The 47,940-nt window shown below is 64.3% G+C and carries 45 protein-coding genes, 1 tRNA gene, 2 rRNA genes and 1 other RNA gene; 20 read left to right on the top strand and 29 right to left on the bottom strand.

Translation table 11 applies throughout. From position 1 onward, the window contains the following. The 4 genes from VGD10_RS10530 to VGD10_RS10515 all read left to right on the top strand — a co-directional run. Positions 1-390 (top strand): 23S ribosomal RNA (locus VGD10_RS10530); the annotation flags it as partial. A gap of 103 nt (positions 391-493) precedes the next feature. Further along, positions 494-608: ribosomal RNA gene (rrf, locus tag VGD10_RS10525) — 5S ribosomal RNA — on the top strand. Between the two features lie 64 nt (positions 609-672). After that, positions 673-749 (top strand) — tRNA-Met (locus VGD10_RS10520). Positions 750-810: 61 nt separating this feature from the next. Continuing rightward, positions 811-1,524: a DUF72 domain-containing protein gene (locus tag VGD10_RS10515; protein ID WP_331040773.1), complete on the top strand. Its 714-nt coding sequence runs from the start codon at positions 811-813 to the stop codon at positions 1,522-1,524. Here VGD10_RS10515 and VGD10_RS10510 read toward each other — a convergent pair. Beyond that, positions 1,521-2,306: a nucleotidyltransferase family protein gene (locus tag VGD10_RS10510; RefSeq protein WP_331040772.1), complete on the bottom strand. Its 786-nt coding sequence runs from the start codon at positions 2,304-2,306 to the stop codon at positions 1,521-1,523. The two genes, VGD10_RS10515 and VGD10_RS10510, sit on opposite strands and share 4 nt — an antisense overlap. A gap of 60 nt (positions 2,307-2,366) precedes the next feature. Between VGD10_RS10510 and VGD10_RS10505 the strand changes: the two genes are divergently transcribed. Beyond that, positions 2,367-3,680 (top strand): glycosyltransferase family 4 protein, encoded by a 1,314-nt coding sequence (locus tag VGD10_RS10505; protein WP_331040771.1) that lies wholly within the window; start codon positions 2,367-2,369, stop codon positions 3,678-3,680. Here VGD10_RS10505 and VGD10_RS10500 read toward each other — a convergent pair. From VGD10_RS10500 to hutI, 4 genes are all read right to left on the bottom strand, one after another. Then, positions 3,652-4,596, bottom strand: a complete 945-nt coding sequence (locus VGD10_RS10500; RefSeq protein WP_331040770.1) for a hypothetical protein — start codon at positions 4,594-4,596, stop codon at positions 3,652-3,654. The two genes, VGD10_RS10505 and VGD10_RS10500, sit on opposite strands and share 29 nt — an antisense overlap. A gap of 176 nt (positions 4,597-4,772) precedes the next feature. Continuing rightward, positions 4,773-6,317, bottom strand: coding sequence for a histidine ammonia-lyase (hutH, locus tag VGD10_RS10495; RefSeq protein ID WP_331040769.1), 1,545 nt, complete (start codon positions 6,315-6,317; stop codon positions 4,773-4,775). Between the two features lies 1 nt (position 6,318). Then, positions 6,319-7,977 carry a urocanate hydratase gene (gene hutU, locus VGD10_RS10490; protein ID WP_331040768.1) on the bottom strand — a complete coding sequence of 553 codons (1,659 nt, stop codon included), beginning with the start codon at positions 7,975-7,977 and terminating at the stop codon, positions 6,319-6,321. A 1-nt stretch (position 7,978) separates the two neighbouring features. Then, positions 7,979-9,193: an imidazolonepropionase gene (hutI, locus tag VGD10_RS10485; protein ID WP_414639524.1), complete on the bottom strand. Its 1,215-nt coding sequence runs from the start codon at positions 9,191-9,193 to the stop codon at positions 7,979-7,981. Between the two features lie 40 nt (positions 9,194-9,233). On the opposite strand from hutI, the gene VGD10_RS10480 reads away from it, so the two are divergent. The 4 genes from VGD10_RS10480 to VGD10_RS10465 are packed head-to-tail and all read left to right on the top strand — an operon-like array spanning position 9,234 to position 13,931. Continuing rightward, positions 9,234-10,121, top strand: coding sequence for an agmatinase family protein (locus VGD10_RS10480; protein WP_331040767.1), 888 nt, complete (start codon positions 9,234-9,236; stop codon positions 10,119-10,121). A gap of 43 nt (positions 10,122-10,164) precedes the next feature. Then, complete coding sequence (locus VGD10_RS10475; RefSeq protein ID WP_331040766.1) at positions 10,165-12,267, top strand: M13 family metallopeptidase; 2,103 nt, start codon at positions 10,165-10,167, stop codon at positions 12,265-12,267. A gap of 55 nt (positions 12,268-12,322) precedes the next feature. Then, positions 12,323-12,820: a flavin reductase family protein gene (locus VGD10_RS10470; RefSeq protein WP_331040765.1), complete on the top strand. Its 498-nt coding sequence runs from the start codon at positions 12,323-12,325 to the stop codon at positions 12,818-12,820. Then, positions 12,795-13,931, top strand: a complete 1,137-nt coding sequence (locus tag VGD10_RS10465; protein ID WP_331040764.1) for an alanine racemase — start codon at positions 12,795-12,797, stop codon at positions 13,929-13,931. Before VGD10_RS10470 ends, VGD10_RS10465 begins: the two co-directional genes overlap by 26 nt. On the opposite strand, the gene VGD10_RS10460 is transcribed toward VGD10_RS10465, so the two are convergent. Genes VGD10_RS10460 through VGD10_RS10445 form a run of 4 tightly spaced genes read right to left on the bottom strand, consistent with a single transcriptional unit; the run spans position 13,932 to position 17,384 of the window. Next, positions 13,932-15,059, bottom strand: coding sequence for an inositol-3-phosphate synthase (locus VGD10_RS10460; RefSeq protein ID WP_331040763.1), 1,128 nt, complete (start codon positions 15,057-15,059; stop codon positions 13,932-13,934). It abuts the gene before it with no gap. Further along, complete coding sequence (locus VGD10_RS10455) at positions 15,056-15,973, bottom strand: beta-xylosidase (protein WP_331040762.1); 918 nt, start codon at positions 15,971-15,973, stop codon at positions 15,056-15,058. The genes VGD10_RS10460 and VGD10_RS10455 overlap by 4 nt, the downstream gene beginning before the upstream one ends. After that, on the bottom strand, positions 15,970-16,788 hold the full coding sequence (locus VGD10_RS10450; protein WP_331040761.1) for a TIGR04290 family methyltransferase: 819 nt from the start codon (positions 16,786-16,788) through the stop codon (positions 15,970-15,972). Before VGD10_RS10450 ends, VGD10_RS10455 begins: the two co-directional genes overlap by 4 nt. Beyond that, a complete protein-coding gene (locus VGD10_RS10445; RefSeq protein WP_331040760.1) occupies positions 16,785-17,384 on the bottom strand; it encodes a histidine phosphatase family protein in 600 nt (199 codons plus the stop codon). Before VGD10_RS10445 ends, VGD10_RS10450 begins: the two co-directional genes overlap by 4 nt. 233 nt (positions 17,385-17,617) lie before the next feature. Between VGD10_RS10445 and VGD10_RS10440 the strand changes: the two genes are divergently transcribed. From VGD10_RS10440 to VGD10_RS10415, 6 genes are read left to right on the top strand one after another with little or no spacing between them, the layout of a single operon-like run. Next, positions 17,618-18,733: an SDR family NAD(P)-dependent oxidoreductase gene (locus VGD10_RS10440; RefSeq protein ID WP_331040759.1), complete on the top strand. Its 1,116-nt coding sequence runs from the start codon at positions 17,618-17,620 to the stop codon at positions 18,731-18,733. After that, positions 18,730-19,860, top strand: coding sequence for an SDR family NAD(P)-dependent oxidoreductase (locus VGD10_RS10435; protein WP_331040758.1), 1,131 nt, complete (start codon positions 18,730-18,732; stop codon positions 19,858-19,860). The genes VGD10_RS10440 and VGD10_RS10435 overlap by 4 nt, the downstream gene beginning before the upstream one ends. Next, positions 19,857-20,966 carry a glycosyltransferase family 4 protein gene (locus VGD10_RS10430; protein WP_331040757.1) on the top strand — a complete coding sequence of 370 codons (1,110 nt, stop codon included), beginning with the start codon at positions 19,857-19,859 and terminating at the stop codon, positions 20,964-20,966. The genes VGD10_RS10435 and VGD10_RS10430 overlap by 4 nt, the downstream gene beginning before the upstream one ends. Further along, on the top strand, positions 20,963-22,075 hold the full coding sequence (locus VGD10_RS10425; protein ID WP_331040756.1) for a CgeB family protein: 1,113 nt from the start codon (positions 20,963-20,965) through the stop codon (positions 22,073-22,075). The genes VGD10_RS10430 and VGD10_RS10425 overlap by 4 nt, the downstream gene beginning before the upstream one ends. After that, positions 22,072-23,160, top strand: coding sequence for a CgeB family protein (locus VGD10_RS10420; RefSeq protein ID WP_331040755.1), 1,089 nt, complete (start codon positions 22,072-22,074; stop codon positions 23,158-23,160). Before VGD10_RS10425 ends, VGD10_RS10420 begins: the two co-directional genes overlap by 4 nt. After that, the gene (locus tag VGD10_RS10415) at positions 23,157-24,227 is read left to right on the top strand and encodes a CgeB family protein (protein ID WP_331040754.1); all 1,071 of its coding nucleotides are present in this window, start codon (positions 23,157-23,159) and stop codon (positions 24,225-24,227) included. The genes VGD10_RS10420 and VGD10_RS10415 overlap by 4 nt, the downstream gene beginning before the upstream one ends. A 13-nt stretch (positions 24,228-24,240) precedes the next feature. Here VGD10_RS10415 and VGD10_RS10410 read toward each other — a convergent pair whose 3' ends face one another. Further along, on the bottom strand, positions 24,241-26,265 hold the full coding sequence (locus tag VGD10_RS10410; protein ID WP_331040753.1) for an ATP-binding protein: 2,025 nt from the start codon (positions 26,263-26,265) through the stop codon (positions 24,241-24,243). A 276-nt stretch (positions 26,266-26,541) separates the two neighbouring features. Here VGD10_RS10410 and VGD10_RS10405 point away from each other — a divergent pair, with 276 nt between their 5' ends. Continuing rightward, complete coding sequence (locus tag VGD10_RS10405) at positions 26,542-27,024, top strand: hypothetical protein (RefSeq protein ID WP_331040752.1); 483 nt, start codon at positions 26,542-26,544, stop codon at positions 27,022-27,024. A 46-nt stretch (positions 27,025-27,070) separates the two neighbouring features. Further along, the gene (locus tag VGD10_RS10400; protein WP_331040751.1) at positions 27,071-27,613 is read left to right on the top strand and encodes a tetratricopeptide repeat protein; all 543 of its coding nucleotides are present in this window, start codon (positions 27,071-27,073) and stop codon (positions 27,611-27,613) included. 60 nt (positions 27,614-27,673) lie between these two features. Here the strand turns inward: VGD10_RS10400 and pnp are convergent, their stop codons facing one another. From pnp to VGD10_RS10335, 13 genes are all read right to left on the bottom strand, one after another. Then, on the bottom strand, positions 27,674-30,007 hold the full coding sequence (pnp, locus tag VGD10_RS10395) for a polyribonucleotide nucleotidyltransferase (RefSeq protein WP_331040750.1): 2,334 nt from the start codon (positions 30,005-30,007) through the stop codon (positions 27,674-27,676). A gap of 150 nt (positions 30,008-30,157) precedes the next feature. Continuing rightward, the gene (gene rpsO / locus VGD10_RS10390; RefSeq protein WP_331040749.1) at positions 30,158-30,427 is read right to left on the bottom strand and encodes a 30S ribosomal protein S15; all 270 of its coding nucleotides are present in this window, start codon (positions 30,425-30,427) and stop codon (positions 30,158-30,160) included. A gap of 20 nt (positions 30,428-30,447) precedes the next feature. Further along, positions 30,448-31,386: a tRNA pseudouridine(55) synthase TruB gene (truB, locus tag VGD10_RS10385; RefSeq protein WP_331040774.1), complete on the bottom strand. Its 939-nt coding sequence runs from the start codon at positions 31,384-31,386 to the stop codon at positions 30,448-30,450. After that, on the bottom strand, positions 31,334-31,960 hold the full coding sequence (locus VGD10_RS10380; protein WP_331040748.1) for a thymidine kinase: 627 nt from the start codon (positions 31,958-31,960) through the stop codon (positions 31,334-31,336). Before VGD10_RS10380 ends, truB begins: the two co-directional genes overlap by 53 nt. A gap of 13 nt (positions 31,961-31,973) precedes the next feature. Beyond that, a complete protein-coding gene (gene rbfA / locus VGD10_RS10375; protein ID WP_331040747.1) occupies positions 31,974-32,375 on the bottom strand; it encodes a 30S ribosome-binding factor RbfA in 402 nt (133 codons plus the stop codon). 9 nt (positions 32,376-32,384) lie between these two features. After that, a complete protein-coding gene (infB, locus tag VGD10_RS10370) occupies positions 32,385-34,901 on the bottom strand; it encodes a translation initiation factor IF-2 (protein ID WP_331040746.1) in 2,517 nt (838 codons plus the stop codon). Continuing rightward, positions 34,898-35,602: a DUF448 domain-containing protein gene (locus tag VGD10_RS10365; RefSeq protein WP_331040745.1), complete on the bottom strand. Its 705-nt coding sequence runs from the start codon at positions 35,600-35,602 to the stop codon at positions 34,898-34,900. The genes infB and VGD10_RS10365 overlap by 4 nt, the downstream gene beginning before the upstream one ends. Further along, on the bottom strand, positions 35,583-37,211 hold the full coding sequence (nusA, locus tag VGD10_RS10360) for a transcription termination factor NusA (RefSeq protein WP_331040744.1): 1,629 nt from the start codon (positions 37,209-37,211) through the stop codon (positions 35,583-35,585). Before nusA ends, VGD10_RS10365 begins: the two co-directional genes overlap by 20 nt. Before the next feature lie 3 nt (positions 37,212-37,214). Beyond that, positions 37,215-37,754: a ribosome maturation protein RimP gene (gene rimP, locus VGD10_RS10355; RefSeq protein WP_331040743.1), complete on the bottom strand. Its 540-nt coding sequence runs from the start codon at positions 37,752-37,754 to the stop codon at positions 37,215-37,217. Between the two features lie 123 nt (positions 37,755-37,877). Beyond that, the gene (locus VGD10_RS10350) at positions 37,878-38,723 is read right to left on the bottom strand and encodes a metallophosphoesterase (protein ID WP_331040742.1); all 846 of its coding nucleotides are present in this window, start codon (positions 38,721-38,723) and stop codon (positions 37,878-37,880) included. After that, the gene (locus tag VGD10_RS10345) at positions 38,708-39,289 is read right to left on the bottom strand and encodes a hypothetical protein (RefSeq protein ID WP_331040741.1); all 582 of its coding nucleotides are present in this window, start codon (positions 39,287-39,289) and stop codon (positions 38,708-38,710) included. Before VGD10_RS10345 ends, VGD10_RS10350 begins: the two co-directional genes overlap by 16 nt. 8 nt (positions 39,290-39,297) lie before the next feature. Continuing rightward, positions 39,298-39,795 (bottom strand): isoprenylcysteine carboxyl methyltransferase family protein, encoded by a 498-nt coding sequence (locus VGD10_RS10340; RefSeq protein WP_331040740.1) that lies wholly within the window; start codon positions 39,793-39,795, stop codon positions 39,298-39,300. Beyond that, complete coding sequence (locus tag VGD10_RS10335; RefSeq protein ID WP_331040739.1) at positions 39,792-40,841, bottom strand: type III polyketide synthase; 1,050 nt, start codon at positions 40,839-40,841, stop codon at positions 39,792-39,794. The genes VGD10_RS10340 and VGD10_RS10335 overlap by 4 nt, the downstream gene beginning before the upstream one ends. Positions 40,842-40,928: 87 nt before the next feature. Between VGD10_RS10335 and VGD10_RS10330 the strand changes: the two genes are divergently transcribed. Then, a complete protein-coding gene (locus VGD10_RS10330) occupies positions 40,929-42,113 on the top strand; it encodes a PQQ-dependent sugar dehydrogenase (protein WP_331040738.1) in 1,185 nt (394 codons plus the stop codon). On the opposite strand, the gene VGD10_RS10325 is transcribed toward VGD10_RS10330, so the two are convergent. The 4 genes from VGD10_RS10325 to lnt form a co-directional block, all read right to left on the bottom strand. Continuing rightward, entirely contained in the window at positions 42,097-42,576 is a 480-nt protein-coding gene (locus VGD10_RS10325; protein WP_331040737.1) for a hypothetical protein, read from the bottom strand. The genes VGD10_RS10330 and VGD10_RS10325 overlap by 17 nt on opposite strands. Beyond that, positions 42,576-43,256 (bottom strand): tRNA (guanine(46)-N(7))-methyltransferase TrmB, encoded by a 681-nt coding sequence (gene trmB / locus VGD10_RS10320; RefSeq protein ID WP_331040736.1) that lies wholly within the window; start codon positions 43,254-43,256, stop codon positions 42,576-42,578. The genes VGD10_RS10325 and trmB overlap by 1 nt, the downstream gene beginning before the upstream one ends. A 23-nt stretch (positions 43,257-43,279) precedes the next feature. Beyond that, on the bottom strand, positions 43,280-44,485 hold the full coding sequence (gene metK / locus VGD10_RS10315; protein WP_331040735.1) for a methionine adenosyltransferase: 1,206 nt from the start codon (positions 44,483-44,485) through the stop codon (positions 43,280-43,282). Positions 44,486-44,558: 73 nt separating this feature from the next. Then, the gene (gene lnt, locus VGD10_RS10310) at positions 44,559-46,127 is read right to left on the bottom strand and encodes an apolipoprotein N-acyltransferase (protein ID WP_331040734.1); all 1,569 of its coding nucleotides are present in this window, start codon (positions 46,125-46,127) and stop codon (positions 44,559-44,561) included. A 120-nt stretch (positions 46,128-46,247) separates the two neighbouring features. Here lnt and VGD10_RS10305 point away from each other — a divergent pair, with 120 nt between their 5' ends. Together VGD10_RS10305 and VGD10_RS10300 are read left to right on the top strand one after the other, a co-directional pair. Then, positions 46,248-46,646: a hypothetical protein gene (locus tag VGD10_RS10305; protein WP_331040733.1), complete on the top strand. Its 399-nt coding sequence runs from the start codon at positions 46,248-46,250 to the stop codon at positions 46,644-46,646. Then, entirely contained in the window at positions 46,643-47,065 is a 423-nt protein-coding gene (locus VGD10_RS10300; protein ID WP_331040732.1) for a VOC family protein, read from the top strand. The genes VGD10_RS10305 and VGD10_RS10300 overlap by 4 nt, the downstream gene beginning before the upstream one ends. A gap of 51 nt (positions 47,066-47,116) precedes the next feature. Here the strand turns inward: VGD10_RS10300 and VGD10_RS10295 are convergent, their stop codons facing one another. Next, on the bottom strand, positions 47,117-47,392 hold the full coding sequence (locus VGD10_RS10295; RefSeq protein ID WP_331040731.1) for a hypothetical protein: 276 nt from the start codon (positions 47,390-47,392) through the stop codon (positions 47,117-47,119). Positions 47,393-47,567: 175 nt separating this feature from the next. Further along, positions 47,568-47,909, bottom strand: a transfer-messenger RNA (tmRNA) gene (gene ssrA, locus VGD10_RS10290). Positions 47,910-47,940: the final 31 nt, after the last annotated feature.

Genomic DNA, 47,940 nt, shown 5'->3' with positions numbered 1-47,940 from the left:
TTGGCACCTCGATGTCGGCTCATCACATCCTGGGGCTGGAGCAGGTCCCAAGGGTTTGGCTGTTCGCCAATTAAAGTGGTACGTGAGCTGGGTTCAGAACGTCGCGAGACAGTTTGGTCCCTATCTGCCGTGGGCGTCGATAATTGAGAGGAGTTGACCCTAGTACGAGAGGACCGGGTTGAACGTACCTCTGGTGGACCTGTCATTGCGCCAGCAGTGCAGCAGGGTAGCTATGTACGGACGGGATAACCGCTGAAAGCATCTAAGCGGGAAGCCTCCCTCAAGATAAGTTATCACAGAGCCGTCGAAGACCACGACGTTGATAGGCCGGATGTGGAAGCCCAGTAATGGGTGGAGCTAACCGGTCCTAATTGCTCTATTCGCGCTTGATGAATCCCACCATCAACGACAGTCTTGGGACTGTCTGCGAGGGATCTCAGCAGATATTCAAAAGTGCACGATTTCTAGAACACTCAATGCGCCGGCCCCATAGCGTGGTGGCCATAGCGTCTGTGACCCACCCGATCCCATCCCGAACTCGGCCGTGAAACCAGACAGCGCCGATGGTACTATCGCTTAAGCGATGGAAGAGTAGGTCGTCGCCAGGCTTTGCGGCCGGCGCCTTGAGTAACCCATTCACAAGTCTTTCCCCCTTCAGGGGAAGGTTATTGGCGCGGGATGGAGCAGCCCGGTAGCTCGTCAGGCTCATAACCTGAAGGTCGTAGGTTCAAATCCTACTCCCGCAACCAATAGAAAACGCCGCCAAGCGCAAGCTTCGGCGGTTTTTTTGTGCCCGGCGCAGGAGGACCAATGACGATCATCATCGGCACCGCCGGCTGGACCATTCCAAGCAAGGACGCCCGCGCCTTCGGCCAAGGCGACAGCGCACTCGCCCGCTACGCGACGCGGTTCAGAGGCGTCGAGATCAACTCCTCCTTCCACCGCCCGCACCGCAAAGAGACGTGGCAACGCTGGGCGGAGACCGTCCCTGAAGACTTCCAGTTTGCGGTCAAGCTGCCGAAGACCATTACCCACGGCGCGAAGCTCGTGGACTGCGAGGGGCTACTGGAGACCTTCCTCTCCGAAAGCGCCAGCTTAGGCCCCAAGTTCAGCGTCCTCCTCGTCCAGCTGCCGCCGAGCCTCGCCTTCGATGCGGCGACGGCGGAGGGCTTCTTCAAGCCGTTGGCCGAGCGCGGCATCGCCGCGATCGCCTGCGAGCCGCGCCACGCCAGCTGGTTCGCAGCCGAAGCAGACGCGCTGCTCGAAAGCTGGAAAGTTCATCGCGTAGCCGCCGATCCAGCCCGAACGCCCAATGCCGGCGAGCCCGGCGGCTGGCGCGGGATCAGCTACTACCGTCTGCACGGCTCTCCCGTCATGTACCGCTCGAGCTACGACGATGCGCGTCTAGCCGAATATGCTGCCGCTATTCGCAAGCAGGCGGATCGGCCGGTCTGGTGCATGTTCGACAATACGGCGTCGTCCGCAGCCACGGCCAACGCGCTGACGCTCGACGAAATGACCTAACCCCGACGCAATATGCGCTCGACGAGCTCCAGGTCCGCAGGTTTGTCCACGTCTATCGCCGCCTTCGCGAACGGCAGCCGCACTGCGCGAATGTCCAGACCCGCTTTCCTTCCGACCGCCAGCAGTGCGCCCTCAATCGTAATCGTCCGTGTCAGCGCCCGAAGCGCCAGCAGCGGCCCGAAATAGCGAAGTAGCTTCAGGGCCTTCTTTCGGTCCCGCTCCACGCCGGACCAGATGGCCAGCGCCTTCCGCGCATTCTCTCCGCACAAAGCGAAGAGGTTGGCCCCGCTAAACTGGCCGCCCCTGAACTTGATCCAGGTCCGGCGCGTCTCGGGGAATTCGGCTTCGACCACCTTCCGCTCCACCACCGCCAAAGCTCCGTCGCCGGCGCCTGCCTGTGCAAGGAAGTGCTCGACCACCTCAGGCGTAAGCAGAGCATGGTCGGCGGTAACCACAAGCACCGGCCAAGGCGCCGCATCGCTCCCGGCAACCGCGTCAATGCTGTCCGATATGCCGGCACCCGCGGCGGCGGTACCGATGCGGGGCTCAGCCCTGATCCAGCCAAGTTCGCCCGCCAGCAACGCCTCAGGCTCCTGGGCAAGAATGACGATCCGCCCGACCGAAGGGCAGGCGAGCATCGTCCGCACCACGCGCCCCAGCATCGGCTCTCCGGCCACCGGGATCAACGCCTTGAACTCGACGCCATGCGAGCGCGCGAATGCATTCTCCCCCGGCCGCTGCCCGGCGAGGATGATTGCGGTCCAATTGTCGCCCGATTTCACTCCTAACGCTCCCCTCCGGCGGGCACGCGGGCGCGCCACCTTCTTCTGACGGGCTGCCCCATGCCGATCCAAAAAGCCATAGCTTTGAACGAGCCGGAGCTGCCGTCCCAGCGGACTATATGCGTGCTGGTCAAGGCTTGGCCGCGCGTCTCCACAACCTTCGTGGCTCAGGAGCTTGTCGGACTCGAGGAGCAAGGGCTGCACCTCTGGCTGGCTTCGCTCAGTCCGGGCGAACCTCATCGCCATTCCTTGCACGACCGGCTGCAGGCGCCGGTCCACTATCTGCCGGAGCCGTGGCGGTCGCCGCTGCGGGTGCTTCGCGCCTGGAAGCAGCTTCGAGGAACGGCAGGCTATCGGCGCGCCCTCTCGATGTTTCTAGAGGACCAGAAGCAGGAAACCCTGAAGCGCCGCGCCGTCCGCAGGGTGCATTTTTGGCAGAGTCTCGCGCTGGTGGCGGAGATGCCTCGGCATATCGGCTTGTTCTACGCCCACTTCATCCTCGGCGCTGGCTCGATCGGCCGTTATGCGTCGGCGATCACCGGCTTGCCCTTCGCTGCCAGCGCGCACGCCAAGGACATCTGGACCACGCCCGATTGGGACAAGCGCGACAAGCTGGCTGCAATGCGCTGGTGCGCAACTTGCACTACTCCAGGGGCAGAGAAGCTTCGGCAGCTGACTGACGATCCGGATAAGGTGAAGCTCATCTATCATGGCCTCTCCTTTTCCCTCTTTCCTCCAGATCAGCCCGTTCGGCCCCCGCGGGACGGGAGCCGGAAGGCCGATCCCGTGCGGCTACTGTCCGTCGGACGTGCGGTTGAGAAGAAGGGCCTCGACGTTCTTCTGAACGCCCTGGCGAGTCTGCCGCCGGACTTGTCTTGGCATCTCGATCATGTGGGCGGCGGACCTCTGCTGGCGAAGCTGCAGGCGCACGCACGCAGTCTGGGGCTCGAAGACCGGATCGAGTGGCATGGCGTGGAAACGCGCGCGGTGGTGGTCGAACGCTATCGAAGCTGCGATCTGTTCGTCCTCCCCTCGAGAGAAGGATCCGATGGTGATCGGGACGGCCTGCCCAACGTCTTGATGGAAGCGCAGAGTCAGGGGCTTGCCTGCCTGTCGACGCGCTTTTCGGCGATACCCGAGCTGATTGAGGACGGTGTAACCGGCATCCTTGTTCCGCCTGCTGATGTTGAAGCGCTGACCACAGCGCTTGAGCGGCTGATCCGCCAGGCCGATCTGCGCGAGGCGCTGGGTGAAGCCGGCTTCCACCGGGTGCGATCAGCCTTCCAGGCGGAAGCGGGGATTGCCGAAATTGCCGCCCTTTTGCGCGGCACGATGGCTGAACAGGCTAATTCGCCTCAGCCAGGTATTTCATGATGGCATCGGCTCCCTTCGGGGCGGTGTCATGTTCGGCCTCGGCGAACGTCTCCCGAACGTAGTCGAGCTGCAACGCGCGGTATTTGCCGTCATCGCTCAGCGCCTCGTCCAAAGCTGACTCCAGTCCTGCCACATCGTCGACTACTGGGCCGAGCGTCCAAAAGCGGTAATTGGGGTCTCCCGCCCAATCGACATGGTGCGAATTAAGGAACACGCAGGGCCGCGGCCGCACGAGGAATTCGGCCACCTGGCTGCTCACGTCCCCTAGATAGAGGTCGGCGGCGAACAGATACGTCATGTCCGCGCTTGCCTCGCTGCCAAGATCGATGTGCATGTGCGGCAGCTTCATATAGGCGCTGAAGTCATCATACTTGTCGGGCCGCGGCGGATAGAAAAGCCTGATGTGAGGTGCGAAGATCAGGTTGAACCGATCGCTACACGCAAAGAAATCGAGCACGCGCTGACCGTCTGTGGGCCAGGATGAAAGGCTCCGCCAGAAATGCGGATTATAGACGACGGTGGGCCTCCCATTATCGAACAGCGGCGGATGGGGCATACGTCGGACCAGATCGAACTTGGCATAGACGCCCGTTGCGTACTGGCCCGGCTTGATCAGCTTTTGCTCGAGAAGGCGCTGCTCGATCTTACTGCCGGCCATCAGCACGAAGTCGAACTTCGCAATCTCCGGCTCGAAACCGTTGGCCCGGTCGCCTGCTCCGTGCCGCGTCCAGATCATGCGGATGCGGCGCGGCAAAAGCCGCCGGATGAGCAAAGTCGTGCGTTCCGGCACCACGAGCGCATCGAATGTCCGAAAGTAGCCGAGATTGCCGAAGAGGGCGAAAAGCTTCGGCACAATGCCTTGGCCAATCCGGGGCATGAGTTTTCGTATGATAGAGGGCAGGCGCAGCAGATCCACTTTCACTTCTGCATCGGGATAATAGCTGCGCTGAACCTTCTTGACGAAGGTCCTGTGCGCTTCCGTCAGACAGGCCAGACGAACCTCTACGTCGGGACACCTGCGCGCTATCTCCAGCGCGATCGGGAGGGAGTGGAAGGTTTGATGAACCTGCGCGATGTAGGAAAAGCAGATCCTCATGCCGCTCCTTTGTCGAGGTCGACAATTGCAAACTGACCCTCCAGCACCGCCGATTGGGCCCAGGCGAGCTCGTCGGCCAGATAGCGGTCGGAGGCGTAATGCGGCACCTCGGCGCGGATCGCGTCCACCACCGGCTGCAGCTTGGCCGACGTTTTCACCGGCGCGTGGAAGTCTAGGCCTTGTACCGCCGCCAGCAACTCGACGCCGATCACCCCCGCCGCGTTGCGTGCAATTCTGCCGGCCTTCCGCGCGCCTGCAGTTGCCATCGAGACATGGTCTTCCTGATTGGCGCTGGTCGGGATGGAATCGACGCTGGACGGGAAGGCGAGGGTCTTGTTCTCCGAAACCAGCGCCGCCGCCGTAACTTGCGCAATCATGAAGCCTGAGTTGACGCCGCTGTCCTTGACGAGGAAGGGCGGCAATCCGCTCATCTTCGGATCGACGAGCACCGCGGTCCGCCGCTCGCTAATCGATCCGACTTCGCAGAGCGCCATCGCGATCATGTCGGCAGCAAAGGCGACCGGCTGCGCATGGAAATTGCCGCCCGATAGCGCCTCATCTTCGCCCGGGAAGATTAGCGGATTATCGGTGACGCCATTCGCCTCGATCTCCAGGGTCCGCGCGGCATGTCGCAACAGATCCAGAGCCGCGCCGACCACCTGCGGCTGGCAGCGGAAGCTGTAGGGGTCCTGCACCTTGCCGCAATCTTCGTGGCTGCGCTTGATCTCGCTCGGGCCTTCCAGAAGGCTCCGAAGCGCCGCAGCCACAGCGATCTGTCCCGGCTGTCCGCGCACTTCGTGGATGCGCGGGTCGAAGGCGGCGTCGGTGCCCTTGAAGGCCTCGACGGAAAGCGCGCCCGCAACCACTGCTGAGGCAAGCACCCGCTCGCCGGTGAACAGGGCATCGAGCGCAAGCGCAGTTGAAACCTGGGTGCCGTTGATAAGCGCCAGGCCCTCCTTCGGCCCAAGCACCAGCGGCTCGAGGCCAAGCCGCTGCAGCGCCTCCGACGCGGGAAGCACTTCATCCCGCAGCGTGATCTTTCCCTCACCGAGGAGCGCGGCGCTGAGATGCGCCAACGGTGCGAGGTCACCTGACGCGCCTACCGAGCCCTGTGCTGGAATGACCGGCAGCGCGTCGGCTTCGAGCAACGCAAGCAGCCGCTCCACCACCAGCTGCCTGACGCCGCTATGGCCGCGGGCAAGCCCGATCACCTTCAGCGCGACAATCAGCCGCACGACATTCGGCTCCAGCGCTTCCCCAAGGCCGCAGCTGTGCGAAAGGATCAGGTTCCGCTGAAGCTCTTCCAGCCGATCGTCCGGAATGCGCGTCTGCGCCAGCAGGCCGAAGCCCGTGTTGACGCCATAGACGGTGCGGCCGGACCCCACGATCCGGGACACAGCTTCCGCCGCTGCGTCCAGTGCCGCCCAGCCTTCCTCTGAAAGCTTGAACCGCGCGCCCGCCCAGATCGTACGCAGCGCGTCCAGCGTGACTGCACCGGGCTTCAGCGTGACTGCACCGGGCTTCAGCGTGACCGTCTCCACTTCAGCGCACCATCGGCAGGTCGAGGCCCTGCTCGCGCGCGCAGTCGAGGGCAATGTCGTAGCCAGCATCGGCGTGGCGCATGACGCCGGTGCCTGGGTCGTTCCAGAGCACCCGCTCCAGCCGCCGTGCCGCAGCGTCACTGCCGTCGGCAACGATCACCATTCCCGCATGCTGCGAATAGCCCATGCCGACACCGCCGCCATGATGGAGCGACACCCAGGTCGCGCCCGACGCGGTGTTGAGCAAAGCGTTGAGCAAAGGCCAGTCCGACACGGCGTCGGACCCGTCCTTCATCGCCTCCGTCTCGCGATTGGGGGATGCGACCGATCCGCTGTCGAGATGGTCGCGGCCGATCACGACGGGCGCCTTCAGCTCGCCGCGAGCCACCATCTCGTTGAAGGCGAGTCCGAGCCGGTGCCTTTGCCCAAGCCCCACCCAGCAGATGCGCGCCGGAAGCCCCTGAAACGCGATCCGCTCCCGCGCCATGTCGAGCCAGCGGTGGAGGTGCGGATCGTCCGGGATCAGCTCCTTCACCTTCTCGTCCGTGCGATAAATGTCCTCCGGATCACCCGACAACGCGCACCAGCGGAACGGGCCGATGCCGCGACAGAAGAGCGGCCGCACATAAGCGGGCACGAAGCCCGGAAAATCGAAGGCGTGGGCGACGCCCTCATCCTTGGCGACCTGGCGGATGTTGTTGCCGTAGTCGAAGGTCGGAACGCCCATACTCTTATAGGCGAGCATCGCTTCGACATGCGCGGCCATAGATTTGCGCGCGGCTTCTTCGACAGCCTTGGGGTCGCGCTCCCGCATCTCCACCCACTTTTCGACCGTCCAGCCAATGGGGAGATAGCCGTTCACCGGATCGTGCGCCGATGTCTGGTCGGTAAGCGCATCCGGCTTGATGCCGCGCCTCACCATCTCCGGCAGGATCTCGGCCGCATTGCCGAGCAGGCCCACGGACGTAGGCTCGTCCGCCGTACGAATGATTTCAAGCGCCTCATCGATGCTTTCGGCGCGGCGGTCGAGGTAGCGCGTCTCGAGCCTCTTCTCGATCCGGCTCTCCTGACACTCGATGGCAATGCAGTGCGCGCCCGCCATCACCGCGGCGAGCGGCTGAGCGCCGCCCATGCCTCCGAGGCCAGCGGTCAATATCCAGCGGCCGCGAAGATCGCCGCCATAATGCTGTCGCCCCATCTCGGCGAAGGTTTCGTAGGTGCCCTGAACGATGCCCTGCGTGCCGATGTAGATCCACGAACCGGCCGTCATCTGGCCGTACATCATCAGGCCCTTGCGATCGAGCTCGCTGAAATGCTCCCAGGTCGCCCATTTCGGCACCAGGTTCGAATTGGCGAGCAGCACGCGGGGCGCGTCTTCATGCGTCCGAAACACGCCCACCGGCTTGCCGGACTGAACGAGAAGCGTCTCATTCTCCTCCAGCCGCTTCAGCGTTTCGACGATCCGGTCATAGCTTTCCCAATCCCGCGCCGCCCGGCCGATGCCGCCATAAACGACCAGCTCTTCCGGCGCTTCGGCAACCCGCGGATCGAGATTGTTCATCAGCATCCGCATCGCCGCCTCGGTCGTCCAGCTCTTGGCTGTGATCTCCGTACCCGTCGGCGCCTCGATATGGCGGCTATTGTCGCGTCTCGGATTCAATTCATTCCCCCTGAAGATCCACGCCGCCGAAGATGCGGCGCTCCGGCCCCGGATGGCCGATCCAGTAGCAGAGCTCGGCCGGCCGCGAGACCCGCCAGACGCAGAGATCGGCGGCCTTGCCGGCGGCGATCGTGCCGATCTCGTCCTGCAGCCCAAGCGCCTTTGCCCCTTCCCGCGTCATCCCCGCAAGCGCTTCTTCGGGCGTGAGGCCGAACAGAGTGCAGGCCATGCTCAGCATCAGGGTGGGCGACAGCACCGGCGACGTGCCCGGATTGCAATCGGTGGCGACGGCGATCGGCACCTTATGCTTTCGCAGCAGGTCGACTGGCGGCTTTCTCGTTTCCTTCAGCGCGTAGAAAGCGCCCGGCAGCAGCACGGCGACCATGCCTGCGCGCGCCATGGCTTCGATGCCGGCCTCATCCGCATGCTCAAGATGGTCGGCGGAGAGCGCGGCATATTCGGCCGCCATCGCCGCTCCGCTCATGTTGCTGAGCTGCTCGGCATGAAGCTTCACGGGAAGGCCGTGCGCTTTCGCAGCATCGAACAAAGTCCGCACTTCCTCGATGGTGAAGCCGATATTTTCGGCAAACGCGTCGACCGCCTTAGCCAGACCCGCCGCCGCCGGGATCATTTCCTCGGTGGCAATCCGAACGAACTCCTCGCGCCGCTCCTTATATTCCGGGGGCAGGGCGTGAAGCGCGAGCAGGGTGGGGGCGACCCGCACCGCCTCGCTCTCGCCCAGCCTCTTGGCTGCCTGCAGCATCTTCAGCTCGGTCTCGACGTCAAGGCCATAGCCCGACTTGATCTCGACTGCGGTGACGCCGCCTTGCATCAGCGCGCGGAGGCGCGGCCGCGACTGCTCCACCAGTTCTTCCAGCGTTGCGCCACGCGTCGCCTTTACCGACGAAACGATGCCCCCGCCGGCGCGCGCAATCTCCTCATAGGTCGCGCCCTGGAGCCTCTGCTCGAACTCGCCTGCGCGGTTGCCGCCAAAGACGAGGTGTGTGTGGCAATCGACCAGGCCTGGCGTCACCCAGGCGCCGCCGAGCGGTTCGATGCTCTTCGCCTTGGATCCGGCAAGCTCCACCCGCCGCCCGACCCGGACGATGCGCCCGTCTTGGATGCCGACGGCGCCGTCTTCGATCGCTCCGAACGGAGCGGCGACGGCCGGATCCATCGTCGCGATATTGCAGTCGGTGAGGAGGCGGTCCCACATGGCTCGCCTTATTGGCAAAGGCCGGTGTAAAGGTCCACTTATGGCGACGAACCCCTGGCCCCGCATCACCGATCTGTTCACCGAAGGCGCGGCAGACGTGGCGATTCTCGGCGCGCCGATGGAGGCCGGATCGGTCACCCACGGCCGCTGCGACCTTGCGCCGGAGACTGTCCGCGCCGCCCTCCGCCGCTTCAGCACCTATGACGTCGAGACGCGGAAGGAGCTCGCGCTCTCGATAGCCGACAAAGGCGATGTGCCGGTCGCCGGACTGATGCCGGCGGAGGGCTTCGAGCCGATCCGGGATGCTGTCACGCAGTCCACGTCCGCGCATGGCCTCACGCTGCTCCTCGGTGGCAACAATGCCGTGACGCGGCCGGCGGCGCACGGGCTGGGGCTGCCTCTGGACAAAGTCGGCCTCGTTACCCTCGACGCGCATTTTGACCTCCGCGACACGGACGAGGGGCCGCGCAACGGCAACCCTACCCGCTGCCTGCTGGAGGACGGGCTTCCCGGCCGCAACATCTGCCAGATCGGCCTCTCGCCGTTCGCCAACACCGCACGCATGCATGCCACGGCGGACGAGGAAGGCATCGGCGTCTACACCATCGCGGACGTCAAGCGGCGCGGCATCGCGTCAGTGCTGGACGAGGTGCTGGCGCGGATCGGCCATGCCGAGGCAATCATGATCGATTTCGACATCGACGTGATCGACCGCTCGCAATGCCCCGGCGCTCCCGGCGCTCGTCCCGGCGGGATGCCGGTCGACATGTTCTTCGCCGCCGCCCGCATTCTCGGCGCTCACCCCAAGGTGAAGCTGGCCGATCTGACCGAATTCGACCCGAGCCTCGACGTCAGCGACATCACGGCCCTGACGGCGGGCCGCTGGGTCTGTGAAATTCTGGCGGGCTATTCGGCGCGCTTGATGTAATCGTTTTCCCCCGCCATCCTCCTCTGAAAGAGAGGAGCGGGATATGCGTAAGACTTTGTTGGCCTTTGGGCCGCTGATGTTGATGAGTCCACTTGCGGCGGCGCAAACGCCTTCCTCGGCCCCGGCTCAGGCCCCGTCTGCAAAAGCGCAATGGGGCACTTTCGGCGTCGACTTCGACTCAATGGACAAGTCGGTAAAGCCCGGCGACGATTTCTGGTCCTACGTCAACGGCACCTGGGCTAAGACCGCGGTCATCCCTGCGGACAGAGGTGCCCTTGGTCAGGTTGCCCGCCTCAACGATCTCTCTTTCGGCCAAGTGCGCGACATCCTTGATGAGCTCAAGCCGCGCCGTGCGAGCCTTACCGGCGACGACCGACAGATGGTCGATTATTATGCGAGCTTAATGGATCAAGCCGCGATCGACGCACGCGGCGCTGCGCCATTGCTCGCCGAGCTGGCGCCGATCCGGCAAGCCGCGTCGCACTCCGCATTGGCTGCGGAGATGGGACGGCTTGCCCGGGGCTATCAGGGGCCGCCGCCGCTCGGCCGAATGCCCCGTTACTTCCCCTCGCTCTTTCCCTTCGCCATCGGGCCGGACAGCAAGGATCCGACGCGCTATGTGCCGACTTTGGGCCAAGGCGGGCTCGCCATGCCGAACCGCGATTATTATCTGAACACCGATGAAGGTTCGAAGAAGACGCAGGACGCTTACCGCGCCCACTTAGCCGCGATGCTGAAGTTGACCGGCGCGAGCGATGCGGAGGCCGCCGCCCGCGCTGCTGCCATTTACGATTTCGAGCGGAAGATCGCCGAAGCCCACTGGCCGATCGCCGAAAGCCGCGATGCGGACAAGACTTACAATCCGTGGAGTCCCGTCGATCTCGGGGTGAAGGCGCCAGGCTTCGACTGGCAGGCCTATCTCGGTGCTGCTGGCCTCGCTCAGCGGCCGGCGATCGTCGTGGGTGAGACTACCGCCGTCAGCGCGATGGCGAAGCTGTTCGGCGAAACGCCGCTGCCGGTGCTGAAGGACTGGCTCGCTGTCCGCCTCGCCAAGGATCGGGCGCTTGTGCTGCCGAGGGCCTTCGCAAAGGAGGAGTTCGCCTTTTCAGGCGGCGTGCTCGGCGGCACGACTGAGGCGCCCGCGCGCTGGCTGCAAGCGGTGGAACTGACCGCCACGGCGATGACTGACGCCGTCTCAAAGCCCTATATTGATCAGCATTTCCCCCCCGAAACCAAGAAGGCGATGGACGAACTCGTCGGCAATCTCTTGAAGGCGATGGATCAACGCCTCGCCAATCTCAGCTGGATGGCGCCGGAGACGAAGGTGAAGGCGCGCGCCAAGCTTGCCGCCTTCACGCCGATGATCGGCTTCCCGGACACTTGGCGGAGCTATGAGGGCCTAGGTGTGAAGGCGGGCGACGCCTATGGCAATTTCCAGCGCGCCGGCCGCTTCGACTATGAGCGGCGGCTTGCCCGCATAGGTCAGCCGGTCGACCGGAAGGAGTGGCTGATGATGCCGATCACCGCCAATGCCTATGCCGATCCGTCCAACAATGCGATCGTCTTTCCGGCCGCTTTCCTTCAGGCGCCGCACTTCGACGCTTATGCGGATCCGGCCGTGAATTACGGCGGCATCGGCTATGTGATCGGCCACGAGATCAGCCATCATTTCGACGATCAGGGATCTAAATATGATCCCACTGGAAGGCTGGTCAAATGGTGGACGGACGAGGACCTCGCTCGTTTCAAGGAGCGGACGGCAAGGCTCGTTGCCCAGTATGACGCATACGAAGTGCTGCCGGGCCTCAAGCTCCGTGGCGCACAGACGCTGGGGGAGAATATTGCCGACAACGCCGGGCTCGCCATCGCTTACGATGCCTACAAATTGTCGCTCGGTGGCAAGCCGGCACCCGTGATCGACGGTTATACGGGCGACCAGCGCTTTTTCATGGGGCGGGCGCAGATGAACAAGGTGCTGTTCCGGGAGCCCGCGCTTCGCCAACAGGTCGTCTCCGGCGTTCACAGCCCCAGCAAATGGCGCACCTGGGAAGTCCGCAACCACGACGCCTGGTATGATGCGTTCGGCGTCAAGCCGGGCGAAGCCCTCTACCTCTCGCCCGAACAGCGCGTGAAGGTCTGGGAATGAAGCCGCGCTGGCGAGACTGTTGTTTAGGCTAGGCCTCGCCTAAGGAGCGTCGGGCATGACGGATTCCGCCGCTCCTCTTGTCGATGATTTCAAACAGGCGATGCGGCGCGTCGCCTCGACCGTGAACGTCATCACCATCTGCGTCGGCGGGAAGCCGATGGGCATCACCGCCACGGCCATGTCGTCGCTGGCGATGGACCCGCCGAGCCTCCTTGTCTGCATCAATCGCGCCGCAGCGCTCTACGCCTCAATCAAGGACGTCACCCATTTCGGCGTCAACGTGCTGCATCGGGACCAGGCGCATCTCGCCCAGATGTTCGCCGACCGCGCGCAGGCGGCGAGCCGTTTCATCGAAGGCTGGCACCTAGATGATGTCGGCCCGCCGCGCCTCGTCGACGCGCAGGCCTCCATCCTCTGCCGACGCACTGATCATCACCAGTTCGGCACGCACAGCATCATCATCGGCGTGGTCGAGGAGGTGAATTTCCGGCCCGATACGCACCCGCTCATCTATCTGGACGGCCAATATGGCAGTGTCGCTTCCGATCGCTGAGCTTCGGACGCCGTGCCTCCTCCTCGACGAGGAGAAGATGCGGCGGAATATTGAAGTTATGCGCGACGGCCTCAAGCGACTGGGCGTGCCGCTCCGCCCGCACGTCAAGACGGCGAAATGCATCGAGGCTGCACGGGCGATGGTGGAGGGCCAGCCGGGCGGCATCACCGTCTCGACACTGGCGGAAGCGGATTTCTTCCTCCGCCATGGCTTCACCGACATTCTTTACGCGGTCGGCATCGCTCCCGGCCGGCTGCCGCAGGTGGCCGAGCTGGCGTCACGCGGCGCCTGCATGTCGATCATCCTCGACAGCGTCGAGGCGGCGCGTGCGGTTGCCGACTTCACGGCTCCGACCGGCGTCGAGATCGGCGTCTTTATCGAGATCGATTCAGGCGGGCACCGGGCGGGAGTTGACTGCCGAGATCCGGTACTCATCGAAATTGCCCGTGCACTTGCTCCGGCACGTTCGGCCCGCTTGCAAGGCGTGCTCGTCCATGCCGGACAATCCTATGATTGCGCGGATACCGAATGCATTGCGCAAGTGGCGGAGGAGGAGCGGCGGCAGGCGGTCGCCGCGGCGGAGATGCTCCGTGCGAGCGGCTTCGATGCTCCCATCGTCAGCGTCGGCTCGACGCCCACCGCGACATTCGCCCGATCGCTCGAAGGGGTGAGCGAGGTGCGCGCCGGCGTGTACGTCTTCCACGACCTCGTCATGGCGGGGCTCGGCGTCTGCACGATTAAGGACATCGCAATGTCCGTCCTGACGACCGTGATTGGCTCAAGCGCGGGGAAGGTCGTGGTGAACGCCGGCTGGACCGCCTTGTCGCGCGATCGCGGTACCTCGAGCCACGCCGTCGACCAATTTTACGGGCTCGTCTGCGATGCCGACGGCACGCCGCTCGGCGATCTCGTGGTGCGCGAGACCAATCAGGAGCATGGCGTCATTGGTCGGCGGGACGGCAGTCCCTTCGAGGCATCACGTTTTCCAGTCGGAACGCGTCTCCGGATCTTGCCTAATCACGCCTGCGCCACCGCGACGATGCACGACCGGTTTCAGGTCCTGCGCGACGGCGTGGTTATGGACGAATGGAAGAGGTGCGGCGGCTGGTAGTCAGGCCGCGGGCCGCTCACCCCGGATGAAATCCTCCAGCGCCGCATAGGCTTCGTCGTCGGTCATCTGCTCGGGCGGGTGCTTGCAGAAATAGGCGGAGGCAGGATGGATCGGGCCGCCGAGGCCGCGGTCCTTCGCCAGCTTGGCGCAGCGGATCATGTCGATGGCGACGCCGGCGCTGTTCGGGCTGTCCTCGACCGACAGGCGAAGCTCCAGGTTCATTGGCACGCCGCCGAACAGCTGACCCTCCATGCGCAGGAAGCAGACCTTGTTGTCGTTCTGCCAGGCCACGTAATCGGACGGGCCGATATGGATATTCTCGTCGTCCAGCCGGTGATGGGCGACCGACTGCACCGCCTCGGTCTTCGAAATCTTCTTGGACTTAAGCCGCGCCCGCTCCTTCATGTTGAGGAAGTCGGTATTGCCGCCGGTGTTGAGCTGGTAGGTCCGGTCGAGCTTCACGCCGCGCTTCTTGAACAGGTCGGTGAGGACGCGGTGTACGATCGTCGCGCCGAGCTGCGCCTTAATGTCGTCGCCGATGATCGGAACGCCGGCCTCCTCGAACCGCCGTGCCCAATCCGGATCGCTGGCGATGAAGACCGGCATGTTGTTGACGAAGGCCACGCCCGCTTCCAGCGCGCACTCGGCATAGAATTCCGTCGCCTCCTGGCTTCCCACTGGAAGATAGTTGAGGAGCACGTCCGTCTCCGTCTCCTTCAGCGTCCGGATCACGTCCGCCTTGTCGGGCTCGGGCGCATCGGCGAGGAGGAACGTGCGCTCGGCGGGCGCGTCTGCCATATGGTCGGAATAGCCGTCGAGGACGCGGCCCATCCGCACCTTCGCGCCGGTCGGCTTCACATGGTCGCAGAACACCGCGGTGCAATTGGGCTTCTCGAATATCGCTTCGGCAATGTCGCGGCCGACTTTCCGCTCGTCGATATCCCAAGCGGCGACGAGGCGAATGTCCTTCGGCCGATAGCCGCCGAGGTCCCAGTGGGAGAGCCCGATCTGTTCGTTGGCGCCGCCATTCTGGTAATACGCGATGCCCTGCACGAGCGAACTCGCGCAATTGCCGACGCCAACGATGGCGACGTTGATGTCGGTGGCCTTGGGGTCGTGCAGGCTCATTCGGCGGCGACCTTCTCTTCGGACCTCGGCGCATAGCGCTCGATCATCCGCGCGCAGAAATCGGCGAAATACATCGGGTCCTTGGGCGGGCTGGTGTGGTGCGGTGCGATGCCGAGGTGATCCGGCGTGAAGCAGAAGGTGACGGTCGTGTCGAACTCGGCGAGCGCGTCCATCTGCCGGTCGAACCAGCTCTCCCAGCCGGGCCGGTAGCTGTCCCACCAGCTGAGGCCTGTGCGAAGATGCGTGACGCCGAGCCGCCGAAGCCACTCGACCGCATCATCCAGCCGGTGATCCTCAAAGTGGAACCACTGCATGATGCCCATGTCGGGCGTGTGGCGCGCGAAATGATCGAGGGCGAGCTTCGGGGTCCCGTCCTCCTTGATGAGGCCCATGTAGAAATGGCGATAATAGCTGGAGCCTTCCGCCTGCTTGTGCCGCGTCGTCGCCTCCCAGGCCTGCGGCAGGTCGAACAGCGAGTACCAGAAGACCCGCGGCACGCGGCCGAGCAGCAATTCGGCGGTCTTGTCGACGCCGAACACCTGCACTTCCTCCGCGCCGAAGCTGCCGACGCCCACTTCCGTTGCCCAGATTTCGTGATCCGGCGCCACCGCCTCGATCTCGGCGATCCGGTCCGGCCATTCGTGGATCGGCCACAAATTCCAGTCGAGGGGGAAGCCGTGCACCGCGACCACGTCGACATGGTCGAGCACGCCATAGCCTTTTAGCGTGTTCACGAAATGCGGGTCGATCGGGGACATGCCGCCGAGCACGCGCTTCACGTTCGGATTCACGCTTTCGATCGCTTTGGCCGCTTCGATCACGGTCCGGCCGAAGATCGACCAATCGGGATCGAGCTCCGGGTCCCAATGAGACTTGTTGTTGGGCTCGTTCCAGATCATCGCGGCTTCGATCATGCGCTCTTCCCCCTCGCGGGGTAGACTGCGCCGGCATTCTCGCCCCAATTGTCGTACGGCCGTTCCGCCCGGCGGCAGATATAGACTTCATCCTCGGCCCGCGTTTCGATGCTGAAGCCTGACGCGCGCAGCATCGCCTCCGCGCAGGCGCGGTTCGGGATCCACCAATTGGTCCAGTCGTCCGCATATTCCCGCTCGACGAAGTGCAGCTTCGGATAGCCGGGCTCGTCGAAATAAGCCGGCGCCTCATGCGTACCGGGGACGTAGAAGGGATGGTTCTCGGGCACCTTCGTCACATCGCTGCTTCCGCGCTGCAGCGACTGGAAGATCAGGATGTCGCTCGCGACGTGTTCGTAGATAAGGTCGAGCGCGAGCAGCGGGTGCCTGAGGTGATAGAGGACGCCCATGAAGATGACGACGTCGAATATCCGTCCCAGCGCGCCGACATCGTAGACGGAGAGGTTCCGGAACTCGATATCCTGATACCCGAGCGCTTCCGCCGCCAGCCGCCCCTGCGCGAGATAGCGCTCGTCGCTGTCGATCCCGAGCACATAGTCGGCGCCGCGCCGCTTCATCTCCATCGCGTAGAAGCCGGCATTGCAGCCGATATCGAGCACCGTCTTGCCCGTGAGGTCCTTCGGCAGATGCGGGGCGAAACGCTGGAACTTGAAGTTCGGATAGTCGCCCAGGAAGTGATCGGGCGCGGTCTCAATGCCGTTCAGGTTCATGTTGTGGAACCAGGGGGCGAGCGCCTCGATCCGCTCCTTGAGGTCTGCGTCGGCCTCCGGCGCGATGCTCCGTTCCGCAAGGTTCATTGATAGAGCCTCTCATTCACGCTCTGTACCCGCGCGCCCCATTCGCCGACGACCAGCCGGGAAACTGAGGCAGGCTCCACGTCGAAGCGCAGCAGATTGTCGAGCGGCAGTCCCAGGTAGTGGGCGACGACGCCGCGGATGATGTCGCAATGGCTCACCGCCGCCACCGTCCGGTCCGGGTTGAGCCGCGCCATCTCCTCGATGCCGGCGATGGCGCGGGTCACGGCTTCGCCCATGCTTTCGCCTTCCGGTGGCCTCGCGGATCCGCGAGCGGAGTTCCACGCGTCCCAGGCAGGGTCGCCTTCAAGATCGTCGAAGCTCTTGCCCGTCCAGTCGCCGAAATCCACTTCGTCGAGCGCGTCCGACACTTCGACCTTCATCTCATGCTGATCGGCGATGGCGCGGGCGGTGTAGTAGGCGCGCTCGCGCGGGGAGGAATAGACCGCTGCCAGCGGCTCGACTCCGAGCAGGTCGGCGACGATCTCAGCCTGTTCGAGACCTTCCCTGCTGAGCGCCACATCGCGTCTCCGTCCACTCAATATCCGTCCCAGTTCTACGTGCGATGCGTGGCGAATGAGGATGATGTTCGCCGTCACGCCGCCTCCCGATCAGCTGGATCATCCAAGCATCTACAATGCTGCCCCAACAGAAAACCGGGGTGGTTGTTCCGTCGAAACGGAACGCTGCGGGAATGACACTCGGGCGGAACAAAGGCCGCAGAAATTATGTTGGGGGGAACGAGGTGGGAAGATGAAGATGCTGATACTAACTTATATTAGCAAAACGATTTTTTCCGCTTCCGTAACGAAGTCAGGAACGGGGAAGATCATTGGCTGAGAGGATTCTGATCACCGGCGGCGCCGGATTCATCGGTCGCGCCGTCGCGCGGGAAGTATTAAAGCGCGGGCACGAAGTCAGGATTCTCGACAGCCTAATCGAGCAGGTGCACGGCGACCGTGAATGGCCGGAGGACCTTCCCGACGAGGTTGAGCTGATCCGCGCCGATGTCCGCAACGGCGACGCCGTCACCAAGGCGCTGAAGGGCGTCGACAGCGTCATCCATCTCGCCGCCGAAGTCGGGGTCGGCCAGTCCATGTATGCGGTCGAACGCTACACCTCGGTCAACGATGTCGGCACGGCCGTCCTCTTCGAAAAGTTGATCGACGATCCGGTCCGCCGCGTCGTCACCGCCTCCTCGATGAGCATCTACGGCGAAGGCCTTTATCGCACAGCCGACGGCGAACTCGTCCAGGATGCAGTGCGCGAAGTGCGCACCCGCGAGGATCAGAGCTGGGATCCCGTTGACGCTCAGGGCCGGCCGCTGCAGCCGATCGCGACGCCCGAATGGAAGCGGCCCGATCTCGCCTCCATCTACGCGCTCAACAAATATGTGCAGGAGCGCACGACCATGATCATGGCCGGCGCTTACGGCATGGAAGGCGTGTGCCTCCGCCTGTTCAACGTCTACGGTCCCGGCCAGGCGCTCTCCAATCCCTATACGGGCGTGCTGGCGATCTTCGCCTCGCGGCTTCTGAACGGGCAGCAGCCGATGATTTTCGAGGATGGCGAGCAGCGCCGCGACTTCGTCTATGTCGGCGATGTCGCCCGCGCCTTCGCCGATGCGCTTGAGCTGCCGCAGGCGAAGGGCGAGATCTTCAACATCGGCTCCGGCAACGACCGCTCCGTCACCGAAGTGGCGGAGGAGCTTGCCCGGGCGATGGGCAAGAACGACATCGCGCCGCAGATCGTCCGCAAGAGCCGGATCGGCGACATTCGCCACTGCTTCTGCGACACGTCGAAGGCGGAGCAGATACTCGGCTTCCGCGCCACGCAGGATTTCGGCGAGGGTCTTGCCGAGCTTGCCGAATGGGTCGCTGGCGAGACCGCCGACGACCGCGTCGACCAGGCGCGCGCCGAACTGGAAGCGCGGGGGCTCGTCGCATGAGCAGGGACGACGCTCCTAAGAAAGACGATTGGCCGGACAAGGGCGACCGGCGGCCGGTGCTCGTCACCGGCGGCGCGGGCTTCATCGGCTGCAACATCGCCAACCGCCTCTGCGAGCTCGGCCATGATGTCGTGATCTACGACGCCCTATCGCGGCCGGGCGTCGAGACGAACCTCGCCTGGCTGAAGGAACGCCATCCCGACCAGATCACCAGCATCGTGGCCGACATTCGGGACGAGGACGCACTCGCCCGCGCTGCGCGCGAAGCGAAGGCCGTGTTCCACATGGCAGCCCAGGTCGCCGTCACCACCTCTATGGTCGATCCGCGCGAAGACTTCGAAATCAACATCCGCGGCACCCTCAACCTTCTCGACGCGCTCCGGACGTTCAACCCGACCGCTCCGGTGATCTTCGCCTCCACTAACAAGGTCTATGGCGACCTTGGCGACATTGATTTCCGGCTGGAAGGCGAGCGCTACGTGCCGCTCGACGCGGAGGTCGCGCAGCACGGCATCGGCGAAGCACGCCCGCTCGACTTCCATACGCCCTATGGCTGCTCCAAGGGCGCGGCCGATCAGTATGTGCTGGATTATGCACGGAGCTTCGGCCTTCCCGCCGCCGTCATTCGGATGAGCTGCATCTACGGCGTCCGGCAGATGGGCACCGAAGATCAGGGCTGGGTCGCCCACTTCCTCATCCAGGCGCTGGAGGGGAAGCCGATCACGCTCTACGGCGACGGCTATCAGGTTCGCGACATCCTCAATGTAGAAAATGCGGTCGAGGCCTATCTCGCCGCCTGGAAGAAGATCGGCCTTATCAAGGGCCGCGCCTTCAATCTCGGTGGGGGTCCGGCGAACGCGGTTTCCTTGCGCGAACTCCTCGCCCATATGGCGGCTCTGCTCGGGCGCGAGATCGACGTCGAATTCTCCGACTGGCGCGCCGGCGACCAGCGCTATTTCGTCGCCGACACGCGCGCGATCCGGAGCGAGCTTGGCCTACGGGAAGCAAGCAGCTGGAAGGAGGGCGTCGCCCATCTCGCCGAATGGCTCCGCGAGGCGCGCGGACTTTCCGAAGCGCCGATCTTCGCCACCCGTCCTCCCGCCGCCGCCGAAAGCACTCCGGCGTGAAGGAGGACGCTCTACGCATATTGCTGACCGCGGATGCGGTAGGCGGAGTCTGGCAATATTCGCTGGATCTGGCGCGCGGTCTCTCTGTCCAAGGCATCGAGAGCATCGTCGCGGTGCTCGGCCCGTCTCCGTCCAAGGCGCAGCTCAAGGCCGCTTCCGGCATCGAGGGGCTGACCCTCGTGGATACCGGTCTCCCGCTCGACTGGCTCGCCCGCACCCGCACGTCGGTGCGGACCGCGGGGGAGAAGATCGCCAAGCTAGCGGCCGGCCATAATGTCGACCTGGTCCAGCTCAATGCTCCGGCTCTGGCCGCAGAGGCGAGGTTCGGCGTTCCGGTCGTCGCGGTCGCACATAGCTGCCTCGCCACCTGGTGGGCGGCGGTGAAAGGCAACGACATCGATCCGGTCTACAAATGGCGGTCTGATCTTGCGGGTGAGGGGTTGCGGAAGGCCGATCTGGTGGTAGCGCCGTCGGCGGCCTTTGCCGAAGCGACGCGGCTCGCCCATCAGCTCGAAAAGGCGCCGGTGACGGTCCATAACGGCCGCTCGCCGCTGCCGCTGCCGCGGGTGGCGCCGCACGACTTCGCCTTCACCGCTGGCCGCCTGTGGGACAAGGGCAAGAATGCCGCCACGCTCGACCGCGTCGCGGCTCGTCTCGCCATCCCTTTCTACGCGGCAGGACCGGAGCGGGGCCCGAACGGAGACTCGATCGAGCTCCTCAACGCTCGCCCGCTCGGCAATCTCGGCGAGCGGGAGCTGGCCCGCCGGCTGGCAGCGAAACCGGTCTTCGTCTCCGCCGCGATTTACGAGCCGTTCGGACTTGCCGCGCTCGAAGCCGCCAATGCCGGCTGTCCCCTGATCCTGTCGGACATACCCACCTTCCGCGAGCTTTGGGAGGGCCCGGCGACGTTCGTCGATCCGATGGATCATGAAGGCTATGCCCGGGCCGTCAGCGAAATCATTGGCGACGAACCGCTCCGCGCCAGCCTAGGCAAGGCGGCGAAGGAGCGCGCGTCCCGCTACACGCCGGAAGCCATGGCTCAGGCTATGGCCGGCATCTACCGGAAGCTCGTCAAATCTGGCGCCGCCGCGAAGGTGGCGGCATGAAGATCGTCTATTTCACCCACTCGCTCGTCTCCTGCTGGAACCATGGCAACGCCCACTTCGTGCGGGGAGTGCTTCGCGAGCTGATCGCGCGCGGCCATGACGTTACCGCCTATGAGCCCGCCAAAGGCTGGAGCATGGAGAACCTCCTCAAGGATCATGGTGAGGAGGGGCTGGAGCCCTATCGCCGCGCCTACCCTGAGTTGAGCTCCACCACCTTCGGAAAGCGTCCGCCGCTGGGGCGGATGCTGGACGGCGCCGATCTCGTCATCGTCCACGAATGGAACGATCATGATCTCGTCGCCGCGATCGGTGAGAGAAGGAAGCGGGGAGGGCGCTTCACCCTCCTGTTCCACGACACGCATCACCGCGCCGTCAGCGAACCCAAATCGATGAAGGCCTACGATCTTTCGGGATATGACGGTGTGCTCGCCTTTGGAGAGACGCTGGCGGACGTGTATCGCGGGTGGGGCTGGGGCAACAATGTCTTCGCCTGGCACGAAGCGGCCGACATCCGACACTTCCATCCGCCCCCCGAGGAAGACGAACGCCGAGGCCTAGTCTGGATCGGCAATTGGGGCGAGGGAGAGCGGACGAAGGAGCTGAAGGAGTTCCTATTCACCCCCGCGCGCCAAGCCGGGCTCCCGCTCGACATATACGGCGTTCGCTACCATCAGACGGCGAAGAACACCGTTCGGCGCCATGGCGGCCGCTACCATGGCTGGCTCGCCAACGCGCAGGCGCCGGAGATTTTCGCTCGGCACCTCGCCACCGTCCACGTGCCGCGCCGCTTCTACGCCAGGATGTTACCCGGCATTCCTACCATCCGCCCATTCGAGGCGCTCGCCTGCGGCATCCCTCTGCTCTCAGCTCCATGGGATGATAGCGAAGGCCTGTTCCGCGTCGGCGAGGACTTCCTGATGGTTTCGAACGGCGCCGAGATGGCCGAGGCAATGAACCGCCTCAAGAACGATCCGGATCTCCGCCGCTCGCTCGTAGAACATGGCTTGGAAACTATCCGCGCCCGCCACACCTGCGGCCACCGCGCCGATGAACTTCTCGATATCGTCGGGCGCCTCCGCGCTCCCGAACCGCTCAGGAGCGTTGCATGAAGATTGCCTTTTACGGCTCCAGCCTGTTGTCCAGCTACTGGAACGGCGCGGCCACCTACTATCGCGGCCTGCTCCGCGACCTCGCCGGCCGCGGCTACGACATCACCTTCTACGAACCTGACGCCTTCGACCGGCAGCAGCATCGCGACATCGACCCGCCGGAATGGGCACGCTCGGTCGTCTATCCCGCGACTGAGGAGGGACTTCGCTCGGTTCTGTCCGAGGCACGTGGCGCCGACATAGTGGTCAAGGCAAACGGCGTCGGCGTCTTCGACACCGACCTTCTCGAAGGCATCGTCGACCATAGCCGCGACGACGCCCTCCGCATCTTCTGGGACGTCGATGCGGCGGCGACCCTAGACGAGATGCGCGCCGACGAAAGCCATGTCGTCCGCCGCATGCTCCCCTCGCTCGACATGGTGCTCACCTATGGCGGCGGCCCGCCGGTGGTAGATGCCTACGAAGGCTTCGGCGCCCGCCGCTGCGTCCCGATCTACAATGCGCTCGACCCTACCACTCACTTCCCGGTCGAAAGCGACTCGCTGTTCGCTTCGGACCTCGCCTTCCTCGGCAACCGCCTTCCCGACCGGGAGGCGCGGGTGGAAGAATTCTTCCTCCGGCCAGCCGCCGCACTGCCCGAACGCAGCTTCCTGATCGGCGGTAACGGCTGGGAGACGAAGCAGATGCCGGACAACGTCCGCCATCTCGGCCACGTCTATACGCACCAGCACAACGCCTTTAACTGCACGCCGCTGGCGGTCCTTAACGTCGCCCGCGATAGCATGGCGCATATCGGCTTCTCGCCCGCCACCCGCGTGTTCGAAGCCGCAGGCGCCGCCGCCTGCCTCATCACCGACGCCTGGGAGGGGATCGAACAGTTCCTCACCCCCGACGAGGAAGTGCTCGTCGCCCGCGACGGCCAGGACGTCGCCGATCACATGCGCAGCCTCACACCCGAACGCGCCCGCTCCATCGGCAAGGCCGCGCTCGCTCGCGTGCTGGCCGAGCACACCTACACGCATCGCGGCGCCGAGGTGGACGCGCTTTTCCGCGAACATGCACGCTCGCAAAGGAGCGCCGCATGAGGCTCGTCGTCCTCGGCCTCTCCCTCTCTTCATCTTGGGGCAACGGCCACGCCACGACGTTCCGCGCGCTTCTGAAGGAGTTCGCCGCGCGGGGGCACGATATCCTGTTCCTCGAGCGGGACGTGCCCTGGTACCGCGACAATCGCGACATCGCCGACCCGGATTATTGCGAGCTCCGCTTCTATTCGGACCTGGACGACCTCCGGCAATGGCAGGGTGAGATCGCCCGCGCCGACGCTGTGATGGTCGGCTCCTACGTCCCCGAAGGCGTCGCCGTCGGCCGCCTCGTTCAGGAAACGGCGCAGGGCGTCACCGCCTTCTACGACATCGACACACCGGTTACGCTCGCGAAGCTTCGCCGCGGCGATTACGAATATCTCTCACCGGAAGTGATTCCCGGCTACGACGTCTACCTCTCCTTCACCGGCGGCCCAACACTGCGCCACATCGAGGAAGAGTATGGCTCCCCCGCCGCCCGCGCCCTCTATTGCTCGGTCGATCCCGACGCCTATCCGCCGCTGGACGTGCCGAAGAAGTGGGCGCTTTCCTATCTCGGCACCTACAGCCCGGATCGGCAGCCGGCGCTGGAGCGGCTGCTGATCGAACCCGCCCGCGCCTTGCCGAACGAACGCCTCGTTGTCGCCGGCCCGCAATATCCCGCTGACATAGATTGGCCGAAAAATGTCGAGCGGATCGAGCATTGCCCGCCCGCCGATCACCCCGCTTTCTACGCCGCCTCCCGCTTCACCCTCAACGTCACCCGCGCCGACATGATCGCCGCCGGCTGGTCGCCGTCGGTGCGCCTCTTCGAAGCCGCCGCCTGCGGCATCCCCGTTATCTCCGACAAATGGCAGGGCATTGAAGAGCTGCTCACCCCCGGCCGCGAGATCATCCTCGCCGATAAGAGCGAGGATGTGATCGCCGCCCTCAGCCACGATGCCTCCGGGCTAGGGCAGGCTGCCCGCACCCGCATCCTCGCCGCCCACACGGCCAGCCATCGCGCCGCGGAGCTGGAAATACACCTCCAGGAAGCCGCAAAGGCGGACGTGCTGGCGCTCAGCGCCTAGGCATCACTCGAGGTCAATTCTTGTCCGCGGCGATCAATGAGCGGACCGTTGCCGTGAGCTGATCAAGGCTCGCCTTTGATTTAGTCAACACGACATCGGCGGCGCCCTCGAGTTCGGGGGTTGCGTCCTGTGCGGTGAAGATGACGATGGGCATGGAGCAGCCTTTGTCTTTGCGGAGTTCGGGCAGCAACTCGAGGCCGCACTCGCTGCCCAGCGCAAGATCCAGAATAGCGAGATCGAAATGCCGTGTCGCCAGAGCTGAGCGAGCGTTCGTCAGATTCGACGCGGAGGTAAAGCGTACCTCGCTGCCGAGGGCTTCTTTGACGAGCCCGACAATGTCCTCATCATCTTCGATGTGAAGGATGGAGGGTAGGCCGGCCTCTTCTTCCTGGCTTAGAGAGGGCGATCCGTCGCTCCCTGGCTTCTGGAGCCAGTCCACGATCGAAAGCATCCGCAGAACGCCGGCGTCCGCAGTTCCTATTGGAGCGGACATTATGATGATGGGCGTTGCCACAGCGTCGGGATCGTTCTTGACGATACGGATCATCTCCATCCGGTCGTCATCCGAAAGTACGGAATCGAGCACGAAGGCGGAGAATTGCGTCGACCGCATCAGCGTCTGCATCTCATCAATACTGTTCGCGATGCAGCAATGAATACCGCTTGCTTCGAGGCTCTCCCCGTTCGCGCCGGTTCCGGCATCCGCAGTCGTGCAGATGAGGATCTGCTCTTCCGCTTGCGCGTGCGGAAACGCAGCGGGAAGTTCGAAATGGAACGTAGCGCCTTTGCCAGGCGCGCTGTCGAACCCGATACGCCCATCCAGTTTCTCAACGATTTCCTTGACGATGCTGAGACCGAGGCCAGTACCGCCGCGGGCACGGGTGGCGGATCCGTCCGCTTGCGCGAACTTTGAGAAGATGCGGCTTTTAAACTCTTCCGGTATTCCTTCGCCGTTGTTGGTCACCGCGACCCGCCAGGCGGCGTCGGCTTTTGTTACTTTCACCGACACGGTTTCGCCCTGCGGCGAAAATTTTGCGGCGTTTGAGATGAGGTTGGTGATGACCTGCATCAGGCGATCGGCATCGGCCATGACCGCGGCTTTGTTGAAGCCGGGCTCCAGCACGAGCCGGACATTGTATTGGGCCGCAAATCCGGCGTTTGCCTGCACGCATTGATCCAAAAGATCGTGCAGTTTCACCGGCTTTATGTCGAAGACCATCTTGCCTGATTCGATTTTCTCGATGTCGAGGATGTCATTGATGAGCCGGACCAACCGCTCGCTGTTGGTATGAGCGATCTTTATCAGCCGCGCCGCGTTTGGCGTGAGTTCGCCGGCCACTCCGCCCGCGAGCAAACCCAGGGACCCGGCGATCGACGTAAGCGGCGTTCTGAGTTCGTGGCTGACGGTGGCGACGAACTCGTCCTTCATCTGCTCGAGGCGGCGGCGCTCGGTTATGTCCTGCACGACCGCCACGTAGACGTCGCCGGTGGACAAAGCGGCGGAGCTCACGGCAACCCGGCAGAGCAAGGCCGTGCCGTCCTTTGTCTTTCCGATCAGCTCCAGATCTTCGGCCGCGCCACCCTTCCGCCGCGCATATCGTAGATAGGCTCTGATCCTCCGCTCCGTTGGAGGCTTTTCGAAGAGCATGGAGAGGCTACGGCCGGCAATCTCCCGCTCCAGATAGCCGAACATCCGCTCGACGGAGGGATTGATGCCGTGGATTTGCCCGTTCGGGAATATTCCGATGATGCCGTCCCGCGCGGCATTGAGGATCATGCGGTGGATCTCGCCGGCATCGCTCGCCGTCACGGCCTTCACCTCACGTTGAGGCGTGCCCAAATCCAGGTCCGCGGGAAGAGCCGAGTTACCCGCCGCTGGCAGGCTTCGCCTATTCATCTGCCACATGCCCACGCTCGGATCGCTACCTTTAAGTAGTTTGATCCATTGGGCTTTACACGCCCTGGCTCTCCTTATGGTTAACCGGCGCCTGCGGTTATTACTGTGCCGCCCGTTGGGCACCAGGAACGCGGCCGGCACTCTATGTGGAAAGGCATGGAGGCGAGCGATGCGCAGCAAAAGCTGGGGTAGGGGGATTGACCCAAGCCTAAGTCTCACCGGCATCGGCATATTCGCCGCAGTGAAGCAATCGCTGTTGCGAGCTCTCCCCGTCGACTGGCCCGCTTCCCGCTCGACGCGAGTTCAGTTCTTCTAAGAGCGGAGCTTAAGCTGCAGCAAGATTAATCAAGCTCGCAAAGTGTCGCGCATGGTGCTCATGTCTGTTATAACTGTGTCTCTTAAGCGAAAGGGGCATCGATGGATAACCCTGCAGTTGGAGGCTTTTCGCAGTTTCTTAATTACGGGGGCTTGGGGCTTCTGGCGATCTTGTGTCTGGTCGTCCTCGGGTACAATGCTTGGAGCCTTAATCGTCTCGTCGCCACGTCGGCGCCCGCCAAAGTCAATGCTGCGCGGCCGCTGCTACTCGCGCAGATGGCGGTCTCTCTCATCGGCCTCTTTGTAGTCGGTGCCGGTGCGGTTTACCTCGAGAACATCAAGGACCGCCAGACGCGGATGGCGCAGATCATCATCGATCCCTGGGAAAGGAACATCGACAGCAGCTTTCTTCCCGACATTCGTCTGGCCGGCAAGCCGCTGATCGACCGGCCGATCAACATCACCTGTACCCCGGGCTCCCCCACGACGGTGACGGTCGATCTTGACAGGTTCATCGCCTACCGCATTTCCAAGAGCATCGAGGCTCAGCGCGCTCTTCCGCCGGTCGCGCTGTCGTCGCGCTGACATGCGGACCGGATTTCTCGCAGCGCTCGCGCTTTTTGGAGTATCGATGGCAACCTGTTCCGCGACCGCGCAGCCTTCGGTGCTGGAGCAGGCGAGAACGGCTCGATTTGCCGGAAATATTGACGAAGCGGAGCGGTTGCTGACCGCTTTCCTGCGCAGCGACCCGAACCATTATCTTGGCCTGTACAATATGGGCCTGGTGTACGAAGCGCGGGCAGTGCGAGCCCCACTAGGAAAAGCGCGGCTAAGCTATTACCGGACCGCAGCGCAATGGCTGGAGAAAGCGTACCGGTCGCCGGGACGGCGGACTGCCGGCGCCGACGCCTATACCATCTATAATTCGCTTGGGACCATGTACCTGGGCCTAGGGGATCTCACCAATGCCGCGCGTTACCTCAATGAAGGGCTGAAGAACGAGGGCCGGCTCAGCAATTTCTCGAAAGGTCGCCTCTACGCCAATCTTGGCTATCTCCACGCACTGCAGGGGGACATCCCGCAGGCGCGTCGCTATTTCCAAGCGGGCGCCCAGCTCGACAGCGACTTCGCTAAGGAAAGCCTTCGTCGTCTGGATGCAGCGAAAGTGCGTTAGAAAAGGCCCCGCGCTCGCGCACGGGGCCTTTTCTGGTTCAGCTCAGGGGTTGCCCAGGCTCTAATCGTCATCCCGCGTCAAGAACGCTGGCGCGAATTCGGGATCGCTCCCGCCTTCGCCGCCCTCGTTCCGGTCGCGGCGCTCACTCCGATCGCCGTCGCGACGCGGGCCACGGTCGCGGCCGCCGCGGCCGCGATCACGTCCGCCGCGGCCTTCGCGGTCACGTCCGCCACGGTCGCCGCGATCACCACGGCCTTCGCCGCGGGGCCGCTCCTCCCTCGGCGGGCGGGTGTCCTCCAGCTCGGCGCCGGTTTCCTGGTCGACGACCCGCATCGACAGGCGAACCTTGCCTCGCTGGTCGACTTCGAGCACCTTGACCTTTACTTCCTGGCCTTCGGAGACGACGTCGGTAGGCTTTTCGACCCGCTCGTTCTTCATTTCGGAGACGTGGACGAGACCGTCCTTGCCGCCCATGAAGTTCACGAACGCGCCGAAATCGACGATGTTAACCACCTTGCCGGTGTAGATCTTGCCGACCTCGGGCTCCTCGACGATGCCGAGGATCCACTTCCGCGCAGCCTCGATCTGGTTGATGTCGGAGGACGAGATCTTGATCACGCCTTCATCGTCAATATCGACCTTGGCGCCGGTTTCGGCGACAATCTCGCGGATCACCTTGCCGCCGGTGCCGATGACGTCGCGGATCTTCGCCTTGTCGATCTGCATCGTCTCGATCCGCGGCGCGTGGGCGGAGAGCTCACCGCGCGTATGGTCGAGCGCCTTGGCCATCTCGCCGAGGATGTGAGCACGGCCGTCATGCGCCTGCTGAAGCGCGACCTTCATGATCTCCTCGGTGATGCCGGCGATCTTGATGTCCATCTGGAGCGAGGTGATTCCACGCTCCGTGCCGGCCACCTTGAAGTCCATGTCGCCGAGATGGTCCTCGTCGCCGAGGATGTCGGAAAGGACCGCAAAGTCCTTGCCTTCGAGGATGAGGCCCATGGCGATGCCGGAGACCGGCCGCTTGATCGGAACGCCCGCATCCATCAGCGCAAGGCTGCCGCCGCACACCGTCGCCATCGACGAGGAGCCGTTGGACTCCGTGATGTCGGAGATGATGCGGATCGTGTACGGGAATTCCTCGTGCGTCGGGAGCACCGGGTGGAGCGCCCGCCAGGCAAGCTTGCCGTGGCCGACTTCGCGGCGGCCGGGCGCGCCGAACCGTCCGACTTCGCCGACCGAATAAGGCGGGAAGTTGTAGTGGAGCAGGAATCGCTCGTAGCTGAGGCCGGTGAGGCCGTCGATCATCTGCTCGGCTTCCTTGGTGCCCAAGGTGGTCGTGCAGATCGCCTGCGTCTCGCCGCGGGTGAAAAGGGCCGAACCGTGCGTGCGCGGCAGGAAGCCGACCATCGCTTCGATCGGGCGGACCGTCTTCGTATCGCGGCCGTCGATGCGGCGGCCTTCCTTCAGGATCGCGCCACGGACGATGTCGGCCTCGAGGCTCTTCACGAGCTTGATGGCGACCATCTGTTCCTGCGGGGTTGCGTCGGCAAAGGCTTCCTTTGCCTTGGCGCGGGCGGCGTCGAGCTGCTCGCGGCGGCTGCCTTTGTCGAGCGTCTTGTAGGCCGCCTCGATGTCGCTGCCGATGATGTCCTTGAGCTTCGCCTTGACCGCGGCCTTGTCGTCGCTCTGGGAAAGCTCCCAAGGCTCCTTGGCGGCCTGTTCGGCAAGACGGATGATAGCGTCGATCACCTTGCGGCTTTCGTTATGGGCGAAGACGACCGCGCCCAGCATCACGTCTTCCGAAAGCTCCTTGGCTTCGGATTCGACCATCATCACCGCGTCGCGGGTGGCGGCGACGACGAGGTCGAGCTCGCCTTCCTTCAGCTGGTCGAGCGTCGGGTTGAGGATATAATCGCCGTCCTGGTAGCCGACGCGGGCAGCGCCGATCGGGCCCATGAACGGAACGCCGGAGATGGTGAGCGCCGCGGACGCAGCGATCATCGCGACGATGTCGGGCTCGTTCTCGCCGTCATAGGACAGGACCTGCGCGATGACGTTGATCTCGTTGTAGAAGCCCTCCGGGAAGAGCGGGCGGACCGGACGGTCGATCAGGCGGCTGGTCAGCGTTTCCTTTTCGGTGGCGCCGCGCTCCCGCTTGAAGAAGCCGCCCGGGATACGGCCGGCTGCCGAGAATTTTTCCTGATAGTGAACGGTGAGGGGGAAGAAATCCTGTCCCTCCTTCACGCTCTTGGCCGCGGTGACGGCGCAAAGGACGACGGTTTCGCCCAGGGTGGCCAGAACGGCGCCGTCGGCTTGACGGGCAACGCGGCCGGTTTCGAGTGTCAGGGTCTTTCCGCCCCACTCGATTTCTACTTTCTTCATGTCGAACATTTGGTTTTTCCTTCCATCACCGGAGCCGGATGCTCCGGTGGGCCTGCAAAGGAGCGTCTTGCTCCCGTGGTGGACCGATATGGTCCGCCGGGCGCCGCCGAATTGCGGACGCCCGATATGCGAAGCGGCCCCGAAGGGCCGCCTCAGCGATTACTTGCGAAGGCCGAGCTTCGCGATCAGTGCGGTGTAGCGCTCCCCATCCGTCTTCCGGAGATAGTCCAGAAGCGAGCGGCGCTTGTTGACGAGCATCAGAAGGCCGCGGCGGGAATGGTTGTCCTTGGCGTGCGTCTTGAAATGCTCGGTAAGGTTGTTGATGCGTTCCGTGAGGATCGCGACCTGGACTTCCGGCGAACCCGTATCGGTCTTGGCGCGGGCGTTGTCCTTGATAATCTCTTGCTTGCGTTCGGCGGTTACCGACATCGTCAAACTCCTTTAAAAATCTATAGGTTGAAGCCGCGCACCACCCGAAGCTCCGGGCCTTCAAGCTCCACAAGCGCAACCGGAACAGACTGGTCGGTCGCTAGGTGAAGCCCTGGCTGTGCGGCGATCCCGATCAATTTCTGCCCCTGTCGGAGCAGCCTTGCCTGATCGGGGGTGACGGGAAGAGCCGGGATGTCGTCCAGCCCTGCCGTCAGCGGCAAGAGTGCCTGTTCAAGCTGGCGCGCATGGCCGAGCTCGGCCAGTTTGTCCAGCGAAATCGCCTGTGCCAGCGTGAAGGGCCCAGCCTTCAGCCGCCTCAACATGGTGACGTGGCCGACGGCGCCAAGCGCCCGCGCGATGTCCCGTGCAAGCGAGCGGATGTACGTGCCTTTGGAGACGTGGGCGGTGAGGGTTGCGGCATCCCCGTTTACGTCATTCAGATTGAGGCTGTGGATGGTGACGGCGCGGGTCTTCATCTCCAGCGTCTCGCCCGCACGCGCGCGAGCATAGGCCGCTTTTCCGTCGATCTTGAGAGCGGAATAGATAGGCGGCGTCTGTTCAATGGCGCCGGTGAAGCGGGGCAGGATTTGTTCGATTTCCCGCGGCGCCGGGCGCGCGGCCGAAGTTTCGACCGCCTGGCCTTCCGCATCCAGGGTATCCGTCTCAAGGCCGAAGCCGATGCTGAAGGTGTAGACCTTGTCGCTGTCCAGCATGCGGCCGCAGAGCTTGGTCGCTTCGCCGAGTGCGACGGGAAGGACGCCGCTCGCCAGCGGATCGAGCGTGCCGCCATGGCCGACCTTCAGCTTCGGATAACCGCCGCCCCGCAGCGCCCGCTTCACGGCGGAGACGGCGTCGGTCGAGCCGGGCCCGACCGGCTTGTCGAGGATCAGCCAGCCATGCACGGGTCTAGGCTTGCGCCCGCGCGGCAAGTTCCAGCGGCAGGGGCTGCTGCTCGGCATCATTGATTCGCTGCATGAAGTGGCGGCGGCAAAGCGCGATATAGCGGTCGTTGCCGCCGATCTCGGTCTGGGCGCCGCTCTTCATTGCTCTTCCTTCCGCATCGACGCGGAGGTTCATCGTCGCCTTCCGCCCGCATTCGCAGACCGCCTTCAGCTCGACGAGCGCATCGGCAAGCGCGAGCAAAGCCCCGCTCCCCTCGAACAAATTGCCCTGAAAGTCGGTCCTGAGGCCGTAGGCGAGCACCGGGATGCCGAGCGTGTCGCAGACCGAGGCAAGCTGCCACACCTGATCGCGGCTGAGAAACTGCGCTTCATCGACCATGATGCAGTCGACCCTCCGCACTTCCAGCTCGTCTTCGACTTCGGCACGAAATTGGGTGTGGGCGTCGTACGGCCGCGCTTCCGCCGAAAGGCCGATGCGGGAGTCGATCACGCCATAGCCTGAGCGGTCATGTACCGCGGCGGTGTAGAGCAAGGTCTCCATGCCCCGCTCGCGATAGTTGAAGTCCGCCTGCAGCAGGGTCGTCGACTTCCCCGCATTCATGGAGGCGTAGTAGAAATAGAGCTTGGCCATCGGACGACCTTAATCAGTCGTCGTCGCCCTCGCCAAGATCGCGTGCGACCGTCGGCGAGCGGAGCAGGCGGTCGATATGGCTGCCTTCGTCGAAGCTTTCATCCGGCAGGAATTTGAGCCGCGAAGCATATTTGAGGTTCACCCGCCGCGCGACTTCCGACTGCAGATAGGCCGTGTTGGTGCGGAGCGCCTTGATCACTGCCGCCTCGTCCTTGCCCAGCAGCGGCTTCACGAACACGGTCGCATGCCGGAGGTCGGGCGACATGCGGACCTCCGTCACCGACACGGTGTGGCTGGCGAGCACATCGTCATGCACGTCGCCGCGCATCAATATGTCGCTCAGCGCGTGGCGCACCTGCTCGCCGACCCGAAGCAGGCGCACCGACCGGCCTTCCTGTGACTCGTTATGCCGCATGACGTACCCTTAAAGAGTGCGCTCGCGCTCCTCGACCTCGAACACTTCGAGATGGTCGCCCGGCTTGATGTCGTTCGTGTCGGCCAGGAGCACACCGCATTCGAGACCGGCGCGGACCTCCGCAACGTCGTCCTTGAAGCGGCGAAGCGACGAGATCGTGGTCTTGGAGACGATGACGTCCTCGCGGGTAAGGCGCGCATGAAGGCCCTTGCGGAGGATACCCTCCAGCACGAGCAGACCGGCGGCCTTGTCCTTCTTGCCGGCGGGGAAGACTTCCTTCACCTCGGCGCGGCCGACCACATTCTCGATCATCAGCGGGCCAAGCTCGCCTGCCATCGCCGACCGCACCGCATCGGTGAGGTGGTAGATGACGTCGTAATATTGGAACTCGACGCTGTTCCGCTCCGCAACCTCGCGTGCCTTAGCATTGGGACGGACGTTGAAGCCGATGATCGGCGCCCGTGATGCGCTGGCGAGGATCACGTCGCTTTCCGTAATCGCGCCGACGCCCGAATGGAGAATGCGGACGCGGATATCCTCGTTCGAAATGCGGTTGAGCGCGCTGACGATCGCTTCGACCGAACCCTGCACGTCTGCCTTGACGACCAGAGGATATTCGACGGTCGTGCTCGCTTTCGAGGCGAACATATTCTCGAGGCTCACAGGCGCGCTGGTGGTGCGCTTCCGGTCGATGAGGCTCTGACGATAGGCCGCGACCTCGCGGGCACGCGCGTCATTCTCGACGACGGTGAGCGTGTCGCCCGCCGACGGAACGCCGGACAGGCCGAGCACCTCGACAGGAACGGACGGGCCGGCTTCCTTCACCTGACGGCCCTTGTCGTCGATCATCGCGCGCACCTTGCCGGGCACGGCGCCGACCACGAAAATGTCGCCGACGCGGAGCGTGCCGCGCTGGACGAGCACGGTCGCGAGCGGGCCGCGGCCCTTGTCGAGCTTGGCTTCGACCACGGCGCCTTCGGCGGCACGGTTCGGATTGGCCTTGAGCTCCAGGATTTCGGCCTGGAGGTTAATCGCCTCTAGGAGCCCGTCGAGATTGGTCTTCTTCAGCGCCGAAACTTCGACGTCCTGAACGTCGCCGCCCATCGCCTCGACGATGATCTCGTGCTGGAGCAGCTCTTCGCGGACTTTCTGCGGATTGGCGCCGGGCTTGTCGATCTTGTTGATCGCAACGATCATCGGCACGCCGGCTGCCTTGGTATGGTTGATAGCCTCGATCGTCTGCGGCTTCAGGCCGTCGTCGGCCGCGACCACTAGCACCACGATGTCAGTGACGTTGGCGCCGCGGGCGCGCATTTCGGTGAAGGCTTCATGGCCCGGTGTGTCGAGGAAGCTGATCTTCGACTTGTCCGGCAACGACACCTGATAGGCGCCGATATGCTGGGTGATGCCGCCGGCTTCGCCCGAAACCACGTTGGCGCCGCGGATCGCGTCAAGAAGTGACGTCTTGCCGTGATCGACGTGGCCCATGATGGTGACCACCGGCGGACGCGGCTGCAGCGTTTCCGGCGCATCCACGTCGGCCTCGGCCTGGATGTCGACGTCGGCTTCCGACACGCGGTTGATGCGGTGGCCGAACTCTTCGATCAGCAGCTCCGCCGTGTCCTGGTCGATCGTCTCGGTGATCGTGACGGGCGTACCCATCTTGAACAGAGCCTTCACGAGGTCGGCGCCGCGCTCGCCCATACGCTTGGCGAGTTCCTGGACGGTGATCGTCTCGGGCACATCGACGTCCCGATATTGCTTGGCGGACGGGCCTGCCTGCTGATGGGCGCGCTTTTCCTTTTCGCGAGCGCGCTTCAGCGCGGCCAGCGAACGGGCGCGATTGTCGTCATCGCCGCCTGAAAGGGCGCGAGTGACGGTGAGCTTGCCGGCATGGCGGCGGTCGTCGCGGCCGCGGGCCGGACGCGCCGGCTCCGGACGCTTAACCGGCGTGAAGCCGCGCGGCTTCGGACGGCGATCGCCTTCATCATCCTCGGCAGCAGCGGGCGCTGCGGGCTGCGGCTCGGCGGCGGCGCGCGCGGCTTCCTCGGCAGCGCGGCGCGCTTCCTCTTCGGCTTTGACGCGCGCTTCTTCCTCGGCGCGGCGATTTTCCTCGGCGCGGCGGCGTTCTTCCTCGGTCGCCTGCTGCGCCTGCTTGTCCTCGCGGCGGCGGGCTTCCTCAAGCGCTGTCATGCGCGCTTCCTCGGCCTCGCGGAGCAGGCGCTCCTGAAGCTCGCGGCGCGATGCGGCATCGTTCACCGGGCGCGCGGCGGGCTTTGCCGCAGCAGGCTTCGGCGCCGGAGCGGCGGGCGCGGGTGCAGGCGCTTCCGCCTTCGGAGCCTCTTCGACCTTCGACGCTTCCTGAGCGGAGCCCGGGCCGAGGATGCGGCGCTTCTTCACCTCGACCACGACGGTGTTCGACCGACCGTGGCTGAAGCTCTGCTTCACCTTGCCGGTTTCGACCGTGCGCTTCAGGCCCAGGGGCGCGCGCGCTCCAAGCTTCGGCTTATCTGTCGTCTCGCTCATTCTAATCCTTCATTCACATCAACAGCCGATGCACCCGGCAACTCCGCCGAGGCGGCGCTTAGCCCATCATCCAGTCCGATAAAAGCGCGCCAGCGGGACAGCGCGTGGCGCACGCGCGTCGCGGCAGCGCGATCGATTATGGCGATATGTACCACATTCTGCCGCCCCAGCGCCAATGACAATATGGTCCTTTCCGCTGGAAAAACCAACCCTTGCGGATCGCCTTCTCCCACGCGCCACGCCTGATCTAGCTTGCGCCGCCCGTCTTCGCCCGCATCCGACGCCTGGAGGAGCAGATGAACCTCCCCGCGGCGCGCGGCAGTTTCGATCTTTTCGCTGCCCGTGAGAAGCGTTCCGGCACGCGCCTCAAGGCCGAGCCGGTCAAGGACAGAGCGGCGCAGTGCGTCCTCAATCCGCGCGCCGAGGTCGTCGGGCGCGGACACGTTGGTCTTGAACGCCCGCTGCAGGGCCCCCTTCAGCTTGCCTTTGGCCTGGGCCGCCTCAAGCTCGGCGCGGGACACGCCGATCCAGGCGCCGCGGCCCGGCGCCTTGGCGCGCACGTCCGGCAGCACCTGACCGTCCGGCCCCAGCGCCAGGCGGATGAGGTCGTCACGGGCGGAATGCTGGCCGGAGAGGATGCATTTCCTCTCCGGGACGTGCTTCGCTTCGTCGTCTAGCGTGTCATTGGGAGGTTTCCGCAACCGCGTCCTCCCCAGCTTTCGGCTCTTCGTCCTCGAACCAGTGGGCGCGGGCGGCCATGATGATTTCATTGCCCTGCTCGTCGCTGAGGCCATAGTCGGCGAGAATGCCGCCCTTGTCCTCGGACCGGTTGCTTTCGCGCTGGCGGCGCTGTTCGGGCCGCTTCTTCTGCACCAGTTCGTCGGTGGCGAGATCGGCGAGATCGTCGAGCGTCTTGATGCCCGCTTTGCCGAGCGTCACCAGCATGGCTTCGGTGAGGTAGGGCATTTCGGCCAGCTCATCCGACACGCCGAGGCCGCGGCGCTCCTCACGGGCCGCTTCCTCGCGGCGCTCAAGCGCTTCCTGCGCGCGGCTCTGAAGCTCGGCGGCAAGCTCCTCGTCGAAGCCTTCGATCGAAGCGATTTCGTCGGCTTCGACATATGCGACCTCCTCAAGCGCGCCGAAGCCTTCGGCGACGAGCAGCTGCGCCAGCGTCTCGTCCACATCGAGCTCGTTCTGGAACATCTCGGACCGCTCGACGAACTCGCGCTGGCGCTTCTCGCTGGCGTCGGCTTCCGTCATGATGTCGATGGCCGAACCGGTGAGCTGCGAGGCAAGGCGCACATTCTGGCCGCGGCGGCCGATGGCAAGCGAAAGCTGATCGTCGGGAACGACGACTTCGATGCGGCTCTCTTCCTCGTCGATGACGACGCGGGCGACGGTCGCCGGCTGAAGCGCATTGACGACGAAGGTGGCGAGATCCTCAGACCAGGGAATGATGTCGATCTTCTCGCCCTGCATTTCCTGGACCACCGCCTGGACGCGGCTGCCCTTCATGCCGACGCAGGCGCCAACCGGATCGATCGAGCCGTCGTGGCTGATGACGCCGATCTTGGCGCGGCTGCCCGGATCGCGGGCGGCGGCCTTGATCTCGATGATGCCGTCGTAGATTTCGGGCACTTCCTGCGCGAACAGCTTCTTCATGAAGTCGGGGTGCGCGCGGCTGAGGAAAATCTGCGGCCCACGATTTTCGCGGCGGACGTTGAGGATGAGGCTGCGGACGCGGTCGCCGACGCGAAGCACTTCGCGCGGGATCTGCTGGTCGCGGCGGATGACGCCCTCGGCGCGGCCGAGATCGACGACGACGTGGCCGAATTCGACGCGCTTCACGACGCCGGTGATGATCTCGCCAGCGCGGTCCTTGAACTCTTCATATTGCCGCTCACGCTCAGCGTCGCGGACCTTCTGGAAGATGACCTGCTTGGCGGCTTGCGCGGCAATGCGACCGAACTCGATCGGCGGCAGCGGATCGACAATGAAGTCGCCGAGTGCAGCGCCCGGCTGAAGCTTCTCGGCGTCCTTCTGGCTCACCTGCTTGAAATGGTCGTCCACCTGCTCGACCACCTCGACGACGCGCCACAGGCGGAGGTCGCCCGTGTTCGGGTCGAGCTTGGCGCGGATGTCGTTCTCGGCGCCGTAGCGGGCGCGGGCCGCGCGCTGGATCGCATCCTCCATCGCCTCGATGACGATGCCCTTGTCGATCAGCTTCTCGCGCGCGACGGCGTCGGCGATGGCGATCAGTTCGGCCTTGTTGGCGGAAACAGCGCCCGGAGCAGCGGCAGTGGTGGCCATGTCTTAGTCCTGTCCTTCTTCTTCGATTTCTTCAACTTCGTCGGCGCCTTCCGCGGAAAGCGGAGCGGTCGCCTGGATGAGCCGGTCGGTCATGACGAGCTTCGCCGAATGCAGCATGGAAAAGGGAAGGCGGGTCTCGCCGAGCCCCTGCACGTCCATCACCATATTCTCGCCTTCGGCACCAATCAGGTCGCCGGTGAATTGCTTGCGGCCTTCGAGCTTCTCGGTGAGGGTGATCTTCGCCTCATGCCCCTTCCAGTCCTCGAAATCCTGGAGGCGCGTCAGCGGCCGGTCGATGCCGGGCGAGCTGACCTCGAGCCGGTAGGCATTCTCGATCGGATCAAGCTCGTCGAGACGCTCCGAAAGCCGACGCGACAGCCGCGCGCAATCCTCTAGGGTCAGCTGCCGCGTATCGGGCCGCTCGGCCATCACCTGGAGCGTCGGATCGGACGTCCCGCCCATCATCTTGACGCGGACGAGCGCGAGCCCCTCGGCCTTCGCCTCGGTCTCGATCATCTTCGTCAGTTCGGCGAAATCCGCCATGCGCGCTCCAACAGGTAAAGCCTTCCCGTGCCGGCCCCTCCCGGGACCAGCCTCAACACGTTACCGATGTCGAGAAAGGTGAGCGCTATATAGACCTTGGCTGCCGCGGGAGCAAGCGAGAAGCTATTCGGGTCGTAAAGTTATGAGCCAGATGTCTGGCGGCGCCAGCAGGCGCAGCGGAAGGACACTCGTTCCTACTCCGCCGCTGACGACGAGGACCTTGTCACCTTCCTTGATGATGCCGCAGGCAAAGCGGCGGCCATAATTCGACGCTGTCCTTACTATTCCGAAGAAGGGCAGGGCTATTTGCCCGCAGTGCGTGTGTCCGCTCAGCGTAAGCTTCACATCCTCCGGAACCCGCGGAAAAATATCGGGGCTGTGACTGAGGAGCAGCTTAGCGCCCCCGACTTCCGCCATTGCGATGGACGTGGCGGTAATATCATCGTGCCCTGTATGAATATCATCGACGCCTCCGACAGCCAGCGGCCCGCGCCGAACGGCTCCATTCTCAAGAACCGTTATTCCGTTTCGCTGTAGAGCCTCCCGCACAGTTTTTGCGTCCAGCCAATGGTCGTGATTGCCCAGCACCGCCAAGGTGCCGAGCGGAGCCCGAAGCGCACCAAGAGGAGCAACGGAGTCTTCGATCGAATTGCGCCTAGCCGGAAATTCTTTGTCGCTGATGAAGTCTCCCGCGAGCAGCACCAGGTCCGGCTTCAGTGAGTTTGCTTTCTCGACGAGTTGCGACACACGGGCAGGACTCATGTCGGAGGTGCCAGCGTGAATGTCCGAAATCAGGATGATCCGGATAGGCGCTTTGCGAGAGGATAGGCCTTCAAGCGTGAGGCCTAATCTTCGTACCCTGGGCTCCGCCTGCGCGAGCAAGCCCATGTAGAGCAGCAGGGAAAAGCCGGCAGCGAGGAGTGCCAGCCCAACACGCCGCACCATCCTGAAGATCAGCGGGTTCCCCAAGCCGGCGGGGGTGCTGTTACCGGCTGGGTGAGATCGAAATCGACGCGGAAGAAGCGACCGGGGCGGCGGAGTTCGTAGGCGAACGTACGGGCCTGATCGACCTCCATAGCCCACACATTGGTAGTGGAGACGGCGGCGTTCTGCCGGTTGAACAGATCCTTCGAGAACTGGTCGACAGGGAATTCCTGCCGCTGCGCCGTGCCCGCTGTCACCGTCTCGCCGCCATATTGGGTGAGCACGTCCTCGCTTCCGTCCTCGTGCCGATGATCGTGCTTCAGCCTCAGGCCGGAGCCGGTTCGGGTCACCACCCAGGTGCGGGAGCGGTCCTCGCCGACCTGAAAGGGCATACGGATCTCATTCTCGGAGCAGTTTCGCACATGCATGATCAGCCGCTTGCCCGCGAAATTTGCATCCGCGGGGACGGCCGGGCTGACGATGTGCCCCTCATAGGCTTTGCCGCACAGCGCGGAGAGGCGGGCGAAGAATTGGTCCTGCGGCGAAGTCGCTGAGGGTGCCGAGGCACAGGAAGTGAGCGCCAGAAAGGCCGCACAAAGAATATTTCTCATGCCTCAGGCTAGGACGAAGCTTGGGCGGACGCCAGCGCCCTCTCTTCCGCCCGGATACGCACGGCCAATACCGCTGCATTAAGCAGCGAAAAGACGAGTGCCGCCTCCCACAGGCCGAAGGCGAGGGGAAGGAGGGCAATCTCTCCGACGACGATCCAGTAATTGGGATGGCGGACGAAACGGAACGGACCGCTTCGCACCAGCTTTTCGCCTGGAACGACAATGATGCGCGTCGTCCAGCGGCGGCCGAGCGTCGCCAGCACCCAGAGGCGACCCGCTTGCAGGAGAAGGAAGAGGCCGATCAGCGGCCAGTCCACAGGGCGGCCCGGAGCCAGCCACCATAAGGTGCCTAGCCAGAGCGTATGGACGGCGACGATCAGCGGATAGTGGTCCGGCGACGCTTCGTAGGCGCCCTGCGCGAGCAGCGCCTTCGTGTTGCGCCGAGCGATCACGAGCTCGCTCAATCTTTGCAGCGTCACGAGCGCGAGGATGATGGCGGCACTCATGCCCGCAGCAGCGACAATCCGCTGGCGGTGAAGCCGGGGCCGAGGGCCAGCAGCATCGACCGGTCCGGAAGCCCCTCCCGGATCAGCCGATCGAGCACGAACAGCACTGTGGGCGCGGACATATTGCCATAGTGACGAAGCACCTCCCGCTCATGATCAAGCGAACCGGACGCGAGACCGAGGCTTTCCTCCAGCGCCGTCACCACCTTGGCGCCGCCTGGGTGGCAGACGAAGCGGTCAATATCCTCCCGCTCGATGCCGATATTGCCGCCGATCCGCTCGACCGCTTCGGCCATATTCTTGCCGACGAACGGCGGAATGGCGCGGTCAAAGATGACGCCGAGGCCCGGATCTTCGACGTCCCAACCCATGATGCCGAGCGTGTCCGGCCACAGCATCTCGCCGCCGCCCTCAATCATGCCGATGCCGCCTTCGCCGCCGCGCACGACGCAAGCCGCCGCGCCGTCACCGAACAGGGCCGTGGCGACGATGTTTGCCTTGGTGAGCTTGTCGAGCCGGATGGAGGTCGAGCAAAGCTCCACCGTTACGAACAGGATCGTCTTGCCGGCGGCGGCGAGCCGCGCTGCGATGGCGAGCCCGCTCACGCCTCCGGCACAGCCGAGGCCGAAGACCGGCACGCGTTCGGCATCGCTCTGAAAGCCCATCCGTCCCGCCGCCCGCGCTTCGAGGCTGGGCGTGGCGATGCCGGTCGTGGAGACGGTGACCAGCCCGTCCACTTCGTCCGCTGCTATGCCGGCAGCCGCCAGCGCCTTTTCCGCCGCCTCGACGTAGAGCCCTTCGGCGGCGGCGAGATAGACGTCGTTCCGCGCTTTCCAGCGATGATCGCCTTCATACCATTCGAGCGGCATGACGAGGTGCCGGGTCTCGATACCCGCATTGTCGAAAACGGGCGCGAGCCGGTCGAAATGGCCGGCGCGGCGGCCGAACAGCCGCGCTGCAATCTCCTTCGCCTCCTTCTGGTGCAGGAGGTGCGGGGGCACGGCCGTGGCGAGGGATAGGAGCGAGACTGGCGGCAACGGGGGCAAGCGGACTTCCTGTAAGGCGGGAGATGTTGACGCAACTCCGCCCTTCCTGAAAAGGTTCTCCCATTATCCGTCAATCGGGAGCCGATCATGCGCGCTTTGAGCCTCGTTCTTCTGCCTGCCATCGCCCTTGCCGCCTGCGGCCAGCCGTCGGAGCCGGTCGAAGCGGCCAATGGCGCAGCGCCGCCCGCTGCTATGGTCGAAGACGGAAGGCCTTTCGCTGTCGCGGAGGTCGGCCAGTTTGATGAGCCGTGGGCGATGACCTTCCTTCCGAACGGCATCCTCCTCATCACGGAGAAGAAGGGTAATATCCGCTTCATCGATTTCATGGGCGGCGGACAGCAGCAGCGGCTGGGAAGTATTTCGGGCGTTCCGCAGGTGGATCATGGCGGCCAGGGCGGTCTGGGCGACATCGTCCCGCATCCGGACTTCCGCAACAACAGCCTCATCTATTTAAGCTATGCGGAGGCGGGGCCGAACGACACGCGCGGCGCGGTGGTAGCCCGTGCGCGGCTGGTGCTCGACCAAGCCGATGAAGGCCGGCTCGAGAATCTTCAGGTGATCTGGCGGCAGGATCCGAAGGTCACGGGCCGCGGCCATTATGCGCACAAACTCGCCTTCTCGCCCGACGGCCGCTACCTCTTCATCTCCAGCGGCGACCGGCAAAAGTTCGATCCGGCGCAGGATATGAACGCCAATCTGGGCAAAATCCTGCGCGTCACGGACGCCGGCGGCATTCCGAGCGACAATCCGTGGTACGATCAGGGCGGCGCCGTGCGTGGCGCGATCTGGTCGCTCGGCCACCGCAATCCGCTTGGCCTAGCCTTTGCCCCCGATGGGCGTTTGTGGAGCCACGAAATGGGCCCTGCTGGCGGCGACGAAATGAACCTCATCGAACGCGGGTCCAACTATGGCTATCCGATCGTGTCGAACGGCGACCATTATGATGGCCGCCCGATCCCCGACCACGATACGCAGCCGCAATTCAACGCGCCGGAAATCACCTGGACGCCCGTCATCTCCCCTTCGAGCATGATCTTCTACACGGGCTCGCTCTTCCCGGAATGGCGGGGCAACGCGCTGATCGGCGCCCTGTCCGGCGAAGCGCTGGTGCGGGTCGCGATCAGCGGCAACAGCGCTCGCGAAGTCGCACGCTACCCGATGGGGCAGCGCATCCGCGAAGTCGAGCAGGGGCCCGACGGCGCAGTCTACGTGCTGGAGGACGAGCGCGGCGGCTCGGGCGGAAAACTGCTGAGGCTTACGCCCGCCCGCTGACCTTCGTCTTAGGGCAGTTCGCGGCCCGTTCGCCCGCCCTGCGGGACGAAAGGCGGGCCTCCTCAAGCACGATCGGCAGATAGCGCTCGGAAGTCAGGTAGTCTGAACAAAGGTTCTGAATCCGATAAATACCGCCATCACCGCCCGCGAGGATCAGCACCTTCCGCTCACCCCGGTTCAACAGCAGATCGCACGATGCGCTGCTCGCAAATGAGCTTCGTTCAATTATGAAGGTTTGCGGCGCTTCCCCGAACAAGGTCCGGTGGACGCGTATCTGCTCGCCCAGGCCTCCAGGGCGATACTCGCTGAGCACCTCTGCCTCGACGATCGCCACAACACCGCGCACGGCGTAGCGCGCCTCATCCCGCGATTCTTCCGGCGTGCCGGGCGGCACACAGGAACATGCGAGTGCGGCACCTTCGATACCGACGAGCAAAGCAATAAAGATAATGAGTTTACGCATCAGGACCTCCGGTATCGAAAGTACCATACTTCATGGCCTTTGCGGCGGGCTTTCGCTTCGTAGCGGGTTTCGGGCCAGCCGCCGGGGCGGGTGAGGAAGTCCTTGGCGCTCTCCGCCAGCCATTCGAAGTCGCGGCGCTGGTTCATGATCATCATTGCCCAGCGGCAATAGGTCGGGTCGTCCGTGCCGAGCCGGAATTCGCCGCCGGGCTGGAGCTTCGCCGCGATGATGTCGAGCGGACCGTGATTGACCATGCGGCGCTTGGCATGGCGGGCCTTCGGCCATGGATCGGGGTGGAGGAGGTAGACGAAGCGGAGGCTCGCATCCGGCAGCCGTTCCAGCACTTCCAGCGCATCGCCCATGTGGAGGCGGATGTTGGCCAGGCGCTTGTCGCGGACATGGACGAGCGCGCCCACGACCCCGTTCAGGAACGGCTCCGCGCCGATGAAGCCATGATCGGGGAGTAGGTCGGCGCGATAGGCGAGATGCTCGCCGGAGCCGAAGCCGATCTCGAAATGGAGCGGACGATCGTCGCCGAACAGACTTTGGGCGGTGAGCGGCCCTTCCTCCGGCACGCTGAGCGCCGGAAGCAGCTCTTCGACCAAAGCCGCTTGGCCCTCGCGGAGCTTATGGCCGGAGCGGCGGCCGTAGAGGCGGCGGATCGTTGTCGGGTCGGACATGATCCGCCGCCTTTACACGTGCGTTAGAGCGCCGCCTTCAGCTTTTCGACGAGATCGGTTTTCTCCCACGGGAAGAAGTCGCCGTCCGCCTTGCGGCCGAAGTGGCCGTAAGCCGCGGTGCGCTGGTAGATGGGCTTGTTGAGCCCCAGATGCGTCCGGATACCGCGTGGGGTGAGGCCGCCAAGCTCCTGGATCGACATGATCGCCTTTTCAATCTCGGCATCGCCGACGGTGCCGGTGCCGTGCGTGTCGACATAGAGCGAAAGCGGCTCCGAAACGCCGATCGCATAGGCAAGCTGGATCGTGCAGCGGCGGGCGAGGCCAGCGGCGACGATGTTCTTAGCGAGATGGCGGCTGATATAGGCGGCCGAGCGGTCGACCTTGGTCGGGTCCTTGCCGGAGAAGGCGCCGCCGCCATGCGGAGATGCGCCGCCATAGGTGTCGACAATGATCTTACGGCCGGTAAGGCCGGCGTCGCCGTCCGGACCGCCAATCTCGAAGCTGCCGGTCGGGTTGATGTGGTAGACAGTTCCGTTCGACAGCAGGTCGGCCGGGATCACGTCCGAAACGACCTGCTTCACATAATTGTGAAGCTCGGCCTCCTTGTCGCCCTGGTCGTAGCCCGCAGCATGCTGGGTGGAGACGACGATAGCGGTCGCGGCGACCGGCTTTCCGTTCTCGAACTTCAGCGTCACCTGGCTCTTGGCGTCGGGCTCGAGGAAAGCGGCAGCGCCGGAATGGCGGTCGGCGGCCATGCGCTCGAGGATCTTATGGCTGTAATAAAGCGTCGCGGGCATCAGGTCCGGCGTTTCGTCACAGGCGAAGCCGAACATGATGCCCTGATCGCCCGCGCCTTCATCCTTGTTGCCCGTCGCGTCCACGCCCTGCGCGATATGCGCGGACTGGCCGTGAAGGTTGTTGATGAAGTTGAGGCTTTCCCAGTGGAAGCCGTCCTGCTCGTAGCCGATCCGCTTCACCGTCTCGCGGACGGTGCGCTCGATCTCTTCCTTCGCGCCCGGCGCCCATTCGTCATTTTCATAGACGCCCTTGCAGCGGATTTCGCCGGCGAGGACGACGAGTTGGGTGGTGGTCAGCGTCTCGCAGGCGATGCGCGCCTCCGGATCCTTTGACAGGAACAGGTCGACGATCGCGTCCGAAATCTGGTCGGCGACCTTGTCGGGATGGCCTTCAGACACCGACTCGGACGTGAAGAGATAATTGCTGCGCATCTTCGGAAATCAGCCTTTTGCAGGAGCTAGAAACAAGGGAATGCGGATATAAAGATATCCTTATATGCGCCCCTTAGCGTGCTCTGCGGTGCACTGCAATCGCGATGCCGACAAGGATCAACGAGAGTAGAAACGGCACGATGTTACCGAAACGCGCGAAGAAGGTCGGTGCCTTGGCCGGCGGCAGCAGCGCGTCGATCTTCCCCATCTGCCGCCAGGGAATGGACTGAAGCAAGGTGCCGTCCGCGTCGACCACGGCGGAAATGCCGGTCGGCGTCGAGCGGACCACGGGCAATCCTTCCTCAATCGCGCGGAGCCGCGCCTGCGCCAGATGCTGCGGCGGGCCCCAGCGGCCGAACCAGGCGTCGTTAGAAGGATTGAAGATGAAGTTTGGTCGGTTCTTCCGGTCGACGACATGGCCGGAGAAGATGATTTCGTAGCAAATCTGGAGACCCACCTTGCCGACGCCGGGGAGGGTGAGGCTGCGCGGCCCCGGCCCCTCGTCGAAATCGACATCGCCGGGGGACAGGCGCGACAGCCCAATCGCGGAAAGGATCGGCCGCGCGGGGAGATATTCGCCGTAGGGAACAAGATGGGCTTTGTCGTAGCGGCCGAAGATGCGTCCTGACGTGTCCATGGCGAACACGCTGTTGGTGCCGCTGGTGACGTAGCGACCGTCGGACGACTGGAAGGTCACGCCGCCGGTGAGCAAAGTGTCGCCCGGTCGTAGCACGCTTGCCAAGCGCTGCTGCACGCCCGCCGCCCGGAGCGGATAGAGGGGAAGCAGGCGGCGCTCGTCTTGCAGCGGCTCGGTGATTGCCGCTTCCGGCCAAAGGAGGAGACGCGGGCCCGGCTTGTCGGTCGCCGACAGCTGGCGGAGCCGCGCGAAATTCACGTCCTCGAAGCCGTCGGTCCATTTAAGCTCCTGCCCGACGTTCGGCTGGACGATTGTCAGCGGGGCGCCGGCAGGCCCGGAACTCGGCCGGTCGAAACCGAAGCGGACGAGCGCTAGGCCGACCACGACCGCGAGCAGGATGAAGCCGGTCTTGCGGTAGCGCTCGTAGATAAGCACGAGGGCACCCGCCATCAGCACGGTGATGCCGGAGAGGCCATAGGTGCCGATGATGCTTGCAAGCCGCGCCGCCGCCGTCGGGAGCAGCGACACGCCGACCGGGTTCCAGGCAAAGCCGGTAAACATGGTGGCGCGGAGCCATTCGGTGACGATCCAGGCGGCTGCGAACAGGAAAACGAAGGCCAGCCGGTCGGTCTTCCCGTACCGCCAGGCGAGCCCCGCCGCCATCGCCGGATAGACGGCCAGGTAGAGCGAGAGCAGCACCACCGACACCCAGCCGAGCCAAGCGGGCATTGCCGACTGATAGGTGAAGGCGGTCGCGATCCAGTTCAGCCCCAGCACAAACTGGCCGACGCCGAACCACCAGCCGAGCGCAAGCGCCCGCCGCTTCCGCCAGGCGTGCTGGAGCAGCCACATCAACCAGCCGAAGCCGGCGAGCGTCAGCGGCCAGAGATTGAGAGGCTCGAAGCCCAGCGCCGAAAGGAGGCCGGCAAGGAAGGCGAAAAGAAAAGGCTTCAGCCGGGGCAGCGTCCAGGGCTGCGGGATTTCATGAGCGGGGGCAGCAGGCATATTTCTCCGCTAGCCGATCTGCCGGGGCCTTGGAAAGCGTTGCCCGGAGGAGGCGCCAGTCCTACAGGTCGACGGAAGGAGCGGCGCGGCGCTGCCCGGCATGATGGATCAGGAAAGCGCATGAAGTCAGCAACCGACGTGATGCAGGAGATCGTCTTCGCCGCGGTGATCGACGCCGTTGCCGCGCTGAAGACCGCGTCCAAGGGGCTGCCGAACACCCTGCTCCGCGACATCAACGCCATACATGCCAATGCCACGTTCCGCGATCTTCCGCCGGAGCTGCAGGCGGCGATCTCCGAGAGCGTTCGCGCCGCCTTCACCCGCCTCCTGAAGGAAGGCTATGCGATCGGGCCGAAGCAGGCCGCGCCGCAGCGGACCGCATCCGCCCCCCATGGACCAACAGGCCACGACCGCCGGTCGCGGCGGCCGCCGCCCAAGGGAGACCGGCCGCGCCCAGGCGGGCCGCCGCGCGGCGGCGGACCGGGCCGCGGTCCCAAGCCGGGCGGGAAGGGGAAATGACACTTCCGCCCTTCCATCTCGCTTTTCCAGTGCACGATCTGGACGCGGCCCGCAGCTTCTACGGCGGCTTGCTCGGCTGTCCAGAGGGGCGGAGTTCGGACGAGTGGATCGATTACGACTTCTTCGGGCACCAGATCGTCGCCCATCTGTCGCGGGGTATGGCGCCGCGGCGGCACAGCAATGAAGTGGACGGCCATGACGTACCGGTGCCGCATTTCGGCGCTGTGCTGCCGATGGAGGAGTGGCGCGCGCTTGCGGAAAAGCTGAAGGGTGCGGGGGTCGAGTTCGTGATGGAGCCGACGATCCGGTTCGAGGGCCTGCCGGGGGAGCAGGCGACCATGTTCTTCTTCGATCCGTCCGGCAACGCCCTGGAGATCAAGGCTATGCGCGATCCGGCGAAGCTGTTCGCAAAGAACTGACGCAAAGGGCCGCCGGATCGCTCCGGCGGCCCCGCCCGATAATCGGGTTTTTTACTGCGCGTTTTCTTCTGCGGCTTCGGCCTGGTTCTCGCCAGCCTCACGCGTCGCTTCGGCCTGGTTCTCAAGCGCCGCGGCCTGATTTTCGAGGCTGTTGGCGGCGTCGCCAGTCACGTTGTCGGCCTGCTGCGACAGGTTGTCAGCCTGGTTCTCCAGCATTTCGGCCTCGTTGTCGGCAGCGGCCTGGATGTTGTCGTCGGCCTCGTTGCCGCCGCACGCCGCAAGCGCGGCAAAGCTCGCAACGGCAAGAATTTTGGCGAAAGTGTTCATTCCCAACTCCCCTGATGTGGACGGGGAATAAAGCGTGAAAGCCGTTTCGGTTCCGCAACCTTGCGCTAAGTGGTGGTGAGGGCGAAAGGAAGGTGGGGAGCTTCTGTTGCCCGGCGCTCGGCGTCTTTGGCAGAAGGTCCGGGAGGTTCTGTTGCCCGGCCCTCCCGGCGGCCGCTGAACTCCCCTTCTGTTGCCCGGTGGGGTTCGAACCGCGCTTTAGCTTTGTAACTTCACCCGTGAGGGATCAGTTACGCGGCAATCGCGAGTGCTTCGTTATCGTTGGCACTTGTGTACGGGCCGTCACGGTGGTCCCATTCCGAGCGAAAAACAGCGCCTTTCAACACACGTCGATCCTAGTTCGGCCCCATCAGAAGCGGCGGAAAACCGCCTTTTTTGGTGGAGCCGCCGGGTACCGCCCCCGGGTCCGCTGCGTCTATTACACGCCGCAGTTTATCGCCATAGCCGGCTCAAAGCCGGCACCTCCCTATATAGGGAATCGACGAAGGATGTGAAGTGACCGGCCGGGCCGGCGCCGCGTCAGGACGGAT

This window comes from Allosphingosinicella sp. (assembly GCF_036402135.1).
Taxonomy (GTDB): Bacteria; Pseudomonadota; Alphaproteobacteria; order Sphingomonadales; family Sphingomonadaceae; genus Allosphingosinicella.
Note: the sequence above shows the minus strand (reverse complement) of the source record. Positions and strands in the feature narration are given on the sequence as shown.

What these genes read in the sequence shown, in the direction of transcription:
- VGD10_RS10415 (WP_331040754.1), top strand. Translation starts at nt 23,157, where the DNA reads ATGAGGCTCGTCGTCCTCGGCCTCTCCCTCTCTTCATCTTGGGGCAAC.
- VGD10_RS10470 (WP_331040765.1), top strand. Translation starts at nt 12,323, where the DNA reads ATGACGGATTCCGCCGCTCCTCTTGTCGATGATTTCAAACAGGCGATG.
- rimP (WP_331040743.1), bottom strand. Translation starts at nt 37,754, where the DNA reads ATGGCGGATTTCGCCGAACTGACGAAGATGATCGAGACCGAGGCGAAG.
- VGD10_RS10515 (WP_331040773.1), top strand. Translation starts at nt 811, where the DNA reads ATGACGATCATCATCGGCACCGCCGGCTGGACCATTCCAAGCAAGGAC.
- VGD10_RS10300 (WP_331040732.1), top strand. Translation starts at nt 46,643, where the DNA reads ATGACACTTCCGCCCTTCCATCTCGCTTTTCCAGTGCACGATCTGGAC.
- VGD10_RS10450 (WP_331040761.1), bottom strand. Translation starts at nt 16,788, where the DNA reads ATGAACCTTGCGGAACGGAGCATCGCGCCGGAGGCCGACGCAGACCTC.
- rpsO (WP_331040749.1), bottom strand. Translation starts at nt 30,427, where the DNA reads ATGTCGGTAACCGCCGAACGCAAGCAAGAGATTATCAAGGACAACGCC.
- hutI (WP_414639524.1), bottom strand. Translation starts at nt 9,193, where the DNA reads ATGTGGGACCGCCTCCTCACCGACTGCAATATCGCGACGATGGATCCG.
- VGD10_RS10420 (WP_331040755.1), top strand. Translation starts at nt 22,072, where the DNA reads ATGAAGATTGCCTTTTACGGCTCCAGCCTGTTGTCCAGCTACTGGAAC.
- VGD10_RS10455 (WP_331040762.1), bottom strand. Translation starts at nt 15,973, where the DNA reads ATGATCGAAGCCGCGATGATCTGGAACGAGCCCAACAACAAGTCTCAT.
- nusA (WP_331040744.1), bottom strand. Translation starts at nt 37,211, where the DNA reads ATGGCCACCACTGCCGCTGCTCCGGGCGCTGTTTCCGCCAACAAGGCC.
- VGD10_RS10330 (WP_331040738.1), top strand. Translation starts at nt 40,929, where the DNA reads ATGCGCGCTTTGAGCCTCGTTCTTCTGCCTGCCATCGCCCTTGCCGCC.
- VGD10_RS10480 (WP_331040767.1), top strand. Translation starts at nt 9,234, where the DNA reads ATGGCGACGAACCCCTGGCCCCGCATCACCGATCTGTTCACCGAAGGC.
- VGD10_RS10460 (WP_331040763.1), bottom strand. Translation starts at nt 15,059, where the DNA reads ATGAGCCTGCACGACCCCAAGGCCACCGACATCAACGTCGCCATCGTT.
- VGD10_RS10435 (WP_331040758.1), top strand. Translation starts at nt 18,730, where the DNA reads ATGAGCAGGGACGACGCTCCTAAGAAAGACGATTGGCCGGACAAGGGC.
- VGD10_RS10345 (WP_331040741.1), bottom strand. Translation starts at nt 39,289, where the DNA reads ATGAGAAATATTCTTTGTGCGGCCTTTCTGGCGCTCACTTCCTGTGCC.
- VGD10_RS10475 (WP_331040766.1), top strand. Translation starts at nt 10,165, where the DNA reads ATGCGTAAGACTTTGTTGGCCTTTGGGCCGCTGATGTTGATGAGTCCA.
- VGD10_RS10305 (WP_331040733.1), top strand. Translation starts at nt 46,248, where the DNA reads ATGAAGTCAGCAACCGACGTGATGCAGGAGATCGTCTTCGCCGCGGTG.
- infB (WP_331040746.1), bottom strand. Translation starts at nt 34,901, where the DNA reads ATGAGCGAGACGACAGATAAGCCGAAGCTTGGAGCGCGCGCGCCCCTG.
- VGD10_RS10325 (WP_331040737.1), bottom strand. Translation starts at nt 42,576, where the DNA reads ATGCGTAAACTCATTATCTTTATTGCTTTGCTCGTCGGTATCGAAGGT.
- pnp (WP_331040750.1), bottom strand. Translation starts at nt 30,007, where the DNA reads ATGTTCGACATGAAGAAAGTAGAAATCGAGTGGGGCGGAAAGACCCTG.
- VGD10_RS10400 (WP_331040751.1), top strand. Translation starts at nt 27,071, where the DNA reads ATGGCAACCTGTTCCGCGACCGCGCAGCCTTCGGTGCTGGAGCAGGCG.
- trmB (WP_331040736.1), bottom strand. Translation starts at nt 43,256, where the DNA reads ATGTCCGACCCGACAACGATCCGCCGCCTCTACGGCCGCCGCTCCGGC.
- VGD10_RS10505 (WP_331040771.1), top strand. Translation starts at nt 2,367, where the DNA reads ATGCCGATCCAAAAAGCCATAGCTTTGAACGAGCCGGAGCTGCCGTCC.
- truB (WP_331040774.1), bottom strand. Translation starts at nt 31,386, where the DNA reads ATGCCGAGCAGCAGCCCCTGCCGCTGGAACTTGCCGCGCGGGCGCAAG.
- VGD10_RS10465 (WP_331040764.1), top strand. Translation starts at nt 12,795, where the DNA reads ATGGCAGTGTCGCTTCCGATCGCTGAGCTTCGGACGCCGTGCCTCCTC.
- metK (WP_331040735.1), bottom strand. Translation starts at nt 44,485, where the DNA reads ATGCGCAGCAATTATCTCTTCACGTCCGAGTCGGTGTCTGAAGGCCAT.
- VGD10_RS10405 (WP_331040752.1), top strand. Translation starts at nt 26,542, where the DNA reads ATGGATAACCCTGCAGTTGGAGGCTTTTCGCAGTTTCTTAATTACGGG.
- lnt (WP_331040734.1), bottom strand. Translation starts at nt 46,127, where the DNA reads ATGCCTGCTGCCCCCGCTCATGAAATCCCGCAGCCCTGGACGCTGCCC.
- rbfA (WP_331040747.1), bottom strand. Translation starts at nt 32,375, where the DNA reads ATGCGGCATAACGAGTCACAGGAAGGCCGGTCGGTGCGCCTGCTTCGG.
- VGD10_RS10380 (WP_331040748.1), bottom strand. Translation starts at nt 31,960, where the DNA reads ATGGCCAAGCTCTATTTCTACTACGCCTCCATGAATGCGGGGAAGTCG.
- VGD10_RS10295 (WP_331040731.1), bottom strand. Translation starts at nt 47,392, where the DNA reads ATGAACACTTTCGCCAAAATTCTTGCCGTTGCGAGCTTTGCCGCGCTT.
- VGD10_RS10425 (WP_331040756.1), top strand. Translation starts at nt 20,963, where the DNA reads ATGAAGATCGTCTATTTCACCCACTCGCTCGTCTCCTGCTGGAACCAT.
- VGD10_RS10340 (WP_331040740.1), bottom strand. Translation starts at nt 39,795, where the DNA reads ATGAGTGCCGCCATCATCCTCGCGCTCGTGACGCTGCAAAGATTGAGC.